Here is a 55524-nt window from a genome sequence, read left to right as displayed (position 1 = left end):
TCACCCCGGTCGATGCGCTGAAAATCGGCATCGCCCAAGCCTTCGCGCTGATTCCGGGCACCAGCCGCTCGGGCGCCACCATCATGGGCAGCATGATTTTCGGCCTGTCGCGCCAGGTCGCCACCGAGTTTTCGTTCTTCCTGGCGATGCCGACCCTGGTCGGCGCCACCGTGTATTCGCTGTACAAGGAACGCGCGCTGCTGTCGGCGTCGGACTTGCCTCTGTTCACGATCGGCACCATCTCGGCATTTATCTCCGCCTTCCTGTGCGTGCGCTGGCTGCTGCGCTACATCAGCTCCCATACTTTCACCGCGTTTGCGTGGTATCGCATCGCATTTGGCCTGCTGGTGCTGATCACCGGTTACACTGGCGTTATTATCTGGGCCGATTAAATCTTTGAAAGCAGTTGCAGTAGCACCATGAGTCATCAGGAAATCCACGAACGCGCCATCCACCTGCTGCAGACCGTCTTCGGCTATCCAGCCTTCCGCGGCCAGCAGGCGGAGATTGTCGACCAGGTCGCCAATGGCGGCGACGCGCTGGTGCTGATGCCCACCGGCGGCGGCAAGTCGCTGTGCTACCAGATCCCGGCCCTGCTGCGCGACGGCGTCGGCGTGGTGGTGTCGCCGCTGATCGCGCTGATGCAGGATCAGGTCGATGCGCTGGCCGAAGTCGGCGTACGCGCGGCCTTCCTGAACTCCACCCAGACCTACGAGGAAGCCAGCCGCATCGAACGGCTGGTGCGCACCGGCGAAATCGACCTGGTGTACGTCGCCCCCGAGCGGCTGATGACGGAGCGCTGCCTGAACCTGTTCCTGGATTCGAAGATCGCGCTGTTCGCCATCGACGAGGCGCACTGCGTGTCGCAATGGGGACACGACTTCCGCCCCGAGTACATCAAGCTGTCGGTGCTGCACGAGCAGTTCCCGAACGTGCCGCGCATCGCGCTGACCGCCACCGCCGATCCGCAGACGCGCGCCGAGATCGTGCACCGGCTGCAACTGCAGGACGCGGCACAGTTCGTGTCCTCGTTCGACCGTCCCAACATCCGCTACCAGATCGTCGAAAAGGGCAATGGCCGCAAGCAGCTGCTCGATTTCATCACCACCGAGCACGGCGGCGACTGCGGCATCGTCTACTGCCTGTCGCGCAAGAAGGTGGAGGAGACGGCGGAATTCTTGAACGAAAACGGTGTGCGCGCGCTGGCCTATCACGCCGGCATGGAGCATTCGGTGCGCGCCGCCAACCAGGCGCGTTTCCTGCGCGAAGAAAACATCGTCATGTGCGCCACCATCGCCTTCGGCATGGGCATCGACAAGCCGGACGTGCGCTTCGTCTGCCACCTGGACCTGCCCAAGAGCATCGAGGGCTACTACCAGGAGACCGGCCGCGCCGGCCGCGACGGCATGCCGGCCAGCGCCTGGATGGCCTACGGCCTGCAGGACGTGGTGCTGCAGCGGCGCATGATCGACGAATCCGAGGCCGACGAAACCTTCAAGCGCGTGCTGGGCGCCAAGCTCGATGCGATGCTGGGCCTGTGCGAGACGCTGAGCTGCCGGCGCGTGCGCCTGCTCGACTACTTCGGCGAAAAGGCCGGCCCGTGCGGCAATTGCGACACTTGTCTGATCCCGCCGGTGTCGTTCGATGGCACGGTGCCGGTGCAGAAACTGCTGTCGGCCGTGTACCGCGTCGACCAGCGCTTCGCGGCCGGTCACGTCATCGACGTGCTGCGCGGCCAGGAGACGGACCGGATCAAGACCTGGCATCACGACTCGCTGTCGGTGTTCGGCATCGGCGCCGACCGCAGCGAACAGGAGTGGCGCGCCATCCTGCGCCAGGTGATCGCGCTCGGCCTGCTGACGGTGGATCACGAGCAATTCAGCTCGTTGAAACTGACCGAGGCCGCGCGCCCGGTGCTGAAGGGCGGGCAGAAGGTACAGCTGCGCCAGTACCAGAAACCGGTCAAGCAGAAGCCCAGCCGCGCGGTCAAGGATTACGTGGAGACCGATCTGTCGGCACAGGAACAGCGCATCTTCGACCGCCTGCGCTCGTGGCGCATGGGCACCGCGCGCGAACACAACGTCGCCGCCTACATCATCTTCAACGACGCCACCCTGCGCGAAATCGCCAAGGCCCGCCCCACCGCGCTGGACGACCTGCGTGGCATTTCGGGCGTGGGCGAGAAGAAGCTGGCCTCGTATGGCGACGAGATTGTCGCGCTGATCAGCGAGATGGACTGATCAGGCAAGAATGCTCCGGTAGCGGCTGGGGGCCGCGCCGACCGCGGCGCGGAAGCGGTGGCTGAAGTGGCTGAGGTCGGCGTAACCGCAGGCGTCGGCGATCTGCTGCAAGGGCTGGTCGGTATGCTTCAGCAGACCGCGTGCGTGATCGATGCGGCGCGCGGCGATCCAGGCGGAGGGCGACATGCCGAACGACAGTTTGAACATGCGCACCAGGTGATACTCCGACATGCAGGCCAGTTCGGCCAGCATGCCCAGCGTGATGGTCTGTGCCAGGTGCGCCTCGATGTAATCGGCCAGACGGCGTCGCACCACCGGCGCCAGGCCGCCGCGCACGCACTGCTGGTGCTGCGGCACCGACTGCGCCAGCAGCAGCTGACTCAGGGTTTCATGCGCCACCTCGTTGGCGCGCAGCTGCGCGTCGGCACCATCCCATGGCATCGCCGCCAGCGTGGCGCACATCTGCGCGATGCGGTCGTGCTCAAAATAGGTGCGGTCGCTCAAGGTCAGCCCGCGCGGTTCGCGGTCCAGCTCCACCACCGCGCGGCGCGTGAAATGCTCGGGCAAAAAGTACAGGTGCATGAAATGCATGTGCCCGCGCACCGTCCACGACGACTCGTGCCAGTCCGGCAGCGTGCACAGACGTTTCGGCCCGCCGTACAGGCCCGGCAACTCCCAGCGCTCGGTGCGGTGGCCGCCATTCATGTAGCACGACAGCGTATGGTGGCCCGGCTTGTCGTAGCTGGTCTCGGCCACCACCGTCTCGCGGCGCCAGATCGCCACGGCCAGCTCATCGCCGAGCCAGGCAAAGCGCTCCAGCTGCGCATCCGTCTCCGACATGGTCTTGAAGACCGAGCGCGACAACGCCCCCTCCGGCACGGGAGGCGATTCAAGCGCATGAGCGATGGCGGGACGGGCTGGCATAGTCCGAAAAGTCTAGCACGCCCCCGGCGCCACCGCCGGCCACTACCGCAAAATGCGCAATTTCAGACAACTCCGGGGTCAGGTCTTCCATTGCAGCATGAGCTCGTGACGCAATGGGAGACCTGACCCCGGATTTACGCAATTTCAGACAAGCGGGGTGGCCGCGCGGGCGGCATGCTGGCGGCATGAATATCTTTCTCTACATCCTGACCGTGCTGATCTGGGGTACCACCTGGATCGCCATTTCTTTCCAGATCGGCGTGGTGCCGGCGCCGGTGTCGATCGCGTATCGCTTCTGGATCGCCAGCGCGGTGCTGCTGGCCGGCCTGCTGATCGCCCGCAAGACCTGGTGGCCGCCGCGCCAGGCCTGGCCCTACCTGTTTGCGCAGGGTATCGCGCTGTTCTGCCTGAACTTCCTGTGCTTCTATTACGCCAGCCAGTGGATCACCAGCGGACTGGAAGCGGTGGTGTTTTCCACCGCGCCGCTGTGGAACGCGATCAACGGCCGCATCTTTCTCGGTCGCGCCATCAAGCCGCAAGTGATACTGGGCGCCCTGCTCGGCCTCGGCGGCATCCTGCTGCTGTTCGCGCCGCAAATGGCCGGCCACTGGCATGACAGCCATACGCTGACCGGCCTCGCGCTCACCATCGGCGGCACCCTGTGCTTCTCGTGCGGGAACCTGCTGTCCAGCCGCATGCAGTCGCTGAACCTCGGCCTGACGCCATGGCTGACCAATACCTGGGCCATGCTGATCGGTTCGACCACGCTGGGCGTCGCCGCGCTGGCGCTGGGGATGCCGTTCATCGTCGATCCTGCGCCGCGCTATCTGGGCGCGCTGCTGTACCTGGCGATACCGGGGTCGGTGGTCGGCTTTACCGCGTATCTGTTGCTGGTGGGCCGCATCGGGCCGGACCGCGCGGCCTATTCCACGGTATTATTCCCCATCGTAGCGCTGACCATTTCGACCATTTACGAAGGCTATCATTGGACGCCGCTGGCCTTGTGCGGGCTGGCGCTGGTACTGGCGGGGAATCTGCTGGCGTTTCTGCCGCCATCCCTGCTGGCCAGGCGCATGGGAGCCACTTAGACGAGGGATTATATGATCAAGACCGGCTTGCTCGCAGTTCTGGCACTGGGCCTTTTCGCCACGGCGCAGGCCGAGACCAGGCCGGCCGATACGGTCTACCGCAACGGTTATATCTATACTGTCGATGGCAAGGACAGCGTGCAGCAGGCGCTGGCCGTGCGCGGCGGACGCATTGTGTATGTCGGCGATGACGCCGGCGTGACAGCCCATACCGGCCGCAAGACGGAGGTGATCGATCTGCACGGCCGCATGCTGATGCCGGGCCTGATCGATGGTCACATGCATCCGCAATCGGGCGGCAGCCGCCTGCTCAACTGCAGCCTGAATTACGAGAAGCTGACCGTCGCCGAATTCCAGTCGCGCATTCAGGCTTGTCTCGACAACGACAAGAAGTCCGGCCCCGATCGCTGGATGATCGTGGTGAACTGGTTCCAGCAGGGCATGCAGCCCGATGGCGTGGAGATGACGGCCGCCACGCTCGATGCGCTCAAGACCGAGCGCCCCATCATCGTCCGTTCCTCGTTCGGCCACTCGGCGCTGCTGAACTCCAGGGGCATCCAGACCGCGAAGATAGAACGCGCCACGCCCGATCCCGCTGGCGGCAAGATCACCCGCGACGACAAGGGCAACGCCACCGGTCTGCTCGAGGATGCCGCCCAGGATCTGGCCATGAATCTGCTGCCCCCGCTGACGGTGGCAGAGAACCTGTCCGCCTCCAAGGCCGCGCTGGCGGCGATGCGCCAGCAGGGCATCACCAGCTTCCTCGACGCCTACACCGATCCGGAAACCATGACCGCCTTCACGGACCTGCAGAAACAGGGCAAGCTGACGGCACGCGCGCACTTCGCGGTGCTGATCGATCTGGATAAGGGCGCGACGCCGCAAAGCGCGGTGGCCGAACTGCTCAAGCAGCAGAAGCAGTTCGACCAGGGACCGACCAAGGTCGCGCCATCGATGCAGGTACGGCACGCCAAGCTGTTCATGGACGGTGTGATCTCGGCCCCCGCCTTCACCGGCGCGATGATCGCCCCCTACCTGGTCAACAAGGGCACGCCGGACAAGCCGGACTGGCAGCCCGGCCCGTCCAGCGGCCCGGCCAGTTATTTTTCGGCCGAATCGCTGCGCCAGACGCTGGATGCACTGGCGCGCGCCCACATCGATCCGCACATCCACGTCGATGGCGACCGCGCCGTGCGCGAATCGCTGGACGCCATCGAATGGCTGCGCGCCACGCCGGCCGGCAAACTGGTGCGCCCGGCGCTGGCGCACGATGAAATCGTCGATCCCACCGATTATCCGCGCTTCGCCAAGCTGGATGTGACGCCGGTGTTGTCCTTCCAGTGGGCCAAACCGGCGCCGGACACTTTGGGCGCGCTGAAGGATTACATGGGACCGCAGCGCTATGCCCTGGTCGAACCGCAGGCGCTGCTGCTCAACGCCGGCGGGCGCATCGCCTATGGCAGCGACTGGCCGGTCGATCCGCTCGACGAATGGTTCGCGCTGAAGGTCGGCGTGACCCGCACCGCCGCGCCGGACGCGGGCCCGGAATACGGCGGCACGCTGACCGCGCAACCGGGCATGCCGCGCGCCGAGGTGCTGCGCGCGATCACCATCAATGCCGCCTACACGCTGCGCCAGGAGAAGGAAACCGGTTCGCTGGAAGTCGGCAAGCTGGCCGACCTGATCGTCCTCGATCGGAATTTCTTCACCATCCCGGCCGAGGACATCGCCAACGTCAAGGTGCTGCAGACCATGGTGGGCGGCAAAATCGTCTACGAGTCCAAGGGCATGCGGTAAACTGTCGGCCTTTGTCTGATCGAAGCGCTCCATGCAAATGCTCATTTCCCTGCTGATCATCGTCGCCACGGCGGCGGTGGTCTATGCCATCATCAAGACCAACCCGGTCAAGGCCAAGCCTTTGCCGCTGCCGAGCGGCGTGCCTTATGAACCGGTGCTGCCGGACGCCGCGCCGGCGCTGCGCTGGTCCGACGGCGGCCGCTTCATGGTGGAGGTGATGACGGAATCGCGCTACCAGCCGACGCTGAAGGCGCTGGCGGGCGATCATGGCGACGTTGCGGCGGCCAAGCATTACGTGGCGACGCTGATGCCCGATGATCGCAACGCCTATGAGAATCTGGCCGTGGCGGTCTTTATCGAAGGCCGGATGGTCGGCTATCTGTCGCAGAAGGCAGCCGTCAATTTCCGTGAGCTGCTGCGCAAGAAGGAAGCCGTGGGACAGTTGAGCAGCTGCGATGCGCAAGTGCGCGGCGGCGCGGCGTGGCAGGGCAAGCGCCTGCAGTACGTGGTGGTGCTGGACGTGGAGCCACTGGAAAAATGAACGCGCGGCCGCGCCGCCACTTGTCATTCCCGCGCACGCGGGAACCATGCTGACTATGCCCATCTGTTCTATGGATTCCGGCCTTCGCGGGAATGACAGGGGGCGAGGCTGCCGATGGGCCAGGTTTGCGGCCGCGCTGGCGCTTATCGCGGCTGGCCCGGCCGCCGCCACGCCACTGATCATCCACTACAACGAGCGCCCGCCACAGCACTACACGCAGCACGGCAAGCCGCAGGGCGAAGCCATCGCCAAGGTGACAGCCGCGCTGAAGACCGCCGGCATCGCCTACGGCATGCGCGGCACGCCGGCCAAGCAGCAGCTGGTCCTGCTGAAGGAAAACAAGGCGCCGGCCTGCATGCTGGCCTGGGTCGATCTGCCAGGCCGCGAGCGCCACGGCAAATTCTCGGCAGTGCTATACAAGGACCAGCCCAAAGGCTCCGAACGCCGCCTGTGGTGCACGCTGGCGACGCCCGATGAGACGATGCAGCGCCTGAACGCGGCGCTGATCAAATAGCTGACTTCAAATAGCTTACTTCTTGGTGAACACCAGGTCCCACACGCCGTGACCCAGCTTGATGCCGCGGTTTTCGAACTTGGTCAGCGGACGATAGGCCGGCTGCGGCGCGTAACCTTCCGCCGTATTCTGCAGGCCTTCCTCGGCACTCAGCACTTCCAGCATCTGCACCGCGTAATCTTCCCAGTCGGTGGCCAGGTGGATGTAGCCGCCCTGCTCCAGCTTCTGCACCAGATGCTGGACGAACGGCGCCTGGATCAGACGGCGCTTGTTGTGGCGCGCCTTGTGCCACGGGTCCGGGAAGTAGATATGTACGCCGTGCAGCGAGCCGTCCGGGATCATGTGGTTCAGCACTTCCACCGCGTCGTGCTGGATCGCCTTCAGGTTGCTCAGATTCTGCTCGCCGATCAGCTTCAACAGGCTGCCCACGCCGGGCGTGTGCACTTCCACGCCGATGAAGTCCTTATCCGGCATCACGCCGGCGATGTGCGCCGTGGTGCCGCCCATGCCGAAGCCGATCTCCAGCACCACCGGCGCCTTGCGGCCGAACACCGCCTCGTAATTCAGCGGCGCCTTGGCGTACTCGATCAGGAACTGCGGTCCCAGTTCCTCCAGCGCGCGCGCCTGCGCCGTCGACAGGCGGCCGGCACGGGTCACGAAACTGCGGATGCGGTGTTCGGTCGGGTCGTACAGCATGCCCCGCGCTGGGGCGTCTTTAGGCGTATCGGAAGACATGGTGGAATCGGTCAGGAAATTTATTGAGGCGGCATTATATCAGGCTCCGGCCTTGCTTTTTTCAAATCGATTGACACCCGCAGGCACTTGAGGTCTAATCATGCGACGAGGCGTGAAATCGTTTTCAAACGTAGCAATGTCCTCCCATCCGCACCCGTTAATTCTGACAAAACGATAAATACATGACCGATTTCACGCAATTCCCGCCCTCGTTCGTCTGGGGCGTCGCCACCAGTGCCTTCCAGATTGAAGGCGGCGCGAACGCCGACGGCAAGGGCCCTTCGATCTGGGACACCTTCAGCCACACCCCTGGCAAAGTCATCGACGGCACCAACGGCGACGTCGCCTGCGACCACTACCACCGCTACCCGGAAGACGTGGCCATCATGGCCGGCCTGGGCGTGGATGCGTACCGCTTCTCGATGGCCTGGGCGCGCGTGCAGCCGCAGGGCAAGGGCGCCTGGAACGAGGCTGGCTGGGACTTCTACGACCGCCTGCTGAAGGAACTGGAAAGCAAGAACATCGCCGCCCACATCACCCTGTACCACTGGGACCTGCCGCAGGGCCTGCAGGATGAAGGCGGCTGGCTGAACCGCGACACCGCCCACCACTTCGCCGACTACGCGGCGGAGGTGGCGCGCCGCTTCGGCAACCGTGTGAAAACGATTGCAACGCACAATGAACCATGGTGCACCGCCAACCTCGGCTACGGCAACGCGCAGTTCGCGCCGGGCGTGGCCGACCTGAAGCAGTCGATCCAGGTATCGCACCACCTGCTGCTGTCGCACGGCCTGGCGATGAGCGCCATGCGCAAGGTCGGCAGCGCGGCCCAGCTGGGCATCGTGCTGAACCAGTGGACCGCCGATCCGGCCACCGACAGCGAAGCCGACAAGGCCGCCGCCGCGTTCGAGTATTCGCGCTCGGTCGAATGGTTCATGGACCCGATCTTCAAGGGCCATTATCCTGAGCTGGCGCTCAAGGTGCACGGCGACAACGCCCCGGTGGTGCAGGATGGCGACCTGGCCATCATCCACCAGAAGATCGACTTCATGGGCCTGAACTACTACTTCCGCGCCTTCTGCTCGACCGAAACCCCGCCGCGCCAGCCTGAATTCAAGCTGGGCAAAACCGACATGGGCTGGGAAATCTACCCGGACGGTCTGACCGAGCTGCTGCTCAAGCTGCACGCCGACTATGAACTGCCGCCGATCTACATCACCGAGAACGGCATGGCCAATGCGGACACCATCGTCAACGGCGAAGTGCCCGACGAAGCGCGCATCGACTTCGTGCAGCGCCACCTGAAGGCGCTCAACGACGCCCGCCTGCAGGGCGTGAACATCCAGGGCTACTTCCTGTGGAGCCTGCTGGACAACTTCGAATGGAACTCGGGCTACGCCAAGCGCTTCGGCATCGTCCATGTCGATTACGCCACCCAGAAGCGCACGCTCAAGCACAGCGCCCACTGGTACCGCGACTACCTGATCCAACAGCGTCCGCAACGCAGCGCGCACGCCGCCTGAGCAACGCAACAGCAGTACCGCCGCCGGCCCTGAAAAGCCGGCGGCGCCCGTTTTAAAACCTGCCGCAGAGCCGGTGCTACACTCCCCCGAGAATCACGAGGACGACAATATGACCACCGCACCATCCGCCATGCAGAAGCAGGAGCAGCCGCCGCAGGCCGTCTCGCCGGACACCCCATCGCCATCGCTGTTGCGCGCCATGTTTGCGCGCGGCACGCCCATGCTGTGGGTGCCGAGCGGCTACTTCGCCATGGCGCTGACCTATATGATGCTGACCAGCGTCACCTCCATCATGTTCAAGAACCTGGGGATGGACAACGGCCAGGCCGCGCAGTACGCCAGCTACCTGATCCTGGCCTACACCATCAAGCCGCTGTTCGCGCCGCTGGTGGAAATGTACCGCACCAAAAAATTCTTCGTGCTGTGCGCGCAGCTGATCGTCGGCGCCGGCTTCGCCGCCGTGGCGCTGGCCATGTCGCTGCCCGACTACATGGTGATCATGGTGTTCCTGTTCGGCGTGCTGTCGCTGGTGGGTGCGACCCAGGACATCGCCTCGGACGGCGTGTACGTGACGGCGCTGGACTCGAAGACGCAATCGCTGTTCTGCGGCATCCAGAGCCTGAGCTGGAATATCGGCCCCATCGTCGCCTCGGGCGGCATGGTGTACCTGAGCGGCTGGCTGCACACCCATTACTTCCACCACCAGGCCGGCGTGTTCGGCCCGGAGTGGATCGATTCCTGGCGCATCATCTTCTTCATCGTGGCGGCGATCACCATCGTCACCGCGCTGTGGCACGCGCGCGTGATGCCGGAAGGCGCCAGGGCCGAGAACGCGCCCAAGTCGATCGGCGACGCCGCCTTCATCCTCAAGGATTCCTTCGTCACCTTCTTCCAGAAGCGCGATGTGTGGCTGATGGTGGGCTTCGCGTTCGTGTTCCGCCTCAGCATCGGCCTGCTGGAAAAGATCGGTCCGTTCTTCATGGTCGACCCGGTCAGCCAGGGCGGCCTGGGGCTGTCGAATGAAATGCTGGGCCTGATCTACGGCACCTACGGCCTGATCGCCGTGCTGCTGGGCTCGCTGCTGGGCGGCATCTTCGTCGCGCGCCGCGGCCTGCAGCAAACCCTGTTCATCCTGTGCTGCGCGGTGAACATCCCCAACGTCACCTTCCTGCTGATGAGCATCTACCAGCCGGGCAGCCTGATCGTGATCTGCGCCGGCGTAGCGGTGGAGAAATTCTTCTTCGGCTTCGGTTCGGTGGGCTTCATGATTTACCTGATGCAGCAGCTGGCGCCGGGCAAGTACAGCACCACCCACTACGCCTTCGGCACCGGCCTGATGGGCCTGTGCATGATGGTGACGGGCGTGGTCAGCGGCCACCTGCAGCAGGCGCTGGGCTATGTGCACTACTTCTGGCTGGTGATGGCGGCTACCATCCCCTCCTTCCTGGTGACCTGGTTCGCCCCGTTCCACCACAAGGACTGAGATCGGGGTCAGAGCCGACTCAGGCTTCGCCGGCCAGGGAGCGCAGGTCTTCCTCGCGCACGCGCCGCTCGGGCGACAGGACGCGGGCGATGACTTGCGGATTGAGACCCATGTTCTGCAGCAACTCCACCGCGCCCGGCGTGCCGATGTCGCGCTGCACCTGCAGCGCCTGGCGCACGATGAAATCGTACGAATGCCAGCCGGCCGTGTCCGACGTGGGCGGCCTGGCCTGGCGTCTGTCGTGTTCCGGTATCATGACGTACTCCTCTGACTGTGCGTGCTGACTGCTAGAGTAACGCAAGATGGGCCCGAATGGACGTACGCTAGCTCACTCTTTGCCCGGATCGTAAGCCAGTTGCGCCTTGTAGTTCTCTGGAGCAATCGAGCTGTCGAACGGGTAGCTGGCATAGTTCTGCTGGTCCACCATGCCCAGTTTGACCAGGATGGTGTGCGGCTGTTCCTTGGCCCGTCCCTCCAGCAGGTTGACGGCGGCGTTGATCGCCACCCGCGCCTGGCTCACCGCGCGCGTGTCCGCCGCCGCATAGATTTCACGGTTACGGATCAGGTGGGCGATCTCGTCCGTCAGGTCATAGGCCACCACGCGTATCCGCTCGCCCAATCCGGCCGCTTTGATCGGTCCCAGCGCGGCCGGCGCGCAGCTGGTGCAGCCGAGAATGTAGTCGAGCCGCTTGCCGTGCCGGTTCAGGATGCGCCCGGCCAGCTGGGCTTGCAGGCCGCGCTCGCTGTCGCCGTAGCGGATGTCGAGGACGTTGACTTCGATCGGCGCCTCCTGCGCAGCGATGCGCGTGCCGTCCACCTCGCCCTTGACCCAGCCGGCGCCCATGGGGCCGGGCAGCAGCGCGACGTTGATCGATTTCAGCCCGCGCTGGCGGGCGTCGCGGATGGCCCAGCGCATCGCTTCCATACCCATGCCACGCAGCGAGGTGGTGACCTTCAGATGCAGATCGTCGCTGCGGCTGTCGTTGGCCAGCTCCAGCACCGTGATGCCGGCCGCGCGCGCCTTGGCGATGGACGGGTTATTGGCCGTCATGCTGATCGGCGACACCACGATCGCATCGTAGCGGGCGGCGATGGCATCATCCATGCGCTTCAGCTGCCCATGCAGGTCGTCGTAGCCGGTGGCCGGCAGAATGTCGGCCACCACGCCCAGCCGCCGCGCCTCGCTGATCACGCCATAGGCGCAGCCGGCCCAATACGGATCTTTCATGTGCGGGAACAGGAAGGCGATGCGCCAGCGCTTGCTGGCGTGGGCCGCCGGCGCAAAGCTGCCCTGCGTAAGCCGGCCGCTGGCCAGCGCATCATCGGCCGTGCCGTTGGCCTGCAGCGGACGGAATATCGAGGTTACCGCGATCGGCGCAAACTTGGGCGGCGCCGGCGGCACGGCCTGCGCAGCGCCGGTCGCCAGCATGGCCAGTGTCAGCAGGATCCGGTTCATCGCATGCCCCTGCCGCGTTCCGGCTGGCCGCAGGCGACGGGACGCGCGCCGCCATCCGGCACCAGCACGCCGTTGCGCGCACCCAGCCGCGCCAGTTCGCCGGAGCGCACCATCTCGCCGAACAGGACGTTGTACCGCGCGCGCACGGCGCTATAGCGGGCGTCGCGCGGGAAGGCCATGTAACCGTCCAGCTGCGCGATGTCCGGACACAGCGCCGTCAGCGTGTCGTTCAGATGCAGGTTGTCGACCAGCCGTGTGGTGTTGCGCTGATTGGTCGCCAGCAGATCGACGCGCCCCAGGGACAACATCTGCAAGCCGTTTTCCAGCATCGGCACCTCGCTGACGTCAAGCTGCGCGCGCGCCTGGTCGAACTGCGCGCCATAGTGCCAGCCGCGCACCGCCACCAGGCGCCGGCCCTTCAGCGCCGCCAGGTCGCCACGCCACGCGATGTTGTCGTCACGGCGCGCGTAAAAGATCATGCGGTCGCGGTAGAACGGCAGATCGATGAAATCGAAGCGCTGCAGGCGCTCCGGCGATTTGTAGGGGCCGACCAGAATATCGGCCTGCGCCCGCTCCACCATGGCCTGCGCGCGCGGCCAGGGATACAGCTTGAAGTGAATGGTGTCGCCGGCGCGCGTCGCCAGCGCGCGCAGCACATCCACGCCCAGGCCCTGCCATTGGCCATCGGCACCCTGTTCGAAGATGTGGCTGAAGGACGCGCCCACCGCCACGCGCTCGGCCGCGGCGGCCTGCCGCGGCGCAGATGCAGCCAGGGTCAAGGCCAGCAGCAGGGAAATCTTGTTGCGCATTGTCGGGCTTCCGGATCGGTCAGAAATCAAACTTTATACTAGCATGGCCTAGTGCAGGTATCGATGCAGGAACGCCACAGTGGCGTCGGTGGTGGGCTGCAGCCACGGGTCGAACAGCCAGAAGGAATGCGGGGTGCCGTCCAGCACCAGCTGGTCGCTGGCGACGCCCAGTCGCGCCATCTGCGCCATCATCTCCTCGCGCCCGGCGGAGAAGCGCGGCTGCCCGCTGCCGATGAACAGGATCGGCGGCATGCCGGCGTGGACGTGGCGTATCGGCGACGCCGCGCGCCACAGTTCGCCCTTGTCCTCGTAGCGGCCGCCGAACCAGGCGCCGGCCGAGGAGGGATTTTTCTTCGGATCGTTTTCGTACTTGAGCGCCAGTTCGGTCGTGAAATCGGACAGGCCATCGATGTTGACGATGGCCTGCACCTCGGCGCCATCGCCGCCAGTTACGCCGGCCAGCGCGGCGATCTGGCCGCCGGCCGAACCGCCGGCCAGGGCGATGCGCCGCGGATCGATGTGCAACTGCGCCGCATGCGCGCGCACCCAGCGCACTGCCGCCTGCGCGTCCCGCACCGCCGCCGGATAAGGCGCCTCGCCGGACAGCCGATAACTGATGGTCACTGCGGCGTACCCCTGCAGCGCCAGGCGCAGCGCCATCGGCACGAATTCCGAACGGTAGCCGGACTTCCAGCCGCCGCCGTGCACCAACACCACCACCGGCAGTTGCTCGCCGGCCGGTAGATAGGCGTCCAGCATCAGGCAGCGGCTGCCGTACTGCGCATAGACCTGGTCCGGCAACTTGCGCACACCTTCCGGCAGCGCGGCGCTGGCGATCTGGATAAAGGGATAGTCGCGCACCAGCTTATCGAAAGTATGCGGCGCATCGTAAGTATTGGTCGGATCGGCGGGCGGCTCGACGCAGGCGGCGGTGGCGACTGCGGCGGCGAGGAGAAGACTCAGGGCGGGCATCGCCAAATTATAAAGGGGACAGACCACGATTTTGAAATATTTCAAAATCGTGGTCTGTCCCCGAAAAAAAACCCCTCGGCCGGTGAGGCGCGAGGGGTGGGTAAGACCACAGACAACACTGGACTACATGAAAAACCTTAGAACGAGCGGCCGACGTTGATGCCGAAGGTACGCGGCGGCAAATACTGCGCCTGCCATACGCCGTTGAACGAGTTCATGGCGCTGGTCTTGACCTTGCCGTCTTCGACGTTGCGGACGAAGGCGTCGAAGTACCACTTCGAGTTGGCGTCGTAACGCAGACCCAGGTCGGTACGGTTGTACGCTTTCTGACGATCCTGATCACCCAGGTTGAACACGCTCAGCCAGCTGGCGGTTTCGTAGTGGGTGCTGATACGCGGAATCAGCGTGCCGTCCGCCAGGTGGAAGGTGTGCTGGTACATCAGCTGCGCGCTGAATTTCGGCGAGTGCGGCATGGTGTTGCCGGTCACGTCCAGGCAGGTGCTGATGCCAGGTACCGGGCAAGCCGGCAGCTGGTAGTCGTTCGAACCGCCGATCAGGTGCTTCAGCGTGGCGTGGGTGTAGGCGGCGGTCAGCTGCACACGGTCCACTTTGGTCAGCTTGGCGGCGATCTCGGTTTCGATACCCCAGATGTTGGCGCCTTCGGCGTTCGAGGTGGCCAGGCCGCGCGAACCGTCCGGATAGGTGACCGGGGCGCTGAACTGGAAGTCCTTGAACTTCTCGAAGTAAGCCGCGTTGTTCATGCGCAGCGCGCCGCCCAGGAACGTCGACTTGGAACCGACTTCATAGTTGGTCAGGGTCTCGGAGCCGTAAGGCTGGCCGCCATCCTGCAGGCCGCCCGACTTGTAGCCGGTCGATACGCTGGCATAGACCATGTTGTTCTTGTCGATGTCGTAGTTGACGCGCACCAGGCCGGTCAGCTTGTGGTCCTTGAACTCGCCGTCGTTACGCTGGTAGGTGACGAAGCCCGACGCCGGGTTCAGCGGATCGATGCTCGGGCTGATCGGCAGCTGCGGCAGGTCCGGGTTGGTGTACTGGTTGTTGGTGCCGCCGATGTTGCTGCGCTTGTCAGAGGTGTAGCGCAGGCCGCCGGTCAGGTGCAGCGATTCGCTGACGTTCCAGGTGGCCTGGCCGAACACGGCGCTCGAATCCACGGTCTCCTTCGGTTGCACGAACGAACCCTGCCAGCCGACGGTGCCCTGCTGGGTGCCGTTCATGATCGGGATGTCGAAGCGGATGCCGTTGTCTTCGTTGGCGTAGTACAGGCCCAGCAGCCAGTCGACGTCACGCTTGCCGGTCGACTGGATTTCCAGTTCGTGGCTGTAGTTCTTGTACTTGGACCAGACGGTGTTGTCTTCCTGGTGGCTGCCGCCGGTCAGGAAGCTGGTCGGCACCACGGTGCCGCCGTCCTGGTCGAAGGTCGACGAGCCGGTGAAGTGCGAGTAGCCGGCGATGTAGGCCAGCGCCACGTCGTTGTTGATCTGGTAGTCCAGGCGGCTGCGGAACGAGTTGGCGTCGCGGTGGATGTATGGCGCGGTGTCGGCCAGCGTCGACCAGAAGTCTTCGCCGGGACGCGCGACCTGCAGCAGGTTCATGTTCGGGGTGCCGCGGTCGATATAGTGCTCGAACGAGACGTTCCACTTCAGCTGGGTCGACGGCTGCCACAGGAAGCTCACGCGCGCCGCGCTCTGGTCCTGGGCGTTGTACTTGGCGCCGTTGCGCACGAACAGGTTGGTGTTGATCGGCTGGAAGGCGATCGGGTTGCCCGGATGGGCGGCGTTCCACTTGGCGATTTCCGGATCGGCGGCGGCGTGCTGCGCGGCCAGCGAGACGTTCGGCGCGGCCTGGTAATCGACATAGCCGTCGTGCTGCTCGTGCACCACCGAGACGCGCATCGCCATGGTGTCGTTGATCGGGATGTTGAAGGCGCCGCGTGCGCCCAGACGGTTGTAGTTGCCGTAGCCCAGCTCGAAGTTGCCGGCGTTGCTGCCGATTTCAGGCTTCACGGTCTGCATGTTGACGGCGCCGACCGACGAGTTACGGCCCCACAGCGTGCCTTGCGGGCCGCGCAGGACTTCGATCGCTTCCAGGTCGAACAGCAGCGCGGTCGCGCCTTCCGGACGCGGCGAATAGATGCCGTCCACGAAGGAAGCCACTTCCGGGTCGGCGTATTCGGTCTTGGCGGAGTCGTTGCCGATGCCGCGCAGGGTCAGGGTGGTGACGCCGTGGTCGCCCTGCGAGGTGGCGGCGAAGCCGGGCACCAGGTTGACCACGTCCTGCAGGGTCTGCACATGGTTGTCGTCCAGCGCGGCCGAGTTCAGCGCGGTCACGGCGACCGGGGTTTTCTGCAGCGAGGTCGAACGCTTGGTAGCGGTGACATACACCTCGGTCATCTTGCCGCTGTCGGCGGCAGGGGCCTGGGCCTGGGCCTGGGCTTGTTCGGCGGCGCCGGCCTGGGCGTCGGCCGCTTCGGTTGCGTAGGCTACATTGGTGCCGGCCACCAGGGCGAGGATGGCCATTTGGATTGGGGACAGCAAGCGCTTCCCGGAGTGCGGTACGTTCATAAGTCTCCTTGTGCGTAGCGAACGCCGAGGGGGAGGGGCGGTGCTACGGATTATCGTGGAAAACGATTTCAAGTTATGTGAAAACGTTTTCAGTTTACTTGAAATCGTTTTCTGTATTTGTGAAATCGATTTCATGGTACATAATTCATATTGAGGATGTCAATTTAAAATTTGTAGCAGAGTTGTAACTTCGGCATCGTCCGTAAGGGATAGCCCTGCTTTCATAGGAGACAGGGCGGGATGAAAACGTTACCAAAACAGGGCGTCAGAAATGTGCTGATCGTCGGCGGCGGCACCGCCGGCTGGCTGACGGCGGCGTTTTTGGCCAGGCAACTGGGCACCGGCGCCGATGAAAACGCGGTGCGCATCACGTTGGTGGAGTCGAAGGAAATCGGCATCATCGGCGTCGGCGAAGGCACCTTCCCGTCGATCCGCGGCACGCTGGCCACCATCGGCATCGACGAGGCGCGCTTCATCCGCGAATGCGACGCCACCTTCAAGCAGGGCATCCACTTCCAGCACTGGGTGCGCGAGCCGGGCATGCCGGGCGCCGACCATTACTTCCATCCCTTCAGCCTGCCGAGCCAGCGGCCCGGCGGTCCGGAACTGCTGCCGTACTGGCTGCAGGGCGGCGCGCCGGCCGGCGTCGGCTTCGCGGCGGCGGCGACCATGCAGAAGCGCGTGGCCGACGCGGCGCACGCGCCCAAGCGTCCGAGCGACGCCGATTTCATGGGGCCGCTGAACTACGCCTATCACTTCGACGCGGGCAAGTTCGCCACCCTGCTGGCCACCCACGCGAAATCGCTGGGCGTGCAGCACGTGCTGGCGACGGTGGAGCGGGTGGAACTGGACGACCGGGGCGCGATCGGCGCCGTCCACACCAGGGAAGCGGGCGCGCTCACGGCCGAGCTGTACATCGACTGCACCGGCTTCCGCGCGGCGCTGATCGGCGAGGCGCTGGGCACCTCCTTCCGCAACATCAACGACGTGCTGTTCGTCGACCGCGCGCTGGCCATGCAGGTGCCGTACGAGCGTCCGGACGCGCCCATCCCCTCCTACACCATCTCCACCGCGCACGAGGCGGGATGGACCTGGGACATCGGCCTGCACCAGCGGCGCGGCATCGGCTACGTGTATTCGAGCCGCCATACCGACGACGCGCGCGCCGAGCAGGTGCTGCGCAACTACATCGGACCGGCCAGCAAGGATCTGCATCCGCGCCAGCTCAAGCTGAACGTCGGCTACCGCGATGTGCACTGGGTGAAGAACTGCGTGGCGGTCGGCTTGTCGGGCGGTTTCCTGGAGCCGCTGGAATCGTCCGGCATCGGCCTGATCGAAACGGCGGCCTACCTGATCAGCTACCTGTTCCCGCACGACGGCGACATGGAACCGGTGGCGCGCACCTACAACGAGATGATGAAGGCGCGCTACGAGCGCATCGTCGATTTCGTCAAGCTGCACTACTGCCTGACGCAGCGCAAGGACAGCCGCTTCTGGACCGACAACACCGATCCGGCCTCGATCCCGCAGACGCTGCAAGACAAGCTGGCCATGTGGCGCCATCGCGCGCCGCACCGCATGGACTTCGTGGTGGATTACGAGATGTACCCGCCGTCGAGCTGGCAGTATGTGCTGTACGGGATGGAGTATCCGACCGACCTGTATGCCAACGCGCGCACGCTGCCGCGCATGGAGGAGGCCCGCAAGGAATTCGCCATGATCGCGCAGATGTCGCAGCGCGCGCTGGCCGACCTGCCGCCGCACCGCGCCATGGTCGAACACCTGGCGCAGCGCGGGCAGCGCAAGAGCGCCTAAGCCCTGCGGCCAGCGCCCAGCCGGGCGCTGGCCGCGATCACCAGCATCGCGCAGCCGAGGCCGGCGAAGGCCAGGTTCAGGCTGACCGCATGCGCGACGAAGCCGATCATCGCCGGCCCGGCCAGGATGCCCGCGTAGCCCAGCGTGGTGACGGCCGCAATCGCCAGGCTGGCTGGCATGGCGTGCTGGTTGCCGGCCGCCGTGAACAGGATCGGCACGATGTTGGACGCGCCCAGGCCGATCAGCACAAAGCCCAGCAGCGCCAGCGGCGCCGATGGCGCCAGCACCGCGCCGAAGAAACCGCAGGCGCCGCACAAGCCGCCCAGCAACAGCACGCGCTTGCCGCCCAGCTTGCGCACCACCCGGTCGCCGGTCAGGCGTCCGACCGTCATCGCAATCGCGAACGCCGCGTAACCGAGGCCCGCGCGGCTGGTGTCCAGCCCCTGCTCCGCCGTCAGCAGCAGCGCGCTCCAGTCGAGGATCGCGCCTTCGGCCAGGAAGCACAGGAAGCACAGCACGCCGATGAAGATCACCGCGCCGTGCAGCATCACGAACAGTGGCCCGCCGCCCTTCTGCACATCCGGTTCCGCCAGCAGATCGGGCGCGCAGAACACCAGGCACGCCGCCACCAGCACCGCGATGCCGCCGGCCGACGCCAGCGGCGACAGACCGGCCCACAGCATCAGCGCCATCAGTCCCGCGCCGATAAAGCCGCCGACGCTGAACAGGCCGTGGAAGCCGGACATCAGCGCGCCGCCGCTTTCGCGTTCGACGATCACCGCCTGCACATTCATCGACACATCCAGCGTGCCCATGGCCGCGCCGAACGCCAGCAAGGTGACGGCCAGCGCCGGCGGCGTCGGCGCAAACGCCAGGCCGGGCAGGATCAGCGCCGTCAACGCGCCGGAGATCAGGATCACGCTGCGGCAGCCGTAGCGCGCCGTCAGCAGGCCGGTGACCGGCATCGCCAGCAGTGACCCGGCGCCAAGGCACAGCAGCAGCAAGCCCAGTTCGGCCTCGCCCAGCGACAGCCGCTGCTTGGCGAACGGCACCAGCGGCGCCCACGCCGACATGGCCAGTCCGGAGGCGAGAAAGGCGAGACGCGTGGACAACCGCTGCTTGGGACCGACGATATTCATGAGGATGCCTTTGATGGATAAGCGCCACAGTATAGACAATCCTTCAGTTATGTTCGAGCACGAACATACTGCGGACGCGTGGCGACGCATGATGAAGTCCAATAACTAAAAGGAGCCATCATGCAAACACAACCTCTGAACGTCGGCACTCCCGCCGTGGTCGAAGCCGGGGACGGCAACGCCTCCGGCGTCTCCTGGGGCGCCATCTTCGCCGGCGCCGCCGCGGCGGCGGCGCTGTCCTTCATCCTGCTGATTCTCGGCGTCGGGCTAGGGCTGTCGTCGGTCTCGCCGTACCAGTACAACGACAAGCCCATGGGCACGGCCAGCGTGGTCTGGATCGCCTTCACGCAACTGGCCGCGGCCGGCATCGGCGGTTACATGGCCGGCCGCCTGCGCATCAAGTGGGCCAGCATCCACACCGATGAAGTCTACTTCCGCGACACCGCCCACGGCCTGCTGACCTGGGCCGTGGCCACGCTGGCCACCGTGGCCCTGCTGGCCGGCGGCGTGCGCGCCGTCATGAGCGGCGCCATCGACACCGGCGCGGCAGTCGCTCCGGTGGCCGCCACCGCCGGTGCGGCTATGGGCGCCGGTGCCGCTTCGGCCGGCAATGGCCGCGGCAACACCTACTTTGCCGATATGATCCTGCGTTCGCCCGACGGCGAAGCGGCCACCGACGCCCAGCGCATGGAAGTCAACCGCATCCTGCTGACCGATCTGGCGGCCGGCAAGATCAGCGGCGAAGACCGCACCTATCTGGCCCAGCTGATCGCCAAGCGCACCGGCATGAGCCAGGCCGACGCCGAACACCGCATCGACCTGATTTATGCGCAGGCGACGCAGGCCGCGGCCGACGTCAAGGCCCGCGCCGCCGCCGCTGCCGAGGAGGCGCGCAAGGCTGCCGCCCACTCGGCACTGTGGATGTTCGTCGCCCTGCTGCTGGGTGCTTTCATAGCGGCCATCACCGCCATCATCGGCGGCCGTAACCGCGACCATGCGCGCGTGCTGATCGCGCGCCAGCTCATTTAAAACAAGGAGAACAACATGCGCTCTATCTTACTGTGGCTGCTCGGCGTGCCGATCCCCATCATCATCCTGATCGCGCTGATACGCTGATCACGCGTCATCGAGTATCACCGTGGAGAGGCTGGCGCCATCATTGACGCCGGCCTCGAACGCATACGGGTCCACCCCATCCAGACAACCGATATTCACGCGCCACAGCAGCGGGTCCTTGCGCGTCTGGTGGAAGGGATAAATCCCGCAGTGCTTGCAGAAGTAATGCTTGGCCACCCTGGTGTTGAACTGATACAGGGTGAGCGCATCCTCGCCCCGCACGATCTTCAGCGACGACGCCGGGAACAGCGGCGACATCAGCGCGCCCTTGCGACGGCACAGGCTGCAGTTGCAGCGGGCGGCCGGCGTCAGCGCGGCGCGTACTTCGAACTGGACCGCGCCGCAGTGGCAGGAGCCGTGATGCAGATCGTTGGACATGGTGCGCTCTCCCTTTTCAGCTCAGATCAGATTGATGGTCACGTCCATATTGCCGCGCGACAGTTTCGAGTATGGGCAGGCCTGGTGAGCGCCATCGACCAGCGCCTGGGCGGTGGCGCGGTCCACGCCGGGCACGCTGACGTTCAGGCGCGCGGCCAGGAAATAGCCTTTTTCTTCGCTGTTCAGCAAATCGACTTCGGCATCGACGGCAGTGTCGGCCGGCAGCTTCACTTTCAGCTTGGCGGCGGTCAGGCCCATCGCGCCCATGAAGCAGGCCGACCAGCCGGCCGCGAACAGCTGCTCGGGATTGGTGCCGGCGGCGCTGCTGCCTGGCGAGCTCAGCTTGATATCCAGACGGCCATCGTCGCTGCGGGCGGCGCCTTCACGGCCGCCGGTGGTGTGGGTTTTGCCGGTGTACAGTACTTTGCTCATGGTCTTGCTCCTCTGGGATTGATTTGTTACGCATACGATTGCAGCGCATGCGATGTATATTACGCCGAAATTTTTTGATGTCAAGCTTTTTCGATCTAATCGCATCCGATGTATAATGGACGCATCTATCAATGGAGGTATCCATCATGAGCAAACCCGAAACCCCGCGCCTGTCCGACTTCCTCTGCTTTGCCGTGTATTCGGCCAATCTGGCGTTCGGCAAGGCATACAAACCGATCCTGGACAAGCTGGGCCTGACCTACACCCAGTACGTCACCATAATCGCGCTGTGGGAAGAAGACAACCAGACCGTCAGCGGCCTGGGCGAGAAGCTGTTCCTCGAATCCAACACCCTGACGCCGATCCTGAAGAAGCTGGAAGCCATGGGCTACGTGCACCGCGCGCGCGACGCTGCCGACGAGCGCCAGGTGCGTGTCGGCCTGACCGACGCCGGCCGTGCCCTGCGCGAAAGCGCCCTGCACATGAGCCTGCGCGACGCCACCGGCCTGACCAAGGAGGAATTCCCCGTCCTGCAAAAATCCGTCGCCCAGTTGCGCGATAACCTGCTGAAGACGGTGCCCGGCAAGGGCTGACGGGAAATATGGTAAGGTAAGAACAACCTATTCTTACCGAGCCATCATCATGCCAGGCGCAAGCAAGAAATCTATCGCGCTTGCAATCGACGCGGCCATAAATGACCGCGTCGAACGCTTGGCGGAGCGGCGTAACAGCCCCCCCCCAAGGCGTGATGCAGGAAGCGCTGACACAATATCTGGACCGAGAGGACAAGCGCGAATCCTACCGAAAGGACGCGCTGGAAGCTTGGACCGACTACCAGAATACCGGCTTGCATGTAGATGCAGCAGAGGTAGCGACCTGGCTAGACTCTTGGGGGGATGACAATGAGCTGTCAGCCCCCGAATGCCACAAGTAAAATTATCCCCAACTGCCTTACGTGATATTCAACGATTGCGGGATTTCTTACGTACGAAAAATCCGACCGCAGCCAAACGTGCGGCAACAGCAATTAAGAAGGGCATTCAGTTGCTCGAACAGCAGCCGGAGATCGGCCGGCCAGTCGAGGAAATGGAGGCGGCGTATCGGGAGCTCACCATCGAATTTGGTGGCAGCGGCTATGTTGCACTCTACCGCTACGACGGCGGCGACATCAAAAAGAGGCAGGCTATTGAAATGGAGCGGGTGAAGGGAATCGAACCCTCGTATGAAGCTTGGGAAGCTGCCGTTCTACCATTGAACTACACCCGCACGCCACGCATTTTATGCGGGTTTCACCACTGTTGACAACCTGGTCGGCGGTTGCCGATGCGAGCGGCCTCCAACACCCTCCCGCCCGTGCCGATAAAGTGACAGAAAATCATAAGCATGTTGACGTTTTGTCACCGCAGGCGCATGCTATCCATCCACCAAGGAACAGTTGTCAGGAGGTGTCTCGATGGCCAATCCAACACCGTATCTGGGTATCCATAAACGACTCGTCGACGCGGTGCAGACGCCCGACAAATATGCGAGCCAATGGAAAAGCATTGCCGACGCGCTGCCCAAGCTGGTGCGCAACGACGGCTTCAATTATCTGCATGGGAAGGTTCCTTACGATATCCGCCGTAAGCTGGAAGGCGCCCAGTCTCCCGCCAAGGTGATTCGTGCCGCTGCCAAAGCCGAAGGCAACCTGATCAGCAAACCATCCGACAACGCGCGCGGCCGCGCACTGCTGCTCAAGACGCTGGCGCACCTGTACTTCTTCGAAGTGGGCGGTGAGCGCAAGCTGTGGATATTGTCCTCGCCCTCCGCGCTGACCGCGCATCCCATCCAGTATGCGGACGCCTCGGACGCGCTGGTCGATCAGGTGCTCAACGCCACCACCGAGATCTACACCGACGAGCAAAAAAAACGCATCGACGGCGCCGTGATGATGGCGCTGCGCTGGGTCGAACGCGCGATGATCGTCGCCGCCGATCCGCAACGACCGGCGCACAAGGCGCTGTTGCGGCGCTGGTTCATCCCCGCCACGCACGCCGATGTCGATGGCGCCATCGCCACCTTCGCGCCGACGCTGCGGCGCGGCCTGCTGAAGATCGCCATCGGCCTCAAAGTGGGAGACCTGATCATCCTCGACGATCCGGCCCAGCGTGGCTCGGGCAGCAGCTGGGAACATAGCGAGGCCTATACCTTCACCCACAACGACGTGCACGCGGTGTGGGTCGAGCCTGGCTTCTGGGGCAACGGCAACACGCTGACCGGCGCGACCAACTGGGCGCGCATCCTGGTGCACGAGCTGACCCACAATTATTGCCAGACGGACGACCACAGCTACAGTTGGCAGGGGCTGTTGCCGCGCGAATCGGATGTGTTCCGCCGCGTCAATAACGCGCGCGTCGCGCTGCAGCCCGGTTATGCCGCGGTGCGTACGCTCACCATGGCACAATGCCAGAACAATGCGGACAGCTGGGCCTTCTTCTGCGCAGACGCCGCCGGCGCGCTCGGCGACGGCGATCGTATAGCCGCACTGGGCAGCAAACTGTATGCCGACACCGGCTGGACCCCGACGCAGGCCGTCGAACGCAAGCTGGTCACCCAATGAGCCGTGGCGTGGCCATTACCGCGGCACTGATCGTCGCTGCCGCGTGCGCAAGCTGCAACAACAGTGAAAAGGAAGTCGCCATGACGCACCATACTCAACCAGGCGCCAGCCGCGCGCCAGCCCCGCGCGTCGCGCCGGTATTCATCGCCGGCGTGCGCTACGCCCAGGTCGCGGGTAACCAGGACACGGACGGCCAGGTCGGCGGCATTCTGGCCGCGTATGACGCGTCCAATCGGGAGTTGTGGCGCCTGAAGGTCTACGCCAATGCACGCCGCCCCGATCTGGAAGGCGATGTGCAGGATGTCTGGTTCCGCTCCTTGCGTGTGCAAGGCGACCGGCTGCTGATCGAAAATGAGCGCGGCGAGCAGTTCGAGGTCGATCCGGCGGCACGGCGTGTCCTCGACCGCCATGCGCCAGCCACGCAGCCGGCATCCGACATCGATCCGATCTCGGGCCAACCGCGCATCCGCCTGCCGGAGTAAAGAGGACGCAGCCGCCTCACTCAGTGATCGGCCTCCTGGTCCTCCCACAGCGCCATGTACAGGTCGGATCGGTTCAGCAGGTTCTGATCCATTTCCGCCATACGTTTTTCAGGTGGCGCCAGATCGTGCTGATTGAAGCCGCTGTAGCCCAAGCCCATGCGTCCGCCCTGCACCGTGTAGCCGGCGAATTCCAGGATGGTCGGCATCAGGTCGAAGTGCAGCAGCTGGCCGCGATTGGGCAGCGGCCTGTCGCCGGAGATGAAGCGGTTGTAGATGGTCCGCGCCGGCAACTGCTCCAGCTGCGCCGTCAGCGGATTCTTGCGCGACAAATGGTCGCCGAGGATGACGATGTTGGTGTCCTCCAGATAGCCGTTCTCCCGCGCGTAGCGCACGAAATCCGCCACCTCCGCCGCCGTGCACGAGATCACGCCGTCAAACCCGGCAAAGCCGCGCCGCGCGCAGCTGTCCGACAGATGCCCCTCCGGTTCGTGCGTGTCCACCGTCAGCAGGGTCAGATTGAATTTCTGCTTCGACGCCGACAGCTCGCGCAGCTTGGTTCTGGCGCGGCTGAACAGGTCCGCGTCGTACAGCCCCCAGCCGTTCATGTCGCTGGCCTGCACGCCGCTCTTCAACCATTCTTCGCGGCCGTAGACTTCGTGATAATGATGCTGACTGAGGAATTTGTCCTTGCCCGCGAAGCTGGTCGCCGCGCCGCCCATGAACACATTGCGGTAGCCGCGCGCCGCCAGCAGGTCGGTCAGGCAGACGGCATTCTTCAGGAAGGAGTTGATCACCTGCCCCTGCGTGTTCCCATCGAAGATGGTGACGCGTTCCAGCGGCACGCCGCACTGCGTCGCCACCAGCGCGGCGATGGTCCAGCCGGTGCCCGGCACCTGTTCATAGGATGGGAAGCTGGTGCCCGGCAGCGCGTTCAAGGGCGCCAGCAGATCGTGGCCGAAGGCGGCTTTGTTGGCGTAGCCCTGCTCCAGGCTCTCGATGTAAATCAGGACCAGGTTCTTGGGCTTCTGCGCCGCCATCGCCACCGTCGCCGGCGCCACGTAGTTGGCGCCGAAATAATCGGGGCCGAAATCTGCTGTTACATATTTAAACGCGGAGACGTCGCACATCCAGAACGTGGTGGCGCTTAAAACCAACAGCGACGGCAGCCAGCGGTGCACCCGAGCCAGTACCACGCGCAGACGTTCAGGCGCCGTCACGATGCCTCGGCGCACGCGCGGCCCGGCATAGGTCAGCAGCGTCATGCAGATCACCGGGGCCAGCACACACCAGCGGAAGAAGCGCCAGGTGATGCCGGGGTCCACGGAACTGGCCAGTTCCATGCCGAAGTTCATGTGATAGACGATCTGCGACAGGTCCGGTTTGCCGAATGATCGGTGGATCCAGTAGCTAAAGCAGAACAGGAAGATGGCGAGCAGATACAAACTGCTGCGCAACAGACGGGTTCCAGTCATTTTCTGGGAATGGAGTGGTGTGGACAATGTCTCCATCTTCCCGGCTGTAGTTGTCTGTAACGTTGCGCCGAGTGCCCGTTTTGTATCCTAGTGTTGTGCGGCGCTTACATGGATTTACGTCACGCCCCGACTGATGCAGAATGTCCGGGCCTCTTCCACGACAATAAAAGGATGGACCATGAAAGCAGTTGTAGCTCTGAGCGTTGCACTGGCATTCGCCACACCACTGGCGTCGGCCCAGGATGATCCCATCTCCACGCTGGTCAAACAGCTGGAGCTGGAAAAATACAAGGCCACCATCAAGGGCCTGACCACATTCGGCGACCGTCGGCAAGGCACACAGCGCAACCGCCAGGCGCTGGACTGGATCGAGGCGCAGCTCAAATCCTATGGCTGCACCAATACCGAGCGTCTGCAATACATGTACACCCAGCCTGCTCCCGGCGAGCCGGCGAAGAAGCGCGCGGCGGGCCTGCCCAGCGGCGGCGCCGGCGGTCCTGCTGGCCAGGGCGGCAGCACGCTGTTCGGCAACCGCATTCCGACCGGCGTCAACACCGATCCGATGAAACAGCCCGACGAGCGCCTGCGCGCGCTGAATGCCGAACAGACGCCGGTCGGCACCTCGCAACGCGAGAACGTCTACTGCACCAAGGTGGGCAGCAAGCACCCGGAAGAGATGTACATCGTCAGCGCGCACATGGACGGCATCGGCTTCGGCGAAGCGGCCAATGACGACGGCTCCGGCACCGCGCTGGTGATGGAGTTGGCGCGCATCTTCAGCATGCCCGGCGTGGAGACCGACCGCTCGATCCGCTTCATCCTGTGGAACAACGAGGAGACCGGCCTGAATGGCGCCGCCGCCTACGTCGAGCAGCGCAAGGATTTGCAGGGCATCGAAAACCCCAAGGGTTCGGGCAAATATCCGGAACCGAAGTGGCTGGGCATGATCCAGCACGACATGATGATGTACGACCATGGCATGCCCATTCCAAAGCTGGACGCCAGCGGCAAGCCGGTACTGGATGACAAAGGCCAGCCGGTCTACGTGTCGCCGCCGGAGCAGCGCCGCGAAGCCGACGTGAATATCGAATACCAGGCGGTGTCGAAACAGGCCGAAGGTTCGGCCAAGCTGGCCTGGGCCTTCCGCAGCGCCAACGACAAGTACGCGAGCAACTACCCGGCCGCCGTCGGCTTCCACATGACGAACACCGACTCGACGCCGTTCATGGACCTGGTGCCATCGATCTCGATGCGCGAGAACGAGCGCGGACAGCAGATCGGCGCCGGCTGGAATCCGAACTGGCACCAGCCCACCGACCTGTATGCCAACTATTCGGACAAGGACTTCCTGCTTGGCCTGAACGCGGCCCAGACCACGCTGGCCGGTGTGGCGCAGCTGGCAGGGGTGCGTATCAGGAAGTAATCAATCTCGCCTGCAGCGCCTCCAGCACGATGTCGTGCAGGCGCTGCGCGGGCGCATTCAAGTCGGCCTGGGCGCGGTGCAGGCGCAGGCCGATCTCACCCAGCCGAGGCAGGCTTGCCGCATCGAGCGTGCGCAGGGATGGCGGCATGCCCACGATGGAACGCACCGTCACGCCCAGCCCCGCCGCCACCGCCGCCCACACGCCCGCCAGTCCCGGGCTGCTGAAGGCGATGCGCCACGGGATACCCGCCTGGTCGAGCGCGCGGATGGCGGCGCTGCGCATGATGCAGGGCGCATCCATCATCACCAGCGGCAACGGCTCGCCGTCCGCCAGCGCCAGCCGCGTTTCGTCGGCGCAGGCGATCCAGTGCAGCGGCAGGCGGCCGACGTCCAGCATATGCGGCGTCGTCACGCCGCCGTCCCAGGCCAGCGCGAGATCCAGCGTGCCGGCGCGCATCTGCGCCATCAACTCGCTGTTACGGGCGTTGCGCGCCTCGATGCGCAGCTTCGGATGCACGCGCGTGAAGCTGCCCAGCACCTCGGTCAGCAAATGCTCGCCGAAGTCCTCCTGCATCCCCAGCCGCACGCTGCCCGCCAATTCGGCGCCGCGCACCGCGTTGACCGCTTCATCGTTCAGCTCCAGCAGCCGGCGCGCATAGCCGAGCAGCGATTCGCCGGCGGACGTCGGCACCATGCCGCGGCCCTCCTTGCGCAGCACCGGTGTGCCGAGTTGATCCTCCAGCTTCTTCAGCTGCGCGCTGACGGCCGAGGTGGAACGGCCCAGCCGGTCGGCCGCCTTGGCGAAGCTGCCCATGTCGACACCGGTGACGAAACTGCGCAGCACGTCGAGATCAAAGGTAATCCGCCGCATGACCATCCTGTTTTTCTGAATGATAGATCAAAATATTCCTGATTTTCAGGATCAAGATAGGCCGCTATGCTGGTCATGTCAATCTTCAGGAGGAATGATCATGCCGATGAGCCGTATCTCTTTGTTGAAGGGGAAGTCGCCGGAATACCTGCGCGCGCTGGCCGACAGTTTGCAGCGGGCCATGGAGGAAGCGTTCAAGGTGCCGAAAAACGACCGCTTCCAGCTGATCCACCAGCACGAGCCGAACGAACTGATCTTCGACCGCCACTACGAAGGCGGCCCACGCTCGGACGACTTCGTGCTGATCGCCATCACCACCGGCAAGCCGCGGACGACCGAAGTCAAGCAAGCCTTCTACCGCCACCTGGCGGCGCTGCTGGCGGCAGCGCCCGGCATCGCGCCGGAAGACGTGATGGTGGTGATCACCAGCGCGCAAGGCGACGACTGGTCGTTCGGCGGCGGGCGGCCGGCGGTATCGCTGCTGGGGGCAGCATGATCGCGATGCAATACCGCTTCGTGCTGCCGGCCGACTACGACATGGCGATCATCCGCGAGCGCATCGCCACACGCGGACCGCAGCTGGATGGTTTGCCGGGTCTGGCGTTCAAGGCCTACCTGCACGGCGAACAGCCGGACAAGAGCTACGCCCCGTTCTACCTCTGGCGCGACGAGGAAGCCATGCACGGCTTCCTCAACAGCCCGGCGTTTGCGGGCGTGGCCCGCGCGTTCGGCTGGCCCGCCGTGCAGACCTGGACGCCGTGGCACGCGACGGTCGGCGCGGACGTACGGCAAGCGCGGCATGCCACGCACAGCAGCGCGGCCATCGTCCCCTACAGCACGTTGGCCGAACGGCGTGTGCAGGAAGAGGCGTACGCGCAGCTGGCGCTGGCACGCGGTGCGTTGGCGGTGGTGATCGGCTTCGAACCGGTGACCTGGAGCATCACCCGCTTCTGCCTGTGGCGCAAGGAGCAGCCAGCCGCACCAGAAGAACGCCACTACCTGGTCGGCCACGTTTCCTAGATTCGGGGTCAGAGCCTTAGACGGGTAGGCGTTCGCGGGCGAGGGCCAGCTGGTTGGGGTCCATGCGGCTGGCGGCGTTCTTCAGGTAGCGCGCGGCGGCGGCATAGCCGGCGCGGTCGGCCATCGACAGCCACATCCAGGCTTGGCCCGGGTCTTTGTGCACGCCTTGCCCGGTCAGGTACATCAGGCCCAGGTTGAATTGCGCACGCACGTGGCCTTGCGAGGCCGCCTGCAGATACCAGTGGTGCGCCTGCTCGTAGTCGCGCAATACGCCCTGGCCGTTGTCGTAACGGAGGCCCAGCGCGAACTGGGCTTGCGTGTGACCCAGTTCCGCCGCCTTGCCATACCAGTGCGCAGCCTGCATGACGTCCGGCTGCGGGCCGTCGTCGTTGTCGAACAGCAGGCCGAGGCTGTATTGCGCCGCGGCGTAGTCCTGGTCGGCCGCGCGCCGGTACCAGCTCATGGCCTTGCGGTAGTCCTGCGGCACGCCGCGCCCCGTTTCGTAGCGCAGGCCCAGGTCGAACTGGGCGCGCAGGTGGCCCTGGTCGGCCGCCTTGCGGTACCAGAATATCGCTTCCTGATGGTCCGGCATGACGCCGTGACCGGCATCGTACAGCTGCCCCAGATGGTATTGCGCGCCGGGGAAGCCCTGTTCCGCCGCCTTGCGGTACCACGCGTGCGCCTGTTCGTAGTCCTGGTCGACACCCTGGCCATGGTAGTAGCGCAGACCCAGGGTGTTCTGGGCGCCGGCGTGGCCCTGCTCGGCCGCCTTACGGTACCAGTCCAGCGCCTTCTGTTCGTCGCGCGGTACGCCCTGGCCGTTGTCGTAGATCAGGCCGAGGTTGAACTGCGAACTGGCGTGATCCTGCTCCGCCGCGCGGCGGTACCAGAGGATGGCTTTCTGGCTGTCCTGGGCGATGCCGTCGCCCTTGTCGAAGCGCAGCGCGAGGTTGAATTGCGCCGGTGCGTAACCCTGGTCGGCCGCCTTGCGATACCAGGACATGGCCTGGCCCACGTCTTTCGGCACGCCCTGGCCGTTGTCGTAACGCAGGCCGATGTTGAACTGCGCGCGCGCATAGCCCTGCTCCGCCGCCTTGCGGTACCAGAAGATGGCCTGCTTGAAGTCCTGCGGCACGCCCTTGCCGGTGTCGTACATCATGCCGAGGTTGTTCTGCGCGCCGGCGTCGCCCTGCTCGGCCGCCTTGCTGAACCAGTGCATGGCCTGCTGGGTGTCGTTGGGCACACCCTGCCCTTTCGCATACAGCCACCCCAGGTTGTACTGCGCGGCCGCGTAGCCCTGCTCCGCCGCCTGCCGGTACCAGGCCGCCGCTTCCTCGAAATTCTGTTCGACGCCCTGGCCCTTCTGGTACATCACGCCCAGGTTGTACTGCGCGTGCTCCAGGCCCGCCTGCGCCGCCTGGCGATACCAGACCACCGCCAGTTCGTAGCTCTGCGCCACGCCCTGCCCATTGAAGTACATGAAGCCCAGGCTGTGCTGGGCGTTGGCGACGCCGCGCTCGGCCAGTCCCTTCACGCGCAAAAACTCGGCAGTGTAAGTGCCGCCGTTGTCCGTGTCGGATTCGTTGGGACTGTATTTCGTCATGCTCGTTTATCAGGCCTGGATGGCGATCATCGCCGGCTGGTGTTCTGCGTTGTTGTTGGGGACCGGGTGCAGCATGGTCACGGCAGGCGCCGACAGCCGGTTCTGCTCCTGCAGCACGTCCATGAAGCTGGCCAGCGAGATCGGGCGATGGTAGTGATAGCCCTGCATGGTGGTGCAGCCGTTGGCCTGCAGGTAGCGTTCCTGGATTTCGGTCTCCACGCCTTCCGCCACCAGGTGCAGGCCCAGGCCGCGCGCGATGGAGATGATCGCCAGGATCACCGGATAGTGGCCGTTCTCGTCGTGGATCTCCTTGACGAAGGACTGGTCGATCTTGATGGTGTGGATCGGGAAGCGGTGCAGATACGCCAGCGAGGAATAGCCGGTGCCGAAATCGTCGATCGCCACAGAGACGCCCAGCTGGCACAATTTGTTCAGCTGCTCGATCGCATACTGCGGATTGCGGATCGCGATGTTCTCGGTGATTTCGACTTCGATCTGCGCCGGCGAGATGCCATAGCGCGTCAGCGCCCCGCGCATCTTCTCGAAGAAATCGCCGCGGTCCAGGTATTGCGGCGACAGGTTCAGCGACAGGCGGATGGTTTCGCCGCCGGCCATGTTCCACTGCACCAGGTCGCGGCACAGCGCGCCCAGCATCCAGTCGGAGATCGGCAGCATCAAACCATTCTCTTCGGCGAACGGCAGGAACTCGCCGGCCGACAGCAACCCGCGCTGCGGATGGTTCCAGCGCATCAGTCCCTCGGCGCCGATGATGCGGCCGGTGCTCACATCCACCTGCGGCTGGTAGTACATTTCCAGCTCGTTGAATTCCAGCGCCTTGCGCAGGCTCTGTTCCAGCGCGATCTTCTGGTGCGACACGTCCAGCATGGAGTCGTGATAGAAGCTGTGGCCATTCTTGCCCAGCGCCTTGACCTGGTACATGGCGATGTCGGCATGGCGCAGCAGTTCGTCGATGGTCTCGCCGTCGCCGGGGTAAATCGCGATGCCGATCGAGGCCGAGATGTGCACCTCGTGCCCATCGAGGTCGAAGGGACGCTGCAGGCTCTCGAGAAATTTCTCGGCGATGGCCTTGGCATCCTGGCGGTCGCGCAGTTCCGGCAGCACGATGGTGAATTCGTCGCCGCCCTGGCGCGCCAGCGTATCGCCGCGGCGCAGGCAATCCTTGAGGCGCTGCGCCACCTGCTGCAGCAGCTCGTCGCCCTTGACGTGACCCAGGGTGTCATTCACCAGCTTGAAGCGGTCCAGGTCGACGAACATCACCGCCAGTTCCGTCAGCTTGCGCTTGGCCTGGATCACGGCCAGGCCGAGTCGATCCTTGAACAGCATGCGGTTGGGCAGATCGGTCAGGATGTCGTGATAGGCCTGATACGAGATCACTTCCTCGGCGCGCTTGCGGTCGGTGATGTCGCGCGCCACGCCATAGGTGCCGAAGAATTCGCGCGTCTTCACCTCGTGATCCGGGATGTGCATGCCCATCGCGTTCAGCGAGATCGTCATCAGCGTGTTGTTGAAGGTGCGGTCGACCGCGGCGCCGGTATTGCACTTCAGCCGCAGCTCGACATTGCGCGAGGCACGTTCGTCGACGCGACGTTCGTTGAACGCATAGCGCGCGCGCTCCTGGTCCTCGTCGTGCACCAGCACCGAGTAGTGCTTGCCGATCAGTTCCTCGCGGCTGAAGCCCAGCAGCTGCTGCACGCGGTCATTGATGAAGGTGAACTTGCCTTCGTGGTTCAGGGTGTAGATGATGTCCGGCGACGAGTCGACCAGGTAGCGGTACATCTTCTCCGAATTTTCCAGCTTGGTGGCGATGCGCTCGTTGTCGATCGCCAGGCGGCGTTTCTGCAGCGCGTTCTCCACCGTCTTCAGCAGCTCCTCGCGGCTGTACGGCTTGCGCAGGTAATCGTAGGCGCCGCGCTTCAGCGCGCCGATCGCCGCCTCGATACCGACGTCGCCGCTCATCACGATCACGTCGCCGTCGATCTCGCGCGCGTTGATCCAGTCCATGATCTCGTGGCCGCTCATGTCGGGCAGGCGCAGGTCGAGCAGGATCAGGTCGAATTTCAGCTTGGTCAGCTGGGCCAGCGCCTCGCTGCCGCAGGTGGCGGTGACCAGATGGTAATCGCGGTCGCGCAGCAGTTCATACAGCGACGACAGCAGACGCGGCTCGTCGTCGACGAGCAGCAACCGGGGGCAGTTTTCAGTTGGCAGGGGGGCGACGGGGGCGAGGTCGACAGGGTTGAAGTTCATGATGGCCTTAAACTGAATCCATCACCCGCGTTTGCACGCCGGCGACTTGACTGGTACTGCCCTTGGCGGGCAACAGGATTTCAAAGGTAGTACCTGTTTTGCCGGAGCGGCAGGTAATCAGGCCTTGCATTTTCTTGACCAGGGTATGGACGATGGACAGTCCCAGTCCGTGGTTGGCGCCTTCCTTGCTGCTGCGTACGGGGGAGAACAGGTTGGCCAGAACCTCGGCCGACAACCCCGGACCGGTGTCGCTGACCACCAGTTCCAGATACAGCTTGCGTTCGCGGTTGACGTGGCCGCGGTTGGATATTTCGATACGGCCGCCGTCGCCCAGCGCTTCGACGGCGTTCTTGATCAGATTGACCAGGATCTGCTTGAGCATGTCGGCATCGCCGTCGATTTCGGCCGGCTCCTCCTGCATGCGCACCACCATCTGCACCGAGGCGGGCACGAAATCGGTGGCGCGGAACAGGCGCAGCACGTCGTCGACCACCTTGCCGACGTCGGTGGTGCGCGAGGTTTCGGTCGGCTGCAGATCGGCCAGGCCGTTGATCAGCTGCCCGACGCGGTCGATTTCCTCGTTCAGGATCGACATCTCGCCGACCACCGGTTCGCGCCGCGCCAGCTTGCTGTCCAGGACCGACAGGTAGTTCTTGATGATGGACAGCGGGTTGTTCACCTCGTGCACCACGCGGCGCGAGGCTTCGCGGTATTCTTCCGCCACCTGCGCGATCTGGCGCCTGGCGTGACCACGTTCGCTGAGCGCGGTCTCCAGCGCGGCGGCGGCCTGGGTGCCGAACGACTGCAGGAAGCGCTCGCGCTTCTGGAACAGCGGCAGCTGCCAGGCCGGCGCGCCGCCGATCAGCACGCCCAGGCAACGCTGGTTGGCCACCAGCGGCAGGCACACCAGGCTTTCGCTGCCGAGGATGCGGAACAGCTGCTCTTCCGTCACGTTGTGCACCTGGCCGTCGCGGTTGATGTACGACAGCTTGCGCTCCAGCGCCGCCTGCGCCACCAGCCCGCCCTTGTTCAGCGGCACCACGAATTCGGCCAGGCGGTTCTGGTGTTCGCCGGTAGGCACGCCGTGCAGCGCGTGGCCGGTCGGATTCTCCAGCAGCACCACGGCGGTTTCGAAGTCGAACAGGATGCGCGCCGAGCGCGTCATCGCTTCCAGCAGGCCGCTTTCGCCATGCTGGCGGGCGAAGGTCTGGCCCATCTCGGAGACCAGCACCATGTTGCGCACTTCCTCGCTCAGGCGCTGCTGCACCGGATCGACGATGGGCGGCGCGTACGCCACCGGCGCCACGATGTCGTCCGCGCCGGTCAGGTCGATGCCCAGGTAATTGGCCGACTTCTCCACCTGGCGCGCGGCGTTCTTCAGGATCAGGTCCAGCTTTTCGCCATCGAGGTTGCACAGCCGCGCCGATTCCTCGATCGCCTGTTCCTGGTCGTCGTGGCAGCACAACAGGTGCGCCAGCCGCACGATGCGGATCAGCGGATGCGAAGACTCCAGCCGGGCGATCGGTTCGTGGTGATACAGCACGGAGTCGGCCAGGAAGGAATCCAGGTTCCAGCGCTCGATCAGCCAGGCGCCGGCTTCGGCGTGGGTGATCTGCAGCGTGCGCTGCTCGACCGCGCACAAATCCTCGTCGTCGCGCGCGGTGAAGTTGAAGGCGTATTCCTTGGGCGCGGTGGCCAGCAGCGCCAGGCGGCCGACGTTGTGCAACAGGCCGGCCAGATAAGCCTCTTCCAGGTGCTGGTAATCCATCTGCCGGGCGACGTCGCGCGCGATCACCGCCGTGGTCAGCGAGCCTTTCCAGAATCCGCGCAGATCGGTGCTGCCGGAATGGGGGAAGCTGTTAAAGGTCTGGAACACGGATTCGCTGATCACCAGCGTCTTGATCATGTCGGTGCCCAGCGAGACCAGCGACTGCTCCAGGCCCACGGTGCGCTGGTTGCGGTGATAGGCCGAGCTGTTGGCCACGGTCAGGATCTTGCTGGTCATCGCCGCGTCCTTGGCGATCAGCGCGGCCAGCTCCGGCATGCCGGCGTCGTCGGCCTGCAGGTGCTCAATCAACTTGATGAGTATCTGCGGCATGGCCGGCAGACGGGCAATCAGCAGCCGATTGCGAATATCGTGGTCAGATTGTTGATGCATCGTATCAAGCATTGCCGCCGGTAGACATCGATCGAGAGGCGGAACTCACTCGCCGCATTCCGCCAAAACCAGGATTCATGCGGGTTCCAGGGCCACTTCAAGCTTAAAAGGAGTACCGCAAAAAATTATCTTATCATAAAGTCCGATGCACACTTAACAGTAGGAAAAATTTCTTTCTCAACTAATTGAATTTCCTGCCGTTAACGAATATCGACTTGATTAGCGCGATAATATGCTCCGGTAATAGCGCGACGTCAACCATAAAGCGAGAGCAGAGCCACTAAATGCCATCTGTCCCGCGGCTAACCATAGCGCGGAATGTGATAGAACGGGCGCGATCACGCCCGCCACGATGGCGCCCAGCAGCGTCACCGCGAACGACTGGCAGGATGCCACCGTGCCGCGAATGTGCGGGAACAGGTCCAGCGCCAGCAGCGTCGCCCCCGGCGCCACCACCGACATGCCGAAGGTGTAGAACAGCAGCGGCGCCACGGTCCACGGCAGCGCGGGCGGGAAAAACAGGTGATACAGCAGATTGAGCGTGGCGGCGGCCAGCAGGAAGCAGAAGCCGATGCCGATCTGGCGCGCGAACGTCATCTTGCCGGCGATGCGGTTGGCCGCCAGCGCGCCGAGGAAGATCCCGCTCACCGAGGGGATGAACAGCCAGCCGAATTGCGATGCGCCCAGGCCCAGTTGCTGCGGCAGGAACACCGGGGCCGCCGAGATGTAGATGAACAGGCCGGCGAAGTTGAACGCCACCACCGCCGTCTTGAAGTGGAACAGCGGCGAGCGCAGGATCTCGCCGTAGTTACGCAGCAAAAAGCGCGGATTGAAGGGATGGCGCTTTTCCGGCGGCAGCGTCTCCGGCAGGCGGCGGTAGCAGAAGATGAACAGCAGCGTGCTGTAGGCCAGCAGCGACAGGAAGATGGCGCGCCAGTCGAACAGGGTGACGATCCAGCCGCCCAGTATCGGCGCCACGGCCGGCGCGATCGAGAAGATCATGGTCACCAGCGACAGCAGCCGCGCGGCGGCGGCGTCCTCATACAAGTCGCGGATGATGGCGCGCCCCACCACCACGCCGGCGCCGGCCGACACCCCCTGCATGATGCGGAACACCCACAGATAATGCACGGTGTGCGCGGCGGCGCAGCCCAGCGTGCCGACGGCGAACATGCCCAATGAAACCAGGATCACGTTGCGGCGGCCGAAGGCGTCCGACAGCGCGCCATGCCACAGCACCATGCCGGCGAAGGCCAGCATGTAGAAGGTCAGGCTTTGCTGCACTTCCAGCGGCGTGGCGCCCAGCGTGGCCTGGATGTTGGGGAAGGCCGGCAGATAGGCGTCGATGGAGAACGGGCCTATCATCGACAGCGCGGCCAGCATGGTCGCCAGCGCGCCGGCGGTCAGCGGCTTGCGGTGCGGCGGTTCGGGCGGTGGCACATCGTCGGCGATGTCCTGGTCGGGCAGATTGGCGGGCGGTGCAGGCAGCATAAATCGTTTTCCTTATGGGACGCGCCGGCGCCGGGCGGCGGGTGGCGGATGGCAGCGGGAAGGCAGGAGCGCTGCGCGCCCTCCCCGCGCCCGGGCCCAGCCCGGGCAGCGCTACGGCGGGAGACTCAGACTTCTTTCGGCTTGGCGGCTTCGCGGCGGTTGAAGCCGGCCACCATGTCGAAGCGGAACAAGCGGCATTCCAGCGCGCCGTTGAAGAATGGCGTCTTGCGCGCTTCCTTCAGGCGCAGCAGCTTGGGCACGCCCAGGTCGGCGGTGAACAGGTAGACGGTCCAGCCGGCGAAGCGCTGCTTCAGCGTGGAGCTGAAATCCGCGTAGAAGCTGTTGGCCAGCTCGTCCTGCCCCAGCGAGCTGTCGCCGCGCACGCCGATACGTTCGCCGTACGGCGGATTGGTCAGCAGGATGCCTGGCTGCGCGGTCGGCGCCTGGATCTGCTGCGCCTCGATCTGCTTGAGCGGCACGTCGAACAGGATGCCGGCGTTGCGCAGGTTGTAGCGGGTCATGGCCACCATGTCGCCCGAGATGTCGGAACCGAAGATGGTCGGCTCGGCCGGCAGCGGATTGGGCTTGATGGCGGCCTTCATGTCCTGCCACACCGCGGCGTCGAAATCATGGAACTTCTCGAACGCGAAGCGGCGGCGCGCGCCCGGCGGGATGCCCTGCACCATCTGCGCGGCTTCGCACAGGATGGTGCCGGAACCGCACATCGGGTCGAACAGCGGCACGCCCGGCTTCCAGCCCGAGACGCGCAGCAGGCCGGCGGCCAGGTTTTCGCGCAGCGGCGCGTCGCCGGTTTCGCTGCGCCAGCCGCGCTTGAACAGCGCTTCGCCCGAGGTGTCCAGGTAGACGATGAACTGGTGCGCGTCGAGAAAGCCGACGATGCGCATGTCCGGTTCCCTGGTGTTGACCGACGGACGCTTGTTGTACTGGTCGCGGAAGCGGTCGCAGATGGCGTCCTTGATCTTCAGCGTGGTGAATTCCAGGCTTTTCAGCGGCGACTTGACGGCGGTGATGTCGACGCGGATGGTGTGGTCGTAGCTGAACCACTCTTCCCATGGCTGCGCCAGCGTCAGGTCGTAGATATCGTTCTCGTTCTTGTAGCCGCCGGCGGCCATGCGCATCAACACGCGCGAGGCGATGCGCGAATGCAGATTGATGCGGTACGAGTCTTCCAGCTCGCCCGAGGCGTGCACGCCGCCGGGAACTTCGTTGTGCACCTTCATGGTGGTGCTTTGTTGCGCGATTTCGCGCAGTTCTTCGGCTAACGCCGCTTCCATGCCGCGCGGGCATGGGCAAAAGAAGGATGCCATAGGTGTACCTTTTGTCCGTTAAAAAAAATGCGCCCCGTGGGGCGCGGGTTACTTCTGCATTGCACGTTCCAGGAAATCCAGGCGGTCCTGGCCCCAGAAGTTTTCGCCATCCAGCACATACCATGGCGAGCCGAAAACGCTGGCCGCGTGGGCCTGTGCCGTGTTGTTCTCATATTCGGCCTTGACCGCGGCCGACTCCACCGCCTTCAGCAGCGCCGCGCCATCCAGACCGCAGCCACCGGCGATGCGCGCCAGCGTCACCTCGTCGGCGATATTCTTCTCGTCCGCCCACACGCCGCGCATGATGGCGCCGGACAGCGCCAGCGCCTGCTCGGTGCCATGCGCCTGCCGCGTCGCCACGATCAACCGGTTCGCCAGATCGGGCGCCACCGGAAAGAACGGCGGATGCAGCTGCAGCGGCAGGTCCAGATACGCCGACCAGCGTGCCAGCTCCACCAGCCGGTACGCCTGGCGCTGCGGCGCGCGCTTGGCCAGCGGCAGGCCGCCGGAGGCGTCGAACACATTGGCCAGGTCGCACGGCTTGATCTCGATCTGCACACCGTGTTTGCGCGCCATGGTCACCAGGCGCTCGTGGCCCAGATAAGCCCACGGCGACTGCGCGGAAAAGAAATACTGGCAAACCTTGCTCATCGTCGTCCCCGTCAGAATGGCTTGACCACCACCAGCAGCACGATCGCCAGCATGGCGAACACCGGCAGCTCGTTAAACACGCGGAACCACCTGTGGCTGCGGGTATTCTCGCCGCGCTCGAACTTCTTCAGGATCGGGCCGCACATGTGGTGGTAACCGATCACCAGCACCACCAGCGTCAGCTTGGCGTGCAGCCAGCCGGGCATGTGGATGCCGTATGCCAGATAGATCAGGATCGCGCCGAATACCACCGCCCCCACCGACAGCCACATCGAGAAGCGGTACAGCTTGCGCCCCATCAGCAGCAGGCGCGCGATGGTGTTCTTGTCGGTCTCCATCGCCAGGTTGACGAAGATGCGCGGCAGGTAGAACACGCCGGCCATCCAGCCGATGACGAAGAAAATGTGCAGTGCTTTGATCCAGAGGTACAGCATAAGGCTCCCTATTGTCTTACTTCACCGTGGCCGAACACCACGTATTTCAGCGAGGTCAGTCCTTCCAGGCCGACCGGGCCGCGTGCATGCAGCTTGTCGTTGGAGATGCCGATCTCCGCGCCCAGGCCGTATTCGAAACCGTCGGCGAAGCGGGTCGAGGCGTTGACCATCACCGACGCCGAATCCACTTCGCGCAGGAAGCGCATGGCCACCGAGTGGTCTTCGGTGACGATGGCCTCGGTGTGCTTGGACGACCAGGCGTCGATGTGCTCCATCGCCTCGTCGGCATCGGCCACCACTTTCACCGCCAGGATGGCGGCCAGGTATTCGGTGGCCCAGTCCTCTTCGGTGGCCGCCACCAGGTGCGGATAGCCGGCGGCCGACAGGATCGCCAGCGCTTCCGGATCGGCGCGCAACTCGACTTCCTTGGTCGCGTACAGCCTGGCCAGTTGCGGCAGCAATTGCGGCGCGATCGAGCGGGCCACCAGCAGCGTTTCCATGGTGTTGCAGGTGCCGTAGCGGTGGCACTTGGCGTTGAAGGCGATGTCCAGCGCCTTGCGCATGTCGGCCTTGCCGTCGATGTAGACGTGGCAGATGCCGTCCAGGTGTTTGATCATCGGCACCGTCGCTTCCGCCATCAGGCGCGCGATCAGGCTCTTGCCGCCGCGCGGCACGATCACGTCCACGTACTGCGGCATGGTGATCAGGGCGCCGACGGCGGCGCGGTCGGTGGTGTCCACCACCTGCACGCCATCTTCCGGCAGGCCGGCGCCGGCCAGGCCCTGCTTGACCAATTTCGCCAGCGCGCGATTGCAGTGGATGGCTTCCGAGCCGCCGCGCAGGATGGTGGCGTTGCCGCTCTTGATGCACAGGCCGGCCGCGTCCACGGTCACGTTCGGACGCGATTCGTAGATGATGCCGATCACGCCCAGCGGCACGCGCATCTGGCCGACCTGGATGCCGGTCGGACGGAATTTCAGGTCGGAGATTTCGCCGATCGGGTCGGGCAGCGCGACGATCTGGCGCAGGCCCTCGACCATGGTGGCGATGGCCTTGTCGGACAGCGCCAGGCGGTCCAGCATGGCCGGCTCCAGTCCGTTGGCGGCGGCGGCGTCCATGTCCAGCTGGTTGGCGGCGCGCAGGTCGGCGGCGTCGCGTTCGATTGCGTCGGCGATCAGCGTCAACGCGCGGTTGCGCGTCGCCGTGTCGGCCCTGGCCATCGCGCGCGACGCCTTGCGGGCGCGCTGGCCTAATTCTTCCATGTACTGCTTGATGTCCATTGTCGTCTCGTCGGAATTAACCGCGTGCGACCTTCAACGCCAGTTGCAGCATCGCGTCCCACGCGTCGCCGGCAAACGCTTTTGCGCGCAGGCCTTTGATCATCTTGTCCACTTGCGCGGCGTCCTTCATTGCCGCTTCCAGCGTCGGCAGCGAAATGCGGCGCAGCGCCGGGTCCATCATGCGTTCCTTCGGCCCCCAGATGCGGTACTCCTTGAGCAGCGCCCCCAGCGGCCGTCCCTGCGCCATGCCCGCCTTCAGCTTGAGCAACGTGCGGATTTCCTCCGACACCGCCCACAGCACCAGCGGCAAGGCTTCGCCTTCGCCTTTCAAGCCTTCCAGCATGCGCACCAGGCGGGCCGGATCGCCGGCCAGCATCGCCTCGCTCAACTTGAACACGTCGTAACGCGCCACGTTCAGCACCGCGTCGTGCACCTGCTCGTAGGTCAGCTTGCCCGGCTCGTGCAACAGGGCCAGTTTCTGTATTTCCTGATGGGCCGCAAGCAGATTGCCTTCCACGCGGTCCGCGATGAAGTCGATGCTCTGCCGGTCCGCGCTCTGCCCTTGTTGGGCGAGACGCTGGCCTATCCAGTTGGGCAAATGCGCCCGTTCCACCTGCGGGATGTCGATATACACCGCCGCCTGCTGCAGACTGGTCACCCAGGCTGCCTTCTGCGTCTGCCAGTCCAGCTTCGGCAGGGTGATCAGAGTCAGGTTGTCAGGACTCAGATCCTTCACATAATTCTGCAGCGCCGCGCCGCCATCCTTGCCCGGTTTGCCGGTCGGGATGCGCAGCTCGATCAGCTTTTTATCGCCGAACAGCGACAGCGCCTGATTGGCCGCCAGCAGCTCGCCCCACTTGAAGCTGCGCTCCACCGTCAGCACGTCGCGCTCGGAATACCCTTGCGCGCGCGCCGCCTTGCGGATCTTGTCCGCCGCCTCCAGCGCCAGCAGATGCTCGTCGCTGGTGATCACGTAGAGCTGGGACAGCGACTTTTTCAAATGGCCGTCCAGCGCCTCCAACCGCAATTGCATACTCGCCCTTACTGGATCGGCACGGCCGGCGGGATGGTCGACGGCTGCGCCGATGGCTGCTTGTCGGCGCCCGGCAGCGGCGTCGGCGCCAGCGACATGCCCGGCGTCTTGACGGCCGCGATGCGGCGCATCATCTGCTGCACCAGGTCGGTCTGCATGTCCTTGTACAGCAGCGCTTCTTCCTGCTCCTTCGCCAGCAGCTGGGTTTCGTTAAAGTCGATCGGCCGGGTCAGCGTGATCTGCGTCGGACCGAGCAGCTGGTTGCCCTGCTTGTCCAGCACGCGGAACACGATGTTGTACGTCAGCAGATACTGACGCACGCGGCCATTGCTGTTCAGCGACAGAATGGTCTTGGTCTTGGTCTTCTCCGGATTGGAGAGTACCTCGACCACGCCGTCGGCGTCCTGCGGATTGCTGACCACCGCGGTGCCGCCGTTGGCGCGGATATTGCGCTTCAGATCGATCGCCAGCGGCGACGACTCCGGCAGCCCGATGTACATGGTCGGGAACGGCAGCGTGTAGTGGCCGCCCTCGCCACGCAGATGGAAGCCGCAGGCCGACACCGTCAGCGAGGCGGCCAGCACGGCCACGTACACCAGGCCGCGGCGGAAGAACTTCGAAGTAGTCGCCATGATCCGATTACACCACGATGTTGACCAGTTTGCCCGGCACCACGATCACCTTCTTCGGCGTGCCTTCGATGAACTTCTGCACGCCTTCGTTGGCCAGCGCGGCCGCTTCGATGGCGGCCTTGTCGGCCGCTTTCGGCACCACGATGCTGCCGCGCAGCTTGCCGTTCACCTGGATCATCATTTCGATTTCCGACTGCTCCAGCGCGGCCGGATCGACCTGCGGCCAGGCCGCGTCGAGGATGTCGCCGGCGTAGCCCAGCTCTTTCCACAGCACGTGGGTGATGTGCGGCGCCACAGGGTTCAGCAGGCGCAGGAAGATCGCGTAGCCTTCCGCCAGCACGGCCGCTTCCGCGTCCTTGGCCGATTCCAGCGTGTTCAGCATCTTCATGCAGGCCGAGACCACGGTGTTGTACTGGATGCGCTTGACGTCGTAGTCGGCCTGCTGCAGCACCTTGTGCACTTCGCGGCGCAGGGTCTTGCCGGCGTCCGAGGCGGCGACGGCGCTCAGCGGCGAACCGGCGGCGGCGAACGCTTCGCGGTTGGCGTAGCCGAAGGCCCAGACGCGGCGCAGGAAGCGGTTGGCGCCTTCCACGCCGCTGCCCGACCATTCCAGCGTCTGCTCCGGCGGCGAGGCGAACATGGTGAACAGGCGCGCGGTGTCGGCGCCGTACTGTTCGATCTGCGCCTGCGGGTCGATGCCGTTGTTCTTCGACTTCGACATCTTCTCGGTGCCGCCGATGTTGACGGCAAGGCCGTCTTCCTTCAGCACCGCGCCTTGCGGGCGGCCCTTGTCGTCCAGCGTCAGATCGACGTCGGCCGGGTTGAACCAGGTCTTCTTGCCCGCTTCATCTTCGCGGTAATAGGTTTCGTTCAGCACCATGCCCTGGGTCAGCAGGTTGACGAACGGCTCGTCGAACTTGACCAGGCCGAAGTCGCGCATCACCTTGGTCCAGAAGCGCGCGTACAGCAGGTGCAGCACGGCGTGTTCGATACCGCCGATGTACTGGTCCATCGGCATCCAGTAATCGTTGCGCGCGTCGACCATGGCGTCGTTCGAGCCCGGCGAGGTATAGCGCATGTAATACCACGACGAATCGACGAAGGTATCCATGGTGTCGGTTTCGCGACGCGCCGGCTTGCCGCACTGCGGGCAGTCGCACTTGAGGAAAGCCTCGTACTTGTTCAGCGGGTTGCCGCTGCCGTCCGGTACGCAGTCTTCCGGCAGCACCACCGGCAGGTCTTTTTCAGGCACCGGCACCGAGCCGCAATCGGCGCAGTTGATCATCGGGATAGGCGTGCCCCAGTAACGCTGGCGCGAGATGCCCCAGTCGCGCAGGCGGAAGGTGGTCTTCTTCTCGCCCAGGCCCTTGGCGGCCATGTCGGCGGCCACCGCTTCCAGCGCTTCCTTGTAGCGCAGACCGTCGTACTTGCCGGAGTTGGTGACGACCGAGACTTCCTTGTCGCCATACCATTCCTGCCAGGCGTCGGTGGAGAATGCCTGGCCTTCGGCCTGGATCACCTGCTTGATCGGCAGATTGTATTTTTTGGCGAAGGCGAAATCGCGCTCGTCGTGGGCAGGCACGCCCATCACGGCGCCGTCGCCGTAGGTCATCAGCACGTAGTTGCCGACCCAGACCTCGACCTTGTCGCCGGTCAGCGGATGGGTGACGAACAGGCCGGTCGGCATGCCCTTCTTCTCCATGGTCGCCATGTCGGCTTCGATCACGGAACCCAGCTTGCACTCGGCGTTGAAGGCGGCCAGTTCCGGATTACCCTGCGCGGCCAGTACGGCCAGCGGGTGCTCGGCCGCCACGGCGCAGAAGGTCACGCCCATGATGGTGTCCGGACGGGTGGTAAACACGTACATCTTGCCGTCGCCGATCAGCGCGCCGTCGGCGCCCTTGATGTCGTGGGTGAAGGCGAAGCGCACGCCGGTCGACTTGCCGATCCAGTTCGACTGCATGATGCGCACGCGCTCAGGCCAGCCTGGCAGCTTGGTGTCGACGTAGTCCAGCAGCTCCTCGGCGTAGTCGGTGATGCGCGCGTAGTACATCGGGATTTCGCGCTTTTCGATCACCGCGCCCGAGCGCCAGCCCTTGCCGTCGATGACCTGCTCGTTGGCCAGCACGGTCTGGTCGATCGGGTCCCAGTTCACGGTGCCGGTCTTCTTGTAGATGATGCCTTTTTCCAGCATCTTCAGGAACATCCACTGGTTCCACTTGTAGTATTCCGGCTTGCACGCGGTCATTTCGCGCGACCAGTCGATGGCCAGGCCCATCAGTTCCATCTGCGAGCGCATGTGGGCGATGTTCGAATAGGTCCACTGCGCCGGCGGCACGTTGTTGGCCATCGCCGCGTTTTCCGCCGGCATGCCGAACGCATCCCAGCCCATCGGCATCAGCACGTTGTAGCCGTTCATGCGCAGGTAACGGTACATCACGTCATTGATCGTATAGTTGCGGACGTGGCCCATGTGCAGCTTGCCCGAAGGGTAAGGCAGCATCGAGCAGGCGTAATACTTCCCCTTCGGGAAGCGCGGATCGTTCTCGACGGCCTTGTAGGCATCGATCGCCTTCCAGTGAGATTGAGCGGCTTTTTCTACGTCAGCGGGACTATATTTATCTTGCATGATGGGTGTACGGCCAGAAGTGAATATGAACCGGACATTATACCTTGACGCGCGGCCGTACGGCGCGGCCCGGCAGAGGGAATGCCGCGCTAGAATTGCAAAATAATCCATCCCTGGAGCGCATTTGATGCATTATCGCGAATATCGGCCCGACATGGCGCTGGCCCCTTATGTCGAGTGTCTGTGGGCAGCGCGGGCGCCAGCTTCGCACACGCACCGGGTGCTGCCCGATAATTGCGTGGACATCCTGTGGCAGGACGGCGGGCAGCCGGGTTTTGCCGTCGGCATGATGAGCGGCGCGATCCTGGTCGCCAGTGAGCATCCGGTACGGACCCTGGCGGTGCGCTTCAAGCCCGGCATGGCCGGCATTTTTCTGGCCACGCCGCTGCATGCGCTGACCGATCAGCGTGCGGATATCGATCTGCTGTGGGGACGCAGCGCCGCGGACCGGCTGGCCGATGCGCTGTGGACCAGCGATGCGCCCGAGCGCTCGCGACTCGCCGTGATCGAACGCGAACTGCTGCGGCGGCTGCAAGCGGGGGCGCAGGTCCGCGCCGGTCATGCGGCGCTGGTGCAGCAGGCGCTGCGCGCGCTGGAAGGCAGCGGCGGCGAATTGCGGATCGAGGTGCTGGCCGCGCGCCTGGGTGTGTCGCGTCAGCACGTGGCGGCGCAGTTCCGCGAGCATGTCGGGCTGTCGCCCAAGCTGTATGCCCGCATCTGCCGTTTCCGCCGCGCGGCGATGGCGCTCAAGGACGCGGCCGCGCCGGACTGGGCGCAACTGGCGCTGGACTGCGGCTACTTCGACCAGTCCCACCTGATCCATGATTTCCAGGAATTCGCCGGCAGCGCGCCCGAGCGATTCCATTTTTCCAATCGCCCGCAGCCCTGATGTGCCAAGATGGTGCTTTCACCAACTTTGCAGGAGCGAACATGATCAAGGGATTGCGCACCGTGGCCTATCCGGTCCGGGACCTGGCCGCCGCCAAGGCGTGGTACAGCCAGGTATTCGACACCGCGCCCTATTTCGACCAGCCGTTTTACGTCGGCTTCAACATCGGCGGCTTCGAACTGGGCCTGATCCCGGACGGCCAGCCCGGCACGGCCGGCAGCATGGTCTACTGGGGCGTGGACGACCTCGACGCCGAAGTCGCCCGCATCACCAGCCTGGGCGCAACCCTGCACGGCGCCATCCAGGACGTCGGCGAGAACATCAGGACGGTGGAACTGGCCGACCCGTTCGGCAACCTGCTTTGCCTGATCGACAACCCGCACTTCGATTTGACAGCGGTGCGCTGACGGTTGTGGCACACTACGGCCTCTGCAAAATAAAGAGGTCGTCCATGTCCCGCCGTAACGCCAATCTCATCAAGTCGCCTGAGCAGATCGTCCAGGCCAGGGTCGCCGCAAAACTGGCGGCCGACGTGCTGACCATGATCGCCCCGCACGTCAAGCCCGGCGTCACCACGGCCTACCTCGACAAGCTGTGCAACGACTACATCGTCAACGTGCAGCAGGCGATTCCGGCCAACGTCGGCTACGGCGGCTTCCCGGCCACGGTGTGCAGTTCGGTCAACCACGTGGTCTGCCACGGCATCCCGTCCGACACCGAGGTGCTCAAGGAAGGCGACATCATCAACATCGACGTGGCCGTGATCAAGGATGGCTGGCATGGCGACACCAGCCGCATGTACTACGTCGGCGAGCCGAGCAAGCCGACCCGCAAGCTGGTGGAAACCACCTATGCCGCCATGTGGGCCGGCATCCGCGCCGTCAGGCCGCGCGCGACCCTGGGTGACGTCGGTTTCGCGATCCAGACCGTGGCCGAAAAGGCCGGCTACAGCGTGGTCGAGGATTACTGCGGCCACGGCATCGGCATGGTCTACCACGAAGATCCGCAGGTTACCCACTACGGCCGTCCGGGCCAGGGCATGGTGCTGAAGCCGGGCATGCTGTTCACCATCGAACCGATGATCAATGCCGGCAGGGCGGCCACCCGTCAGCTCAGCGACGGCTGGACCGTGGAGACGCGCGACAAATCGCTGTCGGCGCAATGGGAACACATGGTGCTGGTCACCGAGACCGGCTTCGAGGTATTGACGCTGGCGCCGGGCGAGACCGGCGCCAAGGCCAACATCCCCAATCCGACGCCGGCCGGCGCCGCGTCGGCCGACAGCGTCAGCGCAACGTCAGCTTGAGGGCCGGCTTCTCGCCGTAGTCCTCGTAGCGCTCGTTGATGCCGGCCACGCAATAGCTCACTTCTTCGAGAATATCGGGCACGGCGGCCTGCATGGCGGCCGCGTCCCGGATGACGATCTCCAGCACCTCGTTCGGCTTGAGGCGGAACTTGCTCATGCCGTCATCGTCGCGCAGATAGCTGAGGCAATCGACCCAGGCATCCATGGTATTGCTGTACGAATCGGGAAAGCCCAGCGCCGCCTTGCACGCGGCGTGGAAGCTGGGAAAATCGGTGATCGCCGCGCCGTTCAGTTCTGCGGTTGCCATTATTTCTTGTCCTTGGGGTCGGTGACGAAGCCCAGTTTGGTTAAGCCATTGCTCTGCGCCGCGGCCATCACCTGCGCCACCACTTCGTAGCGGGTGTTCTTGTCGGCGCGCAGCTGCAGTTCCGGTTGCGGGTCCAGTTTCGACGCCTCCACCAGCCGCGATGCCAGCGCGGCCTGGTCGACCGGATCGTTATTCCAGAAAATCTTGCCGGCGCCGTCGATCGACAGCGTGACCGTGGCGGCCGGCGCCGATTGCGCGGCCGGCGCCTGCGCCTTCGGCAGTTCCAGCTTGACCGCGCCGGTGAACATCGGCGCCGCCAGGATGAAAATCACCAGCAGCACCAGCATCACGTCCACCATCGGCGTGACGTTGATGTCGGCCATCGGACCGGGGTTGCGGTGGTGATTGAAGGCGCCGAAAGCCATGATTATTTGGTCAGGTAGGCGTGCAGGTCGTGGGCGAAGGCGTCCAGCTCGGCCAGGGTCAGCCGGTTGACGCGGTTAAAGCCGTTATACGCCAGCACCGCCGGAATCGCAACCGTCAGGCCGATGGCGGTCATCACCAGCGCCTCGCCCACCGGGCCGGCCACCTTGTCGATCTGCACCGTGCCGTGCGACGACACATTGGCCAGCGCATGATAAATGCCCCAGACCGTACCCAGCAGGCCGACGAACGGCGCGGTGGCGCCGATCGACGCCAGCAGGGTCAGCCCGCCTTCGAGACGGTTGGTGGAACGCTGGATCGCCGCGCGCAACACGCGCGTGACTTGCGCCGCGCGGTCCATCTCGCCGCCCAGCGACGCCCGGTCCGCCACCTGCAACTGCTGCGCCCCTTGCTGCGCCAGCGGCAGGAAAATCCGCTCGGGATCGGCCAGCGTCAGCGCGGCCACGCCATCCTGCATGCTGGGCGCATCCCAGAACGCCTGCACCGCCGGTGCGCTGCGGCGGATGCGCCAGGCCGCGAACGCCTTGGCCAGGATGAAGAACCAGCTCACCAGCGACATCGCCAGCAGCACGAAGGCCACCGCGTGGCTGATCGCGTCGCCCTGCTCCCAGAAGCGGCTCAGGGTGAATTCGCTGGCCGCGGGATTCATTTGTCTTTCAGGCCCAGCACGTCGTACATGTCGAACAGGCCGGTCGGCTTGTCGGCCAGGAAGCGGCAGGCGCGCAGGGCGCCGTTCGCGTAGGTCACGCGGCTGCTGGACTTGTGGCTGATCTCGATGCGCTCGCCGATGCCGGCGAACAGCACAGTGTGATCGCCGACGATGTCGCCGCCGCGGATGGTGGCAAAGCCGATCGACGATGGATCGCGCTCGCCGGTCACGCCTTCGCGCGCATACACCGCGCACTCCTTCAGGTCGCGGCCCAGGGCATCGGCGATCACCTCGCCCATCTTCAGCGCGGTGCCGGACGGGGCATCGACCTTGAAGCGGTGGTGTGCTTCGATCACTTCGATATCGTAGCCGGTGGACAGCGCCTTGGCGGCCTGCTCCAGCAGCTTCATGGTGACGTTGACGCCGACCGAGAAGTTGGGCGAGAACACGATCGCGGTCTTCCGGGCCGCTGCGGCAATCGCCGCCTTGCCGGCCTCGTCGAAACCGGTGGTGCCGATCACCAGCTTGATGCCGTGCTCGGCGCAGTAGGCCAGGTGCTTGAGGGTGGCTTCGGGACGGGTGAAATCGATCAGGTACTGCGCGCCGGCCAGGCCCTTGCCGAAATCCGATTCCACCGGCACGCCGGCCGGCTTGCCCAGGAAGGCGGCGGCATCGGCCTGCTCGGAACCAACCCGGTCCAGGGCGCCCGACAGGCGCGCGTCACCGGCGTTCTGCACCGCTTCGATCAGGATGCGGCCCATGCGGCCGCCGGCGCCGGCAATGGCGATGTTCATTTCGGTCATGCTCAATCCTTGCTTATTTCTTGTCGTTCTTGATCGTCACGCCCACCGGCGAGGCGGCGGCCGGATTGTCGGAACCGGCCGGCAGCGGCGCGGTCGGCGCCGGCTTGGCCAGCGCGGCTTCGGTGGCGGCTTCTTTCTTGGCGTTCGGCGCCGGGCCGGCGATACGCGCGATGTAATCTTTCTCGGTCGGCAGATTGCCGCCTTCCCAGCGTTCGACGCGGTCATCCTTGTCGAAGAACACGATCACGCGGCTGGTGGTGATTTCGCCATTGCCCTTGGCCAGGCGGAAGGCATAATCCCAGCGCTTGCCGTGGAACGGATCGGTCAGCAGCGCGGTACCGAAGATGAAACGCACCTGGTCCTGGGTCATGCCGACTTTCAGCTGCGCCAACATTTCCTCAGAGACAAAGTTGCCCTGCTGAATATCCGGACGATATGGCGAGAAGAACCACATGAAGCGCTGCAGCTTGGTGATGGTGGTGGTTTGCGCGCCCTTGCTGGCATCCAGCGTCGGCGCGGCATCGTGGACTTCGGTCGATTTCTCGCCCAGCGTGGTTTTGGTCGCGCAGCCGCCCAGCGCCAGCGCTACCGTGGCGACAGGTATGAAACGGTGCAACAAAGACTGCGAAAAAGCCTGGGTGACGCGCATAAAAGTCCTCAATCTGGTCGAGCGTAAGTGCCGAAAAACGCTATATCATAAAGCACCCCGGGTGGGATGGGGCAAATCTTTGTAACTGTGAATGAGGTGCGGGCGGGGTCGGAGTACGGTAAACTAGCGCCTAGCCATTCGTCACCACATAGAAGAGTTACCATCATGGGCAATAATCCTCCAGACCTGAAAGCCAGCGGCCTGAAAGCCACCCTGCCACGCATCAAGATTCTGGAAATCTTCCAGAACAGCGAAGTGCGCCATCTGACGGCTGAGGATGTGTACAAAATCCTGCTGGCCGACAACATGGACGTCGGCCTGGCCACCGTCTACCGCGTGCTGACCCAGTTCGAGCAGGCCGGCCTGCTGAACCGCAACCATTTCGAGACCGGCAAGGCGATTTTCGAGCTGAACGCCGGCTCGCACCATGACCACCTGGTGTGCGTCGATTGTGGCCGCGTGGAAGAATTCTTCGACGAAGCGATCGAGGAGCGCCAGCACGCCATTGCCAAGGAGCGCGGCTTCAAGATTGCCGAGCACGCGCTGGCGATCTATGGCACCTGCACCAAGACCGCCTGCCCGCACCGGCCGGCGTAAGAGTCCCGACTTTAATTATGGCTGAGGGCGTTGGACAGCAGCTTGGCGGTGATGTCGACGATCGGGATCACCCGCTCGTAGGCCATGCGCGTCGGGCCGATCACCCCCAGCGTGCCGACGATCTTGCCGTTGGCGGTGTAGGGCGCGGTCACCACGCTCATCTCGTCCATCGGCACCAGGCTGGATTCGCCGCCGATGTAGATCTGCACTCCGCTGGCCTTGCTGGACACGTCCAGTAACTGCATCAGTCCCGTCTTCTGCTCGAACATGTCGAACATCTGACGCAGCGAGCTCATGTTGGATGACAGGTCGCTGACCGACAGCAGATTACGTTCGCCGGCGATCACCATGTTGTCGGAATCGTCGGACATCGCTTCGCTGCCCGCCTCCACCGCCGCCTGCATCAACCGGCCCATGTCGTCGCGCAGCTGGCGCACCTCCGTCTGCAAGCGGGCGTGGATCTCATCGAACGCCAGGCCGGCGTAATTCTGGTTCAGGTAGTTGGCCGATTGCGTCAGCTGCGCCGGGCTGTAATCGACGTCGGTCAGCAGCAGGCGGTTCTGCACGTCGCCGTTCGGCGCCACGATCACCAGCAGGATGCGCTTCTCGCCCAGGCGCAGGAACTCGATCTGCTGGAACACCGATTCGCGCCGCGGCGTCAGCACCACGCCGGCGAACTGCGACAGCGAGGACAGCATCTGCGCCGCATTGGTGAGCATCTTTTGCGGCTGCGGCGATTGCAGGCGCATGCGCGCCTCCACCGCCTGCTCGTCGATGTGCTGCACCGTCAGCAAGGTGTCGACGAAGATGCGATAGCCGCGCGGCGTCGGAATCCGCCCGGCCGAGGTGTGCGGGCTGGCCACGTAGCCGAGCTCCTCCAGGTCCGCCATGATGTTGCGGATGGTCGCCGGCGACAGCTCCAGGCCGGAAATCTTGGAAAGCGCACGCGAGCCCACCGGCTGGCCATCGGCGATGTACCGTTCGACCAGGGCTTTGAGCAGGGTTTGTGCGCGTGTATCGAGTTGCATGCTATATATCAGTGATTGCCGGTGAAGATTTCTGCCTATTATGCACGCTCCGTGCCCCGCGAGGGCCGCGACGTGGCGTCAATGCTGCATCTGCGCGCGTATCCAGGCCAGCAGCTCGTCGAAACTGGCGCAGATCGCGTCCGGCGTGACACCGGCCGCCAGGTGCGCATCGCTGCCGTGGCGATTCATCCAGACCGCGCGCAGGCCGGCGCTCTGAGCGCCCTGCACGTCCAGCCGCAGATCGTCGCCGACGTAGACGGCGTCCCGCGGCGCCACGCCCATCGCCGCGCAGGCGGCCAGGAAAATCGCCGGATCCGGCTTGGCGCGACCGAAGCGCGACGACGACAGCGCATACTCAAAGTGATGGTGCAGGCCGATGACTTCAAGGTCGGCGTTGCCATTGGTGATCACCCCCAGCCGCAGCATGCCTTGCAGCAGCGGCAACACCGGCAGCACGTCGTCGTAGGGCGTGACCAGGTTGCGCTGGATGGCGAAATGCCGCATCGAGCCGTCGATATGGGCCGGATCCTCGCCGGTTTCGGCAAACACCTCGGCCAGCGCCTCGCGCCGCAGCTGGTACAGATCGGCCACCAGCTCGGGCCGGCGCTCCAGCAGGGCCATGCGGCGTGCGCGCAGCTCGGCCACATCGAACGCCTGCGCCACCCTGGGCGCGTGGGTGGCCAGCCAGGCGTGCCAGCTGACCTCGGCCGCCATGATGACCGGCCCGATGGGCCAAAGGGTATCGTCCAGATCGAACAGCAGGGCAAGCGGGCGGCGTGGGCTCATGGCAGACAGAGAAGGGTGACAACGACGCTATTGTAGCGGCATGGTAAATTACGGGGCTGTACTTCGCTGGAGCTGCCGTGCTGCCATCCCCTCTGAAACACTGGGCCGCGCCCATCGCGGCGCCTGTCGCCATATTGCTGCTGGCCGGCTGCGCCGGCACCCGTACCGGCCCGGCGCCGGATTTCACGTCCTACGTGGTGATGGGCGAATACGGCGCCGCCGTCGCCCGCGTGCTGATCGATGCGCCCGGCTGCCCGGAGATCGAGATCGACGGCCGAAAGCAGCCCATGCAATTGCGTGCGCCGGCCGCAACCATCGCACTGCGGCCGACGCCGTCCGCGCCGGCCGACTCCAAACCGGCGGAATTCCCGCTGCTGACCTGTGAAACGGCCCTGCCCAGGGACGCCGCCAGCGCCAGGGTGCTGGGCCGCGCGCTGCCGCTGCCCGCAGCCGCACCGCAGCGCATCGTGGTGATCGGCGACACCGGCTGCCGCCTGCAAAAGAGCAGCAACAGCTGGCAAGCCTGCCAGGACAGCACACAATATCCATTTGCCGCCGTCGCCGCCCAGGCCGCCGCCTGGAAGCCCGACCTGGTGATCCACGTCGGCGATTACCATTACCGCGAAAACGCCTGCCCCGAAGGCAACACCGGGTGCGCCGGCTCGCCGTGGGGCTACGGCTGGGAAGCCTGGGACGAGGATTTCTTCGCGCCCGGCGCCAAGCTGCTGGACGCCGCGCCGTGGGTCATGGCGCGCGGCAATCACGAAAACTGCACGCGCGGCGGCCAGGGCTACTGGCGCTTCCTCGATCCGCGGCCGCTGCTCAAGGGCCGCGACTGCAATGCGGCCGCCGATGACAATGCCGGCAACTACAGCGATCCCTACGCCATCCCGATCGGCCAGGATACCCAGTTGCTGGTGCTGGACACCGCCAACACCAGCTGGAAGGGGCTCAAGCCGGGCGACACCGGCTACGACAAATACCGCGACCTGTACCGCAAGCTCGATGCGCTGGCGCAGCGTGCGCCGCACAATATCGGCATCGCCCACCATCCGCTGCTGGGCATCGGCACCGACCATAACGCCGACGGCAGCGTCAAGCTGCTGCTCGGCGACGCCGGCCTGAGCGCCAGTTTTGGCGCGGTCAACCCGCAACTGTTGCCGGCGACGATACAAGTCATGCTGGGGGGCCATATCCACATGTGGCAGCAGCTGAGCTTTTCCAGCGGCCATCCGAGCCAGTTCGTGGCCGGTTTCGCCGGCACCCAGGAAGACATCATTCCGCTGCCGGCGCCGCTGCCGGCCGGCACCCAGCCGGCGCCGGGCGCGGTGATCGAACACTTCAGCGCCTGGCAGGACGGTTTCGGCTTCATGACCATGGAACGGCGCGGGCCGGAACAATGGGCGGTCGAAGTGCATGATCTGGATGGCAGGATCCGCAACCGCTGCACCATAGACGGCCGCCGCTCGCAGTGCGAGGTGGCGCGGGTGAATTAGCGGTGGCGACACATGTCGTTACATCCATTTGCGGGGACGCCGTTACCAAATGCACTAAAATACGGCCCACACGTGTAATATGCTGCCTCCCGTGCGTGCTGCCGGGCCCTATTCGTTTTGGAGAGAGAGTTTTATGAAAAGTTCGTATCTGCGTGCGGGCCTTGCCCTGCTGTGTGCTGTCATACTGAGCGCCTGCGGCGGCAACGACGGCAGCCTGTCGCTGTCCGGCACCATCACCTACAACGGCCCGGCCAAGTCCGGTCTGGTCCTGATCAACAAGGGCAATGGCGAGAAACTGACGGTGGCCGACGGCGCCACCAGCTTTGTCTTCACCAAACTGATGGCCCAGGACGAACAGTTCGACGTCGAGGTCGACACCCAGCCGACCGGCGCCAACTGCGTGCTATCCAACAACAACAACAAGGCCAACGTCTACACCGTTTATTACGTGGCCGTGACCTGTACCGCCAACCCCTACAACCTGGGCGGCACCGTCCACAACCTGAAGGGTAAGGGCATGGTGCTGGCCAACGGTACCGACAGGGTGGGCGTGCTGCCGTCGACCACCAGTCCAGGCGCCGATGTGACCTTTATCTTCCCGACCAAGGTGTCCAACGGTTCGCTGTACGGCGCTACCGTCGCGGTCCAGCCCGACGGCCAGACCTGCGCGGTCGATCCGTCCAACAACCCCGGCATCATGCCGAACTTTGACGGCCTGGGACTGATCGTCAACTGCGTCGACAACACCAAATAATGATTTTTTGGAGAATCACATGAAATTTTCGTTCGTACATGTCGGCGCGGCCCTGGGCCTGGTAGCGGCCCTGGCCGGTTGCGGCGGCAAGGCGCAGTACACCGTGAAGGGCACCATTGCCGGACTGTCCAACAGCGGCCTGGTGCTGTCCAACGGCAGCGACACCGTCAGCGTGCCGGCCGGCGCCACCAGCTTCAGCTTCTCGCGCCAGATCAGCTACGGCGACAGCTTCGACGTCGAAGTCAAAACCCCTCCGGCCCACATGACCTGCGCCGTGGACGGCGTCAGCAACCGCGGTTCGGCCGGCCTGACGATTGAAATCAACGCGCTGGTGTCCTGCACCCAGAACACCTACACCCTGGGCGGCCAGTTCACCGGCCTGACGGCGGCGGCCGACGGCACCGCGCGCCTGATCACGCTGACCAACGGTTCCAGCTCGATCACGGTCAGCAGCGCCAGCGGCACCAACGGCGCCGGCGAATTCAGCTTTGGCAACCTGCCCGACGGCTCGAACTACGGCGTCACCTGGCTGGATCCGATCAAGGCCGGCCTGACCGACTACGGCGTGAAGTGCACCGTCAGCAACGGCATTGGCGTGATCAACGAAGCCAACGTCAGCAACCTGCTGGTCGCCTGCACGCCGCGCTAAGCCGCACCTCCCCGACAAACGCCCCTACGGGGCGTTTTTTTTGCAGTTATACGCTTTGAAAATAATTGATATTGGGAAAATAAAGTGGCGCTATATGTCGCAAGCCAGCATACTGCACCTGTCTCCTCCACTTCTTGCAAAGGAAATGGATTTAAGCCCGCCACTGAGCGGGCTTTTTTTTGGTTCATCGCGGATTACCGGGAAAAGCGGCTTTGATCTTCAGGAAGAAGAAATCAGAGTCGCGATAACCGT

At 64.6% G+C, this 55524-nt stretch carries 55 protein-coding genes, 1 tRNA gene and 1 pseudogene (1 of these 57 only partly in view); 26 read left to right on the top strand and 31 right to left on the bottom strand.

Annotated elements, in window-relative coordinates:
• Together E4L98_RS21895 and recQ are read left to right on the top strand one after the other, a co-directional pair.
• Positions 1–392: the end of an undecaprenyl-diphosphate phosphatase gene (locus tag E4L98_RS21895; RefSeq protein WP_135203661.1), read on the top strand. It extends 445 nt beyond the left edge of the window; the window shows 392 of its 837 coding nt (coding positions 446–837); its start codon lies beyond the left edge, outside the window; its stop codon occupies positions 390–392.
• Between the two features lie 27 nt (positions 393–419).
• Complete coding sequence (gene recQ, locus E4L98_RS21890; RefSeq protein WP_135203660.1) at positions 420–2240, top strand: DNA helicase RecQ; 1821 nt, start codon at positions 420–422, stop codon at positions 2238–2240.
• Here the strand turns inward: recQ and E4L98_RS21885 are convergent, their stop codons facing one another.
• Complete coding sequence (locus tag E4L98_RS21885; RefSeq protein ID WP_135203659.1) at positions 2241–3164, bottom strand: AraC family transcriptional regulator; 924 nt, start codon at positions 3162–3164, stop codon at positions 2241–2243. It lies immediately after the preceding gene.
• A gap of 185 nt (positions 3165–3349) precedes the next feature.
• Here E4L98_RS21885 and E4L98_RS21880 point away from each other — a divergent pair, with 185 nt between their 5' ends.
• The 4 genes from E4L98_RS21880 to E4L98_RS21865 all read left to right on the top strand — a co-directional run bounded on the left by E4L98_RS21880 (position 3350) and on the right by E4L98_RS21865 (position 7104).
• A complete protein-coding gene (locus tag E4L98_RS21880) occupies positions 3350–4252 on the top strand; it encodes a DMT family transporter (RefSeq protein WP_135203658.1) in 903 nt (300 codons plus the stop codon).
• Positions 4253–4264: 12 nt separating this feature from the next.
• Entirely contained in the window at positions 4265–6049 is a 1785-nt protein-coding gene (locus E4L98_RS21875; RefSeq protein ID WP_135203657.1) for an amidohydrolase, read from the top strand.
• Positions 6050–6080: 31 nt separating this feature from the next.
• Positions 6081–6590, top strand: coding sequence for a hypothetical protein (locus E4L98_RS21870; protein WP_135203656.1), 510 nt, complete (start codon positions 6081–6083; stop codon positions 6588–6590).
• 70 nt (positions 6591–6660) lie between these two features.
• Positions 6661–7104 (top strand): hypothetical protein, encoded by a 444-nt coding sequence (locus tag E4L98_RS21865; RefSeq protein WP_229257506.1) that lies wholly within the window; start codon positions 6661–6663, stop codon positions 7102–7104.
• A 15-nt stretch (positions 7105–7119) separates the two neighbouring features.
• On the opposite strand, the gene trmB is transcribed toward E4L98_RS21865, so the two are convergent.
• The gene (gene trmB, locus E4L98_RS21860; protein WP_135203678.1) at positions 7120–7800 is read right to left on the bottom strand and encodes a tRNA (guanosine(46)-N7)-methyltransferase TrmB; all 681 of its coding nucleotides are present in this window, start codon (positions 7798–7800) and stop codon (positions 7120–7122) included.
• 221 nt (positions 7801–8021) lie between these two features.
• Between trmB and E4L98_RS21855 the strand changes: the two genes are divergently transcribed.
• Together E4L98_RS21855 and E4L98_RS21850 are read left to right on the top strand one after the other, a co-directional pair.
• Positions 8022–9362, top strand: coding sequence for a GH1 family beta-glucosidase (locus E4L98_RS21855; RefSeq protein ID WP_135203655.1), 1341 nt, complete (start codon positions 8022–8024; stop codon positions 9360–9362).
• A gap of 109 nt (positions 9363–9471) precedes the next feature.
• Complete coding sequence (locus E4L98_RS21850; protein WP_205746803.1) at positions 9472–10845, top strand: MFS transporter; 1374 nt, start codon at positions 9472–9474, stop codon at positions 10843–10845.
• A gap of 19 nt (positions 10846–10864) precedes the next feature.
• Here the strand turns inward: E4L98_RS21850 and E4L98_RS21845 are convergent, their stop codons facing one another.
• The 5 genes from E4L98_RS21845 to E4L98_RS21825 all read right to left on the bottom strand — a co-directional run bounded on the left by E4L98_RS21845 (position 10865) and on the right by E4L98_RS21825 (position 16619).
• Positions 10865–11101 (bottom strand): hypothetical protein, encoded by a 237-nt coding sequence (locus tag E4L98_RS21845; protein WP_135203654.1) that lies wholly within the window; start codon positions 11099–11101, stop codon positions 10865–10867.
• Between the two features lie 72 nt (positions 11102–11173).
• Entirely contained in the window at positions 11174–12301 is a 1128-nt protein-coding gene (torT, locus tag E4L98_RS21840; RefSeq protein WP_135203653.1) for a TMAO reductase system periplasmic protein TorT, read from the bottom strand.
• On the bottom strand, positions 12298–13110 hold the full coding sequence (locus tag E4L98_RS21835; protein WP_135203652.1) for a substrate-binding periplasmic protein: 813 nt from the start codon (positions 13108–13110) through the stop codon (positions 12298–12300). Before E4L98_RS21835 ends, torT begins: the two co-directional genes overlap by 4 nt.
• Positions 13111–13158: 48 nt before the next feature.
• The gene (locus E4L98_RS21830) at positions 13159–14082 is read right to left on the bottom strand and encodes an alpha/beta hydrolase (RefSeq protein ID WP_135203651.1); all 924 of its coding nucleotides are present in this window, start codon (positions 14080–14082) and stop codon (positions 13159–13161) included.
• A gap of 137 nt (positions 14083–14219) precedes the next feature.
• Positions 14220–16619 (bottom strand): TonB-dependent receptor, encoded by a 2400-nt coding sequence (locus E4L98_RS21825; protein WP_229257505.1) that lies wholly within the window; start codon positions 16617–16619, stop codon positions 14220–14222.
• A gap of 285 nt (positions 16620–16904) precedes the next feature.
• Between E4L98_RS21825 and E4L98_RS21820 the strand changes: the two genes are divergently transcribed.
• The gene (locus E4L98_RS21820) at positions 16905–18479 is read left to right on the top strand and encodes a tryptophan halogenase family protein (protein WP_135203649.1); all 1575 of its coding nucleotides are present in this window, start codon (positions 16905–16907) and stop codon (positions 18477–18479) included.
• Here the strand turns inward: E4L98_RS21820 and E4L98_RS21815 are convergent.
• The gene (locus E4L98_RS21815; RefSeq protein ID WP_135203648.1) at positions 18476–19618 is read right to left on the bottom strand and encodes an MFS transporter; all 1143 of its coding nucleotides are present in this window, start codon (positions 19616–19618) and stop codon (positions 18476–18478) included. The two genes, E4L98_RS21820 and E4L98_RS21815, sit on opposite strands and share 4 nt — an antisense overlap.
• A 120-nt stretch (positions 19619–19738) precedes the next feature.
• On the opposite strand from E4L98_RS21815, the gene E4L98_RS21810 reads away from it, so the two are divergent.
• Positions 19739–20647 carry a hypothetical protein gene (locus E4L98_RS21810; protein ID WP_135203647.1) on the top strand — a complete coding sequence of 303 codons (909 nt, stop codon included), beginning with the start codon at positions 19739–19741 and terminating at the stop codon, positions 20645–20647.
• Positions 20648–20734: 87 nt separating this feature from the next.
• Here E4L98_RS21810 and E4L98_RS21805 read toward each other — a convergent pair whose 3' ends face one another.
• Positions 20735–21112, bottom strand: coding sequence for a GFA family protein (locus E4L98_RS21805; protein ID WP_135203646.1), 378 nt, complete (start codon positions 21110–21112; stop codon positions 20735–20737).
• A 21-nt stretch (positions 21113–21133) separates the two neighbouring features.
• A complete protein-coding gene (locus E4L98_RS21800) occupies positions 21134–21544 on the bottom strand; it encodes an organic hydroperoxide resistance protein (RefSeq protein WP_135203645.1) in 411 nt (136 codons plus the stop codon).
• Positions 21545–21690: 146 nt separating this feature from the next.
• Here E4L98_RS21800 and E4L98_RS21795 point away from each other — a divergent pair, with 146 nt between their 5' ends.
• The 3 genes and pseudogenes from E4L98_RS21795 to E4L98_RS30830 form a co-directional block, all read left to right on the top strand.
• Positions 21691–22137 (top strand): MarR family winged helix-turn-helix transcriptional regulator, encoded by a 447-nt coding sequence (locus E4L98_RS21795; RefSeq protein ID WP_229257504.1) that lies wholly within the window; start codon positions 21691–21693, stop codon positions 22135–22137.
• 101 nt (positions 22138–22238) lie between these two features.
• On the top strand, positions 22239–22478 hold the full coding sequence (locus E4L98_RS31405; protein WP_503826144.1) for a CopG family ribbon-helix-helix protein: 240 nt from the start codon (positions 22239–22241) through the stop codon (positions 22476–22478).
• Positions 22466–22699, top strand: a pseudogene (locus E4L98_RS30830) (type II toxin-antitoxin system RelE/ParE family toxin); the annotation flags it as partial. The gene E4L98_RS31405 and the pseudogene E4L98_RS30830, both read left to right, overlap by 13 nt.
• 37 nt (positions 22700–22736) lie before the next feature.
• Here the strand turns inward: E4L98_RS30830 and E4L98_RS21780 are convergent.
• Positions 22737–22810, bottom strand: a tRNA-Gly gene (locus tag E4L98_RS21780).
• Between the two features lie 187 nt (positions 22811–22997).
• Between E4L98_RS21780 and E4L98_RS21775 the strand changes: the two genes are divergently transcribed.
• Both E4L98_RS21775 and E4L98_RS21770 read left to right on the top strand, forming a co-directional pair.
• A complete protein-coding gene (locus tag E4L98_RS21775; RefSeq protein ID WP_135203643.1) occupies positions 22998–24143 on the top strand; it encodes a M35 family metallo-endopeptidase in 1146 nt (381 codons plus the stop codon).
• 80 nt (positions 24144–24223) lie between these two features.
• On the top strand, positions 24224–24625 hold the full coding sequence (locus tag E4L98_RS21770; protein ID WP_135203642.1) for a hypothetical protein: 402 nt from the start codon (positions 24224–24226) through the stop codon (positions 24623–24625).
• Positions 24626–24645: 20 nt separating this feature from the next.
• Here the strand turns inward: E4L98_RS21770 and E4L98_RS21765 are convergent, their stop codons facing one another.
• A complete protein-coding gene (locus E4L98_RS21765; protein ID WP_167761410.1) occupies positions 24646–26079 on the bottom strand; it encodes a sulfatase-like hydrolase/transferase in 1434 nt (477 codons plus the stop codon).
• A 196-nt stretch (positions 26080–26275) separates the two neighbouring features.
• Here E4L98_RS21765 and E4L98_RS21760 point away from each other — a divergent pair, with 196 nt between their 5' ends.
• Positions 26276–27520 carry a M28 family peptidase gene (locus tag E4L98_RS21760; RefSeq protein ID WP_135203640.1) on the top strand — a complete coding sequence of 415 codons (1245 nt, stop codon included), beginning with the start codon at positions 26276–26278 and terminating at the stop codon, positions 27518–27520.
• Here the strand turns inward: E4L98_RS21760 and E4L98_RS21755 are convergent.
• Positions 27510–28391 carry a LysR substrate-binding domain-containing protein gene (locus E4L98_RS21755; protein WP_135203639.1) on the bottom strand — a complete coding sequence of 294 codons (882 nt, stop codon included), beginning with the start codon at positions 28389–28391 and terminating at the stop codon, positions 27510–27512. The genes E4L98_RS21760 and E4L98_RS21755 overlap by 11 nt on opposite strands.
• A 106-nt stretch (positions 28392–28497) precedes the next feature.
• On the opposite strand from E4L98_RS21755, the gene E4L98_RS21750 reads away from it, so the two are divergent.
• On the top strand, positions 28498–28887 hold the full coding sequence (locus tag E4L98_RS21750; protein WP_307722138.1) for a tautomerase family protein: 390 nt from the start codon (positions 28498–28500) through the stop codon (positions 28885–28887).
• A complete protein-coding gene (locus E4L98_RS21745) occupies positions 28884–29411 on the top strand; it encodes a DUF4865 family protein (protein ID WP_135203637.1) in 528 nt (175 codons plus the stop codon). Before E4L98_RS21750 ends, E4L98_RS21745 begins: the two co-directional genes overlap by 4 nt.
• Before the next feature lie 16 nt (positions 29412–29427).
• On the opposite strand, the gene E4L98_RS21740 is transcribed toward E4L98_RS21745, so the two are convergent.
• The 11 genes from E4L98_RS21740 to leuS all read right to left on the bottom strand — a co-directional run bounded on the left by E4L98_RS21740 (position 29428) and on the right by leuS (position 44915).
• Positions 29428–31014, bottom strand: coding sequence for a tetratricopeptide repeat protein (locus E4L98_RS21740; protein ID WP_135203636.1), 1587 nt, complete (start codon positions 31012–31014; stop codon positions 29428–29430).
• A gap of 9 nt (positions 31015–31023) precedes the next feature.
• Entirely contained in the window at positions 31024–33279 is a 2256-nt protein-coding gene (locus E4L98_RS21735; protein WP_135203635.1) for a putative bifunctional diguanylate cyclase/phosphodiesterase, read from the bottom strand.
• A gap of 7 nt (positions 33280–33286) precedes the next feature.
• Positions 33287–35437: an HDOD domain-containing protein gene (locus E4L98_RS21730; RefSeq protein WP_167761409.1), complete on the bottom strand. Its 2151-nt coding sequence runs from the start codon at positions 35435–35437 to the stop codon at positions 33287–33289.
• A gap of 219 nt (positions 35438–35656) precedes the next feature.
• Entirely contained in the window at positions 35657–36928 is a 1272-nt protein-coding gene (locus E4L98_RS21725; protein ID WP_135203634.1) for a multidrug effflux MFS transporter, read from the bottom strand.
• Between the two features lie 125 nt (positions 36929–37053).
• Positions 37054–38256: a THUMP domain-containing class I SAM-dependent RNA methyltransferase gene (locus tag E4L98_RS21720; RefSeq protein ID WP_371857272.1), complete on the bottom strand. Its 1203-nt coding sequence runs from the start codon at positions 38254–38256 to the stop codon at positions 37054–37056.
• Positions 38257–38304: 48 nt separating this feature from the next.
• Positions 38305–38907 (bottom strand): 2-hydroxychromene-2-carboxylate isomerase, encoded by a 603-nt coding sequence (locus E4L98_RS21715; RefSeq protein WP_135203633.1) that lies wholly within the window; start codon positions 38905–38907, stop codon positions 38305–38307.
• Between the two features lie 11 nt (positions 38908–38918).
• Positions 38919–39341: a CopD family protein gene (locus tag E4L98_RS21710; RefSeq protein ID WP_135203632.1), complete on the bottom strand. Its 423-nt coding sequence runs from the start codon at positions 39339–39341 to the stop codon at positions 38919–38921.
• Positions 39342–39349: 8 nt separating this feature from the next.
• Positions 39350–40621, bottom strand: coding sequence for a glutamate-5-semialdehyde dehydrogenase (locus E4L98_RS21705; protein ID WP_135203631.1), 1272 nt, complete (start codon positions 40619–40621; stop codon positions 39350–39352).
• A 16-nt stretch (positions 40622–40637) separates the two neighbouring features.
• Positions 40638–41654: a DNA polymerase III subunit delta gene (gene holA, locus E4L98_RS21700; RefSeq protein ID WP_135203630.1), complete on the bottom strand. Its 1017-nt coding sequence runs from the start codon at positions 41652–41654 to the stop codon at positions 40638–40640.
• An 8-nt stretch (positions 41655–41662) separates the two neighbouring features.
• Positions 41663–42286: an LPS-assembly lipoprotein LptE gene (locus E4L98_RS21695; RefSeq protein WP_135203629.1), complete on the bottom strand. Its 624-nt coding sequence runs from the start codon at positions 42284–42286 to the stop codon at positions 41663–41665.
• A gap of 7 nt (positions 42287–42293) precedes the next feature.
• Positions 42294–44915, bottom strand: coding sequence for a leucine--tRNA ligase (gene leuS, locus E4L98_RS21690; RefSeq protein ID WP_135203628.1), 2622 nt, complete (start codon positions 44913–44915; stop codon positions 42294–42296).
• Between the two features lie 127 nt (positions 44916–45042).
• Here leuS and E4L98_RS21685 point away from each other — a divergent pair, with 127 nt between their 5' ends.
• The 3 genes from E4L98_RS21685 to map are packed head-to-tail and all read left to right on the top strand — an operon-like array spanning position 45043 to position 47110.
• A complete protein-coding gene (locus E4L98_RS21685) occupies positions 45043–45804 on the top strand; it encodes a DUF6597 domain-containing transcriptional factor (RefSeq protein WP_135203627.1) in 762 nt (253 codons plus the stop codon).
• A 41-nt stretch (positions 45805–45845) separates the two neighbouring features.
• Positions 45846–46211 carry a VOC family protein gene (locus E4L98_RS21680; protein ID WP_135203626.1) on the top strand — a complete coding sequence of 122 codons (366 nt, stop codon included), beginning with the start codon at positions 45846–45848 and terminating at the stop codon, positions 46209–46211.
• A 44-nt stretch (positions 46212–46255) separates the two neighbouring features.
• Positions 46256–47110 (top strand): type I methionyl aminopeptidase, encoded by an 855-nt coding sequence (gene map, locus E4L98_RS21675; RefSeq protein ID WP_135203625.1) that lies wholly within the window; start codon positions 46256–46258, stop codon positions 47108–47110.
• Here map and E4L98_RS21670 read toward each other — a convergent pair.
• The 5 genes from E4L98_RS21670 to E4L98_RS21650 are packed head-to-tail and all read right to left on the bottom strand — an operon-like array spanning position 47091 to position 49962.
• Positions 47091–47417, bottom strand: a complete 327-nt coding sequence (locus tag E4L98_RS21670) for a barstar family protein (protein WP_135203624.1) — start codon at positions 47415–47417, stop codon at positions 47091–47093. The genes map and E4L98_RS21670 overlap by 20 nt on opposite strands.
• Complete coding sequence (locus E4L98_RS21665) at positions 47417–47842, bottom strand: ExbD/TolR family protein (protein ID WP_135203623.1); 426 nt, start codon at positions 47840–47842, stop codon at positions 47417–47419. The genes E4L98_RS21670 and E4L98_RS21665 overlap by 1 nt, the downstream gene beginning before the upstream one ends.
• A gap of 2 nt (positions 47843–47844) precedes the next feature.
• The gene (locus E4L98_RS21660) at positions 47845–48510 is read right to left on the bottom strand and encodes a MotA/TolQ/ExbB proton channel family protein (protein WP_135203622.1); all 666 of its coding nucleotides are present in this window, start codon (positions 48508–48510) and stop codon (positions 47845–47847) included.
• Complete coding sequence (dapB, locus tag E4L98_RS21655; RefSeq protein WP_135203621.1) at positions 48507–49313, bottom strand: 4-hydroxy-tetrahydrodipicolinate reductase; 807 nt, start codon at positions 49311–49313, stop codon at positions 48507–48509. The genes E4L98_RS21660 and dapB overlap by 4 nt, the downstream gene beginning before the upstream one ends.
• A gap of 13 nt (positions 49314–49326) precedes the next feature.
• Positions 49327–49962 carry an outer membrane protein assembly factor BamE gene (locus E4L98_RS21650; protein WP_135203620.1) on the bottom strand — a complete coding sequence of 212 codons (636 nt, stop codon included), beginning with the start codon at positions 49960–49962 and terminating at the stop codon, positions 49327–49329.
• A 165-nt stretch (positions 49963–50127) separates the two neighbouring features.
• Here E4L98_RS21650 and fur point away from each other — a divergent pair, with 165 nt between their 5' ends.
• On the top strand, positions 50128–50559 hold the full coding sequence (gene fur, locus E4L98_RS21645) for a ferric iron uptake transcriptional regulator (RefSeq protein ID WP_135203619.1): 432 nt from the start codon (positions 50128–50130) through the stop codon (positions 50557–50559).
• A gap of 11 nt (positions 50560–50570) precedes the next feature.
• On the opposite strand, the gene hrcA is transcribed toward fur, so the two are convergent.
• Entirely contained in the window at positions 50571–51587 is a 1017-nt protein-coding gene (gene hrcA, locus E4L98_RS21640) for a heat-inducible transcriptional repressor HrcA (RefSeq protein ID WP_135203618.1), read from the bottom strand.
• A 78-nt stretch (positions 51588–51665) separates the two neighbouring features.
• The gene (locus E4L98_RS21635) at positions 51666–52373 is read right to left on the bottom strand and encodes an HAD family hydrolase (protein WP_135203617.1); all 708 of its coding nucleotides are present in this window, start codon (positions 52371–52373) and stop codon (positions 51666–51668) included.
• 77 nt (positions 52374–52450) lie between these two features.
• Here E4L98_RS21635 and E4L98_RS21630 point away from each other — a divergent pair, with 77 nt between their 5' ends.
• From E4L98_RS21630 to E4L98_RS30420, 4 genes are all read left to right on the top strand, one after another.
• The gene (locus tag E4L98_RS21630) at positions 52451–53869 is read left to right on the top strand and encodes a metallophosphoesterase (RefSeq protein WP_229257503.1); all 1419 of its coding nucleotides are present in this window, start codon (positions 52451–52453) and stop codon (positions 53867–53869) included.
• Between the two features lie 133 nt (positions 53870–54002).
• Positions 54003–54623, top strand: a complete 621-nt coding sequence (locus tag E4L98_RS21625; protein WP_135203616.1) for a hypothetical protein — start codon at positions 54003–54005, stop codon at positions 54621–54623.
• A 19-nt stretch (positions 54624–54642) separates the two neighbouring features.
• Positions 54643–55272 (top strand): hypothetical protein, encoded by a 630-nt coding sequence (locus E4L98_RS21620; protein WP_135203615.1) that lies wholly within the window; start codon positions 54643–54645, stop codon positions 55270–55272.
• Positions 55273–55312: 40 nt separating this feature from the next.
• A partial coding sequence (locus E4L98_RS30420; RefSeq protein WP_205746802.1) for a hypothetical protein occupies positions 55313–55524 on the top strand: 212 nt, incomplete at its 3' end.

Source organism: Duganella callida (genome assembly GCF_004614165.1).
GTDB classification, from domain to species: Bacteria; Pseudomonadota; Gammaproteobacteria; order Burkholderiales; family Burkholderiaceae_D; genus Rugamonas; species Rugamonas callida.
Note: the sequence above shows the minus strand (reverse complement) of the source record. Positions and strands in the feature narration are given on the sequence as shown.

What these genes read in the sequence shown, in the direction of transcription:
- recQ (WP_135203660.1), top strand. Translation starts at nt 420, where the DNA reads ATGAGTCATCAGGAAATCCACGAACGCGCCATCCACCTGCTGCAGACC.
- E4L98_RS21885 (WP_135203659.1), bottom strand. Translation starts at nt 3,164, where the DNA reads ATGCCAGCCCGTCCCGCCATCGCTCATGCGCTTGAATCGCCTCCCGTG.
- E4L98_RS21880 (WP_135203658.1), top strand. Translation starts at nt 3,350, where the DNA reads ATGAATATCTTTCTCTACATCCTGACCGTGCTGATCTGGGGTACCACC.
- E4L98_RS21875 (WP_135203657.1), top strand. Translation starts at nt 4,265, where the DNA reads ATGATCAAGACCGGCTTGCTCGCAGTTCTGGCACTGGGCCTTTTCGCC.
- E4L98_RS21870 (WP_135203656.1), top strand. Translation starts at nt 6,081, where the DNA reads ATGCAAATGCTCATTTCCCTGCTGATCATCGTCGCCACGGCGGCGGTG.
- E4L98_RS21865 (WP_229257506.1), top strand. Translation starts at nt 6,661, where the DNA reads ATGGATTCCGGCCTTCGCGGGAATGACAGGGGGCGAGGCTGCCGATGG.
- trmB (WP_135203678.1), bottom strand. Translation starts at nt 7,800, where the DNA reads ATGCTGTACGACCCGACCGAACACCGCATCCGCAGTTTCGTGACCCGT.
- E4L98_RS21855 (WP_135203655.1), top strand. Translation starts at nt 8,022, where the DNA reads ATGACCGATTTCACGCAATTCCCGCCCTCGTTCGTCTGGGGCGTCGCC.
- E4L98_RS21850 (WP_205746803.1), top strand. Translation starts at nt 9,472, where the DNA reads ATGACCACCGCACCATCCGCCATGCAGAAGCAGGAGCAGCCGCCGCAG.
- E4L98_RS21845 (WP_135203654.1), bottom strand. Translation starts at nt 11,101, where the DNA reads ATGATACCGGAACACGACAGACGCCAGGCCAGGCCGCCCACGTCGGAC.
- torT (WP_135203653.1), bottom strand. Translation starts at nt 12,301, where the DNA reads ATGAACCGGATCCTGCTGACACTGGCCATGCTGGCGACCGGCGCTGCG.
- E4L98_RS21835 (WP_135203652.1), bottom strand. Translation starts at nt 13,110, where the DNA reads ATGCGCAACAAGATTTCCCTGCTGCTGGCCTTGACCCTGGCTGCATCT.
- E4L98_RS21830 (WP_135203651.1), bottom strand. Translation starts at nt 14,082, where the DNA reads ATGCCCGCCCTGAGTCTTCTCCTCGCCGCCGCAGTCGCCACCGCCGCC.
- E4L98_RS21825 (WP_229257505.1), bottom strand. Translation starts at nt 16,619, where the DNA reads ATGGCCATCCTCGCCCTGGTGGCCGGCACCAATGTAGCCTACGCAACC.
- E4L98_RS21820 (WP_135203649.1), top strand. Translation starts at nt 16,905, where the DNA reads ATGAAAACGTTACCAAAACAGGGCGTCAGAAATGTGCTGATCGTCGGC.
- E4L98_RS21815 (WP_135203648.1), bottom strand. Translation starts at nt 19,618, where the DNA reads ATGAATATCGTCGGTCCCAAGCAGCGGTTGTCCACGCGTCTCGCCTTT.
- E4L98_RS21810 (WP_135203647.1), top strand. Translation starts at nt 19,739, where the DNA reads ATGCAAACACAACCTCTGAACGTCGGCACTCCCGCCGTGGTCGAAGCC.
- E4L98_RS21805 (WP_135203646.1), bottom strand. Translation starts at nt 21,112, where the DNA reads ATGTCCAACGATCTGCATCACGGCTCCTGCCACTGCGGCGCGGTCCAG.
- E4L98_RS21800 (WP_135203645.1), bottom strand. Translation starts at nt 21,544, where the DNA reads ATGAGCAAAGTACTGTACACCGGCAAAACCCACACCACCGGCGGCCGT.
- E4L98_RS21795 (WP_229257504.1), top strand. Translation starts at nt 21,691, where the DNA reads ATGAGCAAACCCGAAACCCCGCGCCTGTCCGACTTCCTCTGCTTTGCC.
- E4L98_RS31405 (WP_503826144.1), top strand. Translation starts at nt 22,239, where the DNA reads ATGACCGCGTCGAACGCTTGGCGGAGCGGCGTAACAGCCCCCCCCCAA.
- E4L98_RS21775 (WP_135203643.1), top strand. Translation starts at nt 22,998, where the DNA reads ATGGCCAATCCAACACCGTATCTGGGTATCCATAAACGACTCGTCGAC.
- E4L98_RS21770 (WP_135203642.1), top strand. Translation starts at nt 24,224, where the DNA reads ATGACGCACCATACTCAACCAGGCGCCAGCCGCGCGCCAGCCCCGCGC.
- E4L98_RS21760 (WP_135203640.1), top strand. Translation starts at nt 26,276, where the DNA reads ATGAAAGCAGTTGTAGCTCTGAGCGTTGCACTGGCATTCGCCACACCA.
- E4L98_RS21755 (WP_135203639.1), bottom strand. Translation starts at nt 28,391, where the DNA reads ATGCGGCGGATTACCTTTGATCTCGACGTGCTGCGCAGTTTCGTCACC.
- E4L98_RS21750 (WP_307722138.1), top strand. Translation starts at nt 28,498, where the DNA reads ATGAGCCGTATCTCTTTGTTGAAGGGGAAGTCGCCGGAATACCTGCGC.
- E4L98_RS21745 (WP_135203637.1), top strand. Translation starts at nt 28,884, where the DNA reads ATGATCGCGATGCAATACCGCTTCGTGCTGCCGGCCGACTACGACATG.
- E4L98_RS21740 (WP_135203636.1), bottom strand. Translation starts at nt 31,014, where the DNA reads ATGACGAAATACAGTCCCAACGAATCCGACACGGACAACGGCGGCACT.
- E4L98_RS21735 (WP_135203635.1), bottom strand. Translation starts at nt 33,279, where the DNA reads ATGAACTTCAACCCTGTCGACCTCGCCCCCGTCGCCCCCCTGCCAACT.
- E4L98_RS21730 (WP_167761409.1), bottom strand. Translation starts at nt 35,437, where the DNA reads ATGCATCAACAATCTGACCACGATATTCGCAATCGGCTGCTGATTGCC.
- E4L98_RS21725 (WP_135203634.1), bottom strand. Translation starts at nt 36,928, where the DNA reads ATGCTGCCTGCACCGCCCGCCAATCTGCCCGACCAGGACATCGCCGAC.
- E4L98_RS21720 (WP_371857272.1), bottom strand. Translation starts at nt 38,256, where the DNA reads ATGGCATCCTTCTTTTGCCCATGCCCGCGCGGCATGGAAGCGGCGTTA.
- E4L98_RS21715 (WP_135203633.1), bottom strand. Translation starts at nt 38,907, where the DNA reads ATGAGCAAGGTTTGCCAGTATTTCTTTTCCGCGCAGTCGCCGTGGGCT.
- E4L98_RS21710 (WP_135203632.1), bottom strand. Translation starts at nt 39,341, where the DNA reads ATGCTGTACCTCTGGATCAAAGCACTGCACATTTTCTTCGTCATCGGC.
- E4L98_RS21705 (WP_135203631.1), bottom strand. Translation starts at nt 40,621, where the DNA reads ATGGACATCAAGCAGTACATGGAAGAATTAGGCCAGCGCGCCCGCAAG.
- holA (WP_135203630.1), bottom strand. Translation starts at nt 41,654, where the DNA reads ATGCAATTGCGGTTGGAGGCGCTGGACGGCCATTTGAAAAAGTCGCTG.
- E4L98_RS21695 (WP_135203629.1), bottom strand. Translation starts at nt 42,286, where the DNA reads ATGGCGACTACTTCGAAGTTCTTCCGCCGCGGCCTGGTGTACGTGGCC.
- leuS (WP_135203628.1), bottom strand. Translation starts at nt 44,915, where the DNA reads ATGCAAGATAAATATAGTCCCGCTGACGTAGAAAAAGCCGCTCAATCT.
- E4L98_RS21685 (WP_135203627.1), top strand. Translation starts at nt 45,043, where the DNA reads ATGCATTATCGCGAATATCGGCCCGACATGGCGCTGGCCCCTTATGTC.
- E4L98_RS21680 (WP_135203626.1), top strand. Translation starts at nt 45,846, where the DNA reads ATGATCAAGGGATTGCGCACCGTGGCCTATCCGGTCCGGGACCTGGCC.
- map (WP_135203625.1), top strand. Translation starts at nt 46,256, where the DNA reads ATGTCCCGCCGTAACGCCAATCTCATCAAGTCGCCTGAGCAGATCGTC.
- E4L98_RS21670 (WP_135203624.1), bottom strand. Translation starts at nt 47,417, where the DNA reads ATGGCAACCGCAGAACTGAACGGCGCGGCGATCACCGATTTTCCCAGC.
- E4L98_RS21665 (WP_135203623.1), bottom strand. Translation starts at nt 47,842, where the DNA reads ATGGCTTTCGGCGCCTTCAATCACCACCGCAACCCCGGTCCGATGGCC.
- E4L98_RS21660 (WP_135203622.1), bottom strand. Translation starts at nt 48,510, where the DNA reads ATGAATCCCGCGGCCAGCGAATTCACCCTGAGCCGCTTCTGGGAGCAG.
- dapB (WP_135203621.1), bottom strand. Translation starts at nt 49,313, where the DNA reads ATGACCGAAATGAACATCGCCATTGCCGGCGCCGGCGGCCGCATGGGC.
- E4L98_RS21650 (WP_135203620.1), bottom strand. Translation starts at nt 49,962, where the DNA reads ATGCGCGTCACCCAGGCTTTTTCGCAGTCTTTGTTGCACCGTTTCATA.
- fur (WP_135203619.1), top strand. Translation starts at nt 50,128, where the DNA reads ATGGGCAATAATCCTCCAGACCTGAAAGCCAGCGGCCTGAAAGCCACC.
- hrcA (WP_135203618.1), bottom strand. Translation starts at nt 51,587, where the DNA reads ATGCAACTCGATACACGCGCACAAACCCTGCTCAAAGCCCTGGTCGAA.
- E4L98_RS21635 (WP_135203617.1), bottom strand. Translation starts at nt 52,373, where the DNA reads ATGAGCCCACGCCGCCCGCTTGCCCTGCTGTTCGATCTGGACGATACC.
- E4L98_RS21625 (WP_135203616.1), top strand. Translation starts at nt 54,003, where the DNA reads ATGAAAAGTTCGTATCTGCGTGCGGGCCTTGCCCTGCTGTGTGCTGTC.
- E4L98_RS21620 (WP_135203615.1), top strand. Translation starts at nt 54,643, where the DNA reads ATGAAATTTTCGTTCGTACATGTCGGCGCGGCCCTGGGCCTGGTAGCG.